Annotated in this window: 54 protein-coding genes and 1 pseudogene (2 of these 55 only partly in view); 30 read left to right on the top strand and 25 right to left on the bottom strand. The window is 66.3% G+C overall.

Going from position 1 to position 54,983, the window contains the following annotated elements:
- Window positions 1–482, bottom strand: partial view of a helix-turn-helix transcriptional regulator gene (locus ACZ1I5_RS14410; protein WP_465169930.1) — the 5' portion only. The gene continues 244 nt to the left of window position 1, outside the view; only the first 482 of its 726 coding nucleotides appear in the window; the start codon lies at window positions 480–482; the stop codon falls past the left edge of the window.
- An 84-nt stretch (window positions 483–566) separates the two neighbouring features.
- Here ACZ1I5_RS14410 and ACZ1I5_RS14405 point away from each other — a divergent pair, with 84 nt between their 5' ends.
- The gene (locus ACZ1I5_RS14405; RefSeq protein ID WP_465169929.1) at window positions 567–971 is read left to right on the top strand and encodes a GFA family protein; all 405 of its coding nucleotides are present in this window, start codon (window positions 567–569) and stop codon (window positions 969–971) included.
- A gap of 199 nt (window positions 972–1,170) precedes the next feature.
- Here ACZ1I5_RS14405 and ACZ1I5_RS14400 read toward each other — a convergent pair whose 3' ends face one another.
- The 4 genes from ACZ1I5_RS14400 to ACZ1I5_RS14385 form a co-directional block, all read right to left on the bottom strand.
- Window positions 1,171–2,154, bottom strand: coding sequence for an SMP-30/gluconolactonase/LRE family protein (locus ACZ1I5_RS14400; protein ID WP_465169928.1), 984 nt, complete (start codon window positions 2,152–2,154; stop codon window positions 1,171–1,173).
- A 30-nt stretch (window positions 2,155–2,184) separates the two neighbouring features.
- Complete coding sequence (locus ACZ1I5_RS14395; RefSeq protein ID WP_465169927.1) at window positions 2,185–3,135, bottom strand: aldo/keto reductase; 951 nt, start codon at window positions 3,133–3,135, stop codon at window positions 2,185–2,187.
- A gap of 5 nt (window positions 3,136–3,140) precedes the next feature.
- Window positions 3,141–3,326, bottom strand: a complete 186-nt coding sequence (locus tag ACZ1I5_RS14390) for a hypothetical protein (RefSeq protein ID WP_465169926.1) — start codon at window positions 3,324–3,326, stop codon at window positions 3,141–3,143.
- Between the two features lie 103 nt (window positions 3,327–3,429).
- Entirely contained in the window at window positions 3,430–3,720 is a 291-nt protein-coding gene (locus ACZ1I5_RS14385) for a hypothetical protein (protein ID WP_465169925.1), read from the bottom strand.
- 144 nt (window positions 3,721–3,864) lie between these two features.
- Between ACZ1I5_RS14385 and ACZ1I5_RS14380 the strand changes: the two genes are divergently transcribed.
- The 5 genes from ACZ1I5_RS14380 (at window position 3,865) to ACZ1I5_RS14360 (ending at window position 10,147) form a co-directional block, all read left to right on the top strand.
- Window positions 3,865–4,836 (top strand): ArsR/SmtB family transcription factor, encoded by a 972-nt coding sequence (locus ACZ1I5_RS14380; protein WP_465169924.1) that lies wholly within the window; start codon window positions 3,865–3,867, stop codon window positions 4,834–4,836.
- Complete coding sequence (gene metF, locus ACZ1I5_RS14375) at window positions 4,833–5,771, top strand: methylenetetrahydrofolate reductase (protein ID WP_465169923.1); 939 nt, start codon at window positions 4,833–4,835, stop codon at window positions 5,769–5,771. Before ACZ1I5_RS14380 ends, metF begins: the two co-directional genes overlap by 4 nt.
- A 114-nt stretch (window positions 5,772–5,885) precedes the next feature.
- Entirely contained in the window at window positions 5,886–6,935 is a 1,050-nt protein-coding gene (locus ACZ1I5_RS14370) for a homocysteine S-methyltransferase family protein (RefSeq protein ID WP_465169922.1), read from the top strand.
- Window positions 6,936–7,049: 114 nt separating this feature from the next.
- Window positions 7,050–9,650 carry a methionine synthase gene (metH, locus tag ACZ1I5_RS14365; RefSeq protein ID WP_465169921.1) on the top strand — a complete coding sequence of 867 codons (2,601 nt, stop codon included), beginning with the start codon at window positions 7,050–7,052 and terminating at the stop codon, window positions 9,648–9,650.
- Between the two features lie 77 nt (window positions 9,651–9,727).
- A complete protein-coding gene (locus tag ACZ1I5_RS14360) occupies window positions 9,728–10,147 on the top strand; it encodes a nuclear transport factor 2 family protein (protein ID WP_465169920.1) in 420 nt (139 codons plus the stop codon).
- 37 nt (window positions 10,148–10,184) lie between these two features.
- Here the strand turns inward: ACZ1I5_RS14360 and ACZ1I5_RS14355 are convergent, their stop codons facing one another.
- The gene (locus ACZ1I5_RS14355) at window positions 10,185–10,517 is read right to left on the bottom strand and encodes a transcriptional regulator (RefSeq protein WP_465169919.1); all 333 of its coding nucleotides are present in this window, start codon (window positions 10,515–10,517) and stop codon (window positions 10,185–10,187) included.
- Between the two features lie 2 nt (window positions 10,518–10,519).
- Window positions 10,520–10,969, bottom strand: coding sequence for a hypothetical protein (locus ACZ1I5_RS14350; protein ID WP_465169918.1), 450 nt, complete (start codon window positions 10,967–10,969; stop codon window positions 10,520–10,522).
- Between the two features lie 172 nt (window positions 10,970–11,141).
- Here ACZ1I5_RS14350 and ACZ1I5_RS14345 point away from each other — a divergent pair, with 172 nt between their 5' ends.
- Window positions 11,142–11,474, top strand: coding sequence for a DMT family transporter (locus ACZ1I5_RS14345; protein WP_465173976.1), 333 nt, complete (start codon window positions 11,142–11,144; stop codon window positions 11,472–11,474).
- 642 nt (window positions 11,475–12,116) lie between these two features.
- Here ACZ1I5_RS14345 and ACZ1I5_RS14340 read toward each other — a convergent pair.
- Both ACZ1I5_RS14340 and ACZ1I5_RS14335 read right to left on the bottom strand, forming a co-directional pair.
- Window positions 12,117–13,154, bottom strand: a complete 1,038-nt coding sequence (locus ACZ1I5_RS14340; RefSeq protein ID WP_465169917.1) for a phytanoyl-CoA dioxygenase family protein — start codon at window positions 13,152–13,154, stop codon at window positions 12,117–12,119.
- A gap of 24 nt (window positions 13,155–13,178) precedes the next feature.
- Entirely contained in the window at window positions 13,179–14,798 is a 1,620-nt protein-coding gene (locus ACZ1I5_RS14335; RefSeq protein WP_465173975.1) for an alkaline phosphatase family protein, read from the bottom strand.
- Between the two features lie 122 nt (window positions 14,799–14,920).
- Between ACZ1I5_RS14335 and ACZ1I5_RS14330 the strand changes: the two genes are divergently transcribed.
- The 4 genes from ACZ1I5_RS14330 to ACZ1I5_RS14315 all read left to right on the top strand — a co-directional run bounded on the left by ACZ1I5_RS14330 (window position 14,921) and on the right by ACZ1I5_RS14315 (window position 20,452).
- A complete protein-coding gene (locus tag ACZ1I5_RS14330; RefSeq protein ID WP_465169916.1) occupies window positions 14,921–16,972 on the top strand; it encodes a protein-disulfide reductase DsbD family protein in 2,052 nt (683 codons plus the stop codon).
- A 126-nt stretch (window positions 16,973–17,098) separates the two neighbouring features.
- A complete protein-coding gene (locus tag ACZ1I5_RS14325) occupies window positions 17,099–18,589 on the top strand; it encodes a circularly permuted type 2 ATP-grasp protein (protein WP_465169915.1) in 1,491 nt (496 codons plus the stop codon).
- A 109-nt stretch (window positions 18,590–18,698) separates the two neighbouring features.
- Window positions 18,699–19,634, top strand: coding sequence for an alpha-E domain-containing protein (locus ACZ1I5_RS14320; protein ID WP_465169914.1), 936 nt, complete (start codon window positions 18,699–18,701; stop codon window positions 19,632–19,634).
- Window positions 19,634–20,452, top strand: coding sequence for a transglutaminase family protein (locus ACZ1I5_RS14315; RefSeq protein ID WP_465169913.1), 819 nt, complete (start codon window positions 19,634–19,636; stop codon window positions 20,450–20,452). The genes ACZ1I5_RS14320 and ACZ1I5_RS14315 overlap by 1 nt, the downstream gene beginning before the upstream one ends.
- A gap of 196 nt (window positions 20,453–20,648) precedes the next feature.
- Here the strand turns inward: ACZ1I5_RS14315 and ACZ1I5_RS14310 are convergent, their stop codons facing one another.
- Both ACZ1I5_RS14310 and ACZ1I5_RS14305 read right to left on the bottom strand, forming a co-directional pair.
- Window positions 20,649–21,443, bottom strand: a complete 795-nt coding sequence (locus ACZ1I5_RS14310) for an arginyltransferase (RefSeq protein WP_465169912.1) — start codon at window positions 21,441–21,443, stop codon at window positions 20,649–20,651.
- A gap of 227 nt (window positions 21,444–21,670) precedes the next feature.
- Window positions 21,671–22,909 (bottom strand): threonine ammonia-lyase, encoded by a 1,239-nt coding sequence (locus tag ACZ1I5_RS14305; RefSeq protein ID WP_465169911.1) that lies wholly within the window; start codon window positions 22,907–22,909, stop codon window positions 21,671–21,673.
- Between the two features lie 108 nt (window positions 22,910–23,017).
- Here ACZ1I5_RS14305 and ACZ1I5_RS14300 point away from each other — a divergent pair, with 108 nt between their 5' ends.
- The 3 genes from ACZ1I5_RS14300 to ACZ1I5_RS14290 all read left to right on the top strand — a co-directional run bounded on the left by ACZ1I5_RS14300 (window position 23,018) and on the right by ACZ1I5_RS14290 (window position 25,959).
- Window positions 23,018–23,884, top strand: a complete 867-nt coding sequence (locus ACZ1I5_RS14300; RefSeq protein ID WP_465169910.1) for an NAD(P)-dependent oxidoreductase — start codon at window positions 23,018–23,020, stop codon at window positions 23,882–23,884.
- Window positions 23,881–25,527, top strand: a complete 1,647-nt coding sequence (locus ACZ1I5_RS14295; RefSeq protein ID WP_465169909.1) for an amidohydrolase — start codon at window positions 23,881–23,883, stop codon at window positions 25,525–25,527. The genes ACZ1I5_RS14300 and ACZ1I5_RS14295 overlap by 4 nt, the downstream gene beginning before the upstream one ends.
- An 84-nt stretch (window positions 25,528–25,611) precedes the next feature.
- The gene (locus ACZ1I5_RS14290) at window positions 25,612–25,959 is read left to right on the top strand and encodes a GIY-YIG nuclease family protein (RefSeq protein ID WP_465169908.1); all 348 of its coding nucleotides are present in this window, start codon (window positions 25,612–25,614) and stop codon (window positions 25,957–25,959) included.
- Window positions 25,960–26,052: 93 nt separating this feature from the next.
- Here the strand turns inward: ACZ1I5_RS14290 and ctrA are convergent, their stop codons facing one another.
- Together ctrA and ACZ1I5_RS14280 are read right to left on the bottom strand one after the other, a co-directional pair.
- Window positions 26,053–26,760 (bottom strand): response regulator transcription factor CtrA, encoded by a 708-nt coding sequence (gene ctrA, locus ACZ1I5_RS14285; RefSeq protein WP_465169907.1) that lies wholly within the window; start codon window positions 26,758–26,760, stop codon window positions 26,053–26,055.
- 177 nt (window positions 26,761–26,937) lie between these two features.
- Window positions 26,938–27,855, bottom strand: coding sequence for a LysR family transcriptional regulator (locus ACZ1I5_RS14280; RefSeq protein ID WP_465169906.1), 918 nt, complete (start codon window positions 27,853–27,855; stop codon window positions 26,938–26,940).
- A gap of 222 nt (window positions 27,856–28,077) precedes the next feature.
- On the opposite strand from ACZ1I5_RS14280, the gene ACZ1I5_RS14275 reads away from it, so the two are divergent.
- Together ACZ1I5_RS14275 and wrbA are read left to right on the top strand one after the other, a co-directional pair.
- The gene (locus ACZ1I5_RS14275) at window positions 28,078–28,776 is read left to right on the top strand and encodes a pirin family protein (RefSeq protein WP_465169905.1); all 699 of its coding nucleotides are present in this window, start codon (window positions 28,078–28,080) and stop codon (window positions 28,774–28,776) included.
- Window positions 28,777–28,934: 158 nt separating this feature from the next.
- Window positions 28,935–29,537 (top strand): NAD(P)H:quinone oxidoreductase, encoded by a 603-nt coding sequence (gene wrbA, locus ACZ1I5_RS14270; RefSeq protein ID WP_465169904.1) that lies wholly within the window; start codon window positions 28,935–28,937, stop codon window positions 29,535–29,537.
- A gap of 66 nt (window positions 29,538–29,603) precedes the next feature.
- Here wrbA and ACZ1I5_RS14265 read toward each other — a convergent pair whose 3' ends face one another.
- Window positions 29,604–30,419 (bottom strand): M15 family metallopeptidase, encoded by an 816-nt coding sequence (locus ACZ1I5_RS14265; protein ID WP_465169903.1) that lies wholly within the window; start codon window positions 30,417–30,419, stop codon window positions 29,604–29,606.
- A gap of 46 nt (window positions 30,420–30,465) precedes the next feature.
- Here ACZ1I5_RS14265 and ACZ1I5_RS14260 point away from each other — a divergent pair, with 46 nt between their 5' ends.
- Window positions 30,466–31,113: an RluA family pseudouridine synthase gene (locus ACZ1I5_RS14260; RefSeq protein WP_465169902.1), complete on the top strand. Its 648-nt coding sequence runs from the start codon at window positions 30,466–30,468 to the stop codon at window positions 31,111–31,113.
- Window positions 31,114–31,224: 111 nt separating this feature from the next.
- Here the strand turns inward: ACZ1I5_RS14260 and arfB are convergent, their stop codons facing one another.
- On the bottom strand, window positions 31,225–31,647 hold the full coding sequence (gene arfB, locus ACZ1I5_RS14255) for an alternative ribosome rescue aminoacyl-tRNA hydrolase ArfB (RefSeq protein ID WP_465169901.1): 423 nt from the start codon (window positions 31,645–31,647) through the stop codon (window positions 31,225–31,227).
- A 95-nt stretch (window positions 31,648–31,742) separates the two neighbouring features.
- Between arfB and ACZ1I5_RS14250 the strand changes: the two genes are divergently transcribed.
- Window positions 31,743–32,225, top strand: a complete 483-nt coding sequence (locus ACZ1I5_RS14250) for a GAF domain-containing protein (RefSeq protein WP_465169900.1) — start codon at window positions 31,743–31,745, stop codon at window positions 32,223–32,225.
- A 24-nt stretch (window positions 32,226–32,249) separates the two neighbouring features.
- On the opposite strand, the gene ACZ1I5_RS14245 is transcribed toward ACZ1I5_RS14250, so the two are convergent.
- Window positions 32,250–33,536, bottom strand: coding sequence for a M20/M25/M40 family metallo-hydrolase (locus tag ACZ1I5_RS14245; protein ID WP_465173974.1), 1,287 nt, complete (start codon window positions 33,534–33,536; stop codon window positions 32,250–32,252).
- Window positions 33,537–33,696: 160 nt separating this feature from the next.
- Window positions 33,697–34,152, bottom strand: a complete 456-nt coding sequence (locus ACZ1I5_RS14240; protein ID WP_465169899.1) for a universal stress protein — start codon at window positions 34,150–34,152, stop codon at window positions 33,697–33,699.
- A gap of 143 nt (window positions 34,153–34,295) precedes the next feature.
- On the opposite strand from ACZ1I5_RS14240, the gene ACZ1I5_RS14235 reads away from it, so the two are divergent.
- Genes ACZ1I5_RS14235 through lpdA form a run of 5 tightly spaced genes read left to right on the top strand, consistent with a single transcriptional unit; the run spans window position 34,296 to window position 38,101 of the window.
- Window positions 34,296–35,594, top strand: a complete 1,299-nt coding sequence (locus ACZ1I5_RS14235) for a pyruvate dehydrogenase complex dihydrolipoamide acetyltransferase (protein WP_465169898.1) — start codon at window positions 34,296–34,298, stop codon at window positions 35,592–35,594.
- A 7-nt stretch (window positions 35,595–35,601) separates the two neighbouring features.
- Window positions 35,602–35,826 carry a hypothetical protein gene (locus ACZ1I5_RS14230; RefSeq protein ID WP_465169897.1) on the top strand — a complete coding sequence of 75 codons (225 nt, stop codon included), beginning with the start codon at window positions 35,602–35,604 and terminating at the stop codon, window positions 35,824–35,826.
- Complete coding sequence (locus ACZ1I5_RS14225; RefSeq protein WP_465169896.1) at window positions 35,819–36,199, top strand: acyl-CoA thioesterase; 381 nt, start codon at window positions 35,819–35,821, stop codon at window positions 36,197–36,199. The genes ACZ1I5_RS14230 and ACZ1I5_RS14225 overlap by 8 nt, the downstream gene beginning before the upstream one ends.
- A complete protein-coding gene (locus ACZ1I5_RS14220) occupies window positions 36,196–36,714 on the top strand; it encodes an endonuclease domain-containing protein (RefSeq protein WP_465169895.1) in 519 nt (172 codons plus the stop codon). Before ACZ1I5_RS14225 ends, ACZ1I5_RS14220 begins: the two co-directional genes overlap by 4 nt.
- Window positions 36,707–38,101: a dihydrolipoyl dehydrogenase gene (gene lpdA / locus ACZ1I5_RS14215; protein WP_465169894.1), complete on the top strand. Its 1,395-nt coding sequence runs from the start codon at window positions 36,707–36,709 to the stop codon at window positions 38,099–38,101. Before ACZ1I5_RS14220 ends, lpdA begins: the two co-directional genes overlap by 8 nt.
- Before the next feature lie 13 nt (window positions 38,102–38,114).
- Here the strand turns inward: lpdA and ACZ1I5_RS14210 are convergent, their stop codons facing one another.
- Entirely contained in the window at window positions 38,115–39,302 is a 1,188-nt protein-coding gene (locus ACZ1I5_RS14210; protein WP_465169893.1) for an acyltransferase family protein, read from the bottom strand.
- Window positions 39,303–39,365: 63 nt separating this feature from the next.
- On the opposite strand from ACZ1I5_RS14210, the gene ACZ1I5_RS14205 reads away from it, so the two are divergent.
- Window positions 39,366–40,796 (top strand): hypothetical protein, encoded by a 1,431-nt coding sequence (locus ACZ1I5_RS14205; RefSeq protein WP_465169892.1) that lies wholly within the window; start codon window positions 39,366–39,368, stop codon window positions 40,794–40,796.
- A gap of 13 nt (window positions 40,797–40,809) precedes the next feature.
- Here ACZ1I5_RS14205 and ACZ1I5_RS14200 read toward each other — a convergent pair whose 3' ends face one another.
- The 3 genes and pseudogenes from ACZ1I5_RS14200 to ACZ1I5_RS14190 all read right to left on the bottom strand — a co-directional run bounded on the left by ACZ1I5_RS14200 (window position 40,810) and on the right by ACZ1I5_RS14190 (window position 44,621).
- Window positions 40,810–41,544, bottom strand: a complete 735-nt coding sequence (locus ACZ1I5_RS14200) for an alpha/beta hydrolase (protein WP_465173973.1) — start codon at window positions 41,542–41,544, stop codon at window positions 40,810–40,812.
- 411 nt (window positions 41,545–41,955) lie between these two features.
- Window positions 41,956–43,140 (bottom strand): annotated as a pseudogene (tuf, locus tag ACZ1I5_RS14195) (elongation factor Tu); the annotation flags it as partial.
- Window positions 43,141–44,045: 905 nt separating this feature from the next.
- Window positions 44,046–44,621, bottom strand: a complete 576-nt coding sequence (locus ACZ1I5_RS14190) for a TetR/AcrR family transcriptional regulator (RefSeq protein ID WP_465169891.1) — start codon at window positions 44,619–44,621, stop codon at window positions 44,046–44,048.
- Window positions 44,622–44,658: 37 nt separating this feature from the next.
- Between ACZ1I5_RS14190 and ACZ1I5_RS14185 the strand changes: the two genes are divergently transcribed.
- Both ACZ1I5_RS14185 and ACZ1I5_RS14180 read left to right on the top strand, forming a co-directional pair.
- Window positions 44,659–45,267: a hypothetical protein gene (locus ACZ1I5_RS14185; RefSeq protein ID WP_465169890.1), complete on the top strand. Its 609-nt coding sequence runs from the start codon at window positions 44,659–44,661 to the stop codon at window positions 45,265–45,267.
- 46 nt (window positions 45,268–45,313) lie between these two features.
- The gene (locus tag ACZ1I5_RS14180; RefSeq protein ID WP_465169889.1) at window positions 45,314–45,685 is read left to right on the top strand and encodes a hypothetical protein; all 372 of its coding nucleotides are present in this window, start codon (window positions 45,314–45,316) and stop codon (window positions 45,683–45,685) included.
- A gap of 316 nt (window positions 45,686–46,001) precedes the next feature.
- On the opposite strand, the gene ACZ1I5_RS14175 is transcribed toward ACZ1I5_RS14180, so the two are convergent.
- Window positions 46,002–46,535: a GFA family protein gene (locus ACZ1I5_RS14175; RefSeq protein WP_465169888.1), complete on the bottom strand. Its 534-nt coding sequence runs from the start codon at window positions 46,533–46,535 to the stop codon at window positions 46,002–46,004.
- Here ACZ1I5_RS14175 and ACZ1I5_RS14170 point away from each other — a divergent pair.
- Complete coding sequence (locus tag ACZ1I5_RS14170; RefSeq protein WP_465169887.1) at window positions 46,534–46,995, top strand: MAPEG family protein; 462 nt, start codon at window positions 46,534–46,536, stop codon at window positions 46,993–46,995. The genes ACZ1I5_RS14175 and ACZ1I5_RS14170 overlap by 2 nt on opposite strands.
- A 36-nt stretch (window positions 46,996–47,031) precedes the next feature.
- Here the strand turns inward: ACZ1I5_RS14170 and ACZ1I5_RS14165 are convergent, their stop codons facing one another.
- On the bottom strand, window positions 47,032–47,493 hold the full coding sequence (locus tag ACZ1I5_RS14165) for a bactofilin family protein (protein ID WP_465169886.1): 462 nt from the start codon (window positions 47,491–47,493) through the stop codon (window positions 47,032–47,034).
- Window positions 47,494–47,574: 81 nt separating this feature from the next.
- Window positions 47,575–48,726 carry a hypothetical protein gene (locus tag ACZ1I5_RS14160; protein WP_465169885.1) on the bottom strand — a complete coding sequence of 384 codons (1,152 nt, stop codon included), beginning with the start codon at window positions 48,724–48,726 and terminating at the stop codon, window positions 47,575–47,577.
- 141 nt (window positions 48,727–48,867) lie between these two features.
- On the opposite strand from ACZ1I5_RS14160, the gene ACZ1I5_RS14155 reads away from it, so the two are divergent.
- The 3 genes from ACZ1I5_RS14155 (at window position 48,868) to ACZ1I5_RS14145 (ending at window position 54,091) form a co-directional block, all read left to right on the top strand.
- Window positions 48,868–52,062 (top strand): bifunctional cytochrome P450/NADPH--P450 reductase, encoded by a 3,195-nt coding sequence (locus tag ACZ1I5_RS14155; RefSeq protein ID WP_465169884.1) that lies wholly within the window; start codon window positions 48,868–48,870, stop codon window positions 52,060–52,062.
- A gap of 161 nt (window positions 52,063–52,223) precedes the next feature.
- Window positions 52,224–53,723, top strand: a complete 1,500-nt coding sequence (locus ACZ1I5_RS14150) for a WS/DGAT/MGAT family O-acyltransferase (protein WP_465169883.1) — start codon at window positions 52,224–52,226, stop codon at window positions 53,721–53,723.
- Window positions 53,723–54,091 carry a phasin family protein gene (locus ACZ1I5_RS14145; protein WP_465169882.1) on the top strand — a complete coding sequence of 123 codons (369 nt, stop codon included), beginning with the start codon at window positions 53,723–53,725 and terminating at the stop codon, window positions 54,089–54,091. Before ACZ1I5_RS14150 ends, ACZ1I5_RS14145 begins: the two co-directional genes overlap by 1 nt.
- Window positions 54,092–54,312: 221 nt before the next feature.
- Here the strand turns inward: ACZ1I5_RS14145 and ACZ1I5_RS14140 are convergent, their stop codons facing one another.
- Window positions 54,313–54,983 carry the 3' portion of an esterase/lipase family protein gene (locus ACZ1I5_RS14140; protein WP_465169881.1) on the bottom strand. Its footprint extends 118 nt past the window's final position, so only the last 671 of its 789 coding nucleotides appear in the window; its start codon lies beyond the right edge, outside the window; it ends in the stop codon at window positions 54,313–54,315.

Below are 54,983 nucleotides of genomic sequence, written 5' to 3'. Positions count from 1 at the left end.
GCCCCGTCCTGCGCGCGGTAGGCGAGGGCGATCTTGCGCCCCGCGCGGATCGCCCGGCGCAGCATCGTGGCGTCGACCGCGTCCTCGGGCATCTTCCACGCCGGCGGAGTCCGCGCGGCGGGATCGTCCACCAGCGCGCGCATCTCGGCGGGCACCACCGCGGCGATCTTGGCGATCAGGTTGCGTGCGGCATTGGCCAGCGCCGCATCGCCATGCCCGGCCACCCATTGCGCGCCGAGCACCGCCGCCTCGACTTCTTCCGGATTGAGCATCAGTGGCGGCAGGTCGAAGCCGCTTTCCAGGACATAGCCGATCCCGGCCTCGCCCCGGATCGGCACGCGCTGCGCCATCAGCGCGGCGATATCCCGATAAACTGACCGTTTCGACGTCTCGAGTTCGATCGCGATCGCATCGGCGGTGATCGGCCGGCGCTCGCGGCGCAGGATCTGGACGATCTCGAACAGGCGGTCGGCACGGCGCATGATGGGGTCCTAGTGCCAGGCTGCTGCCACCATGCTGGCAGCAGGGTGGCAGTATGTCGACTCCCGCAACCAAGGGAGACCATCATGCTCAAGACCTATCATGGCAGCTGCCACTGCGGCGCGGTCGCGTTCGAAGCCGATCTCGATCTCGAGGCCGGCACCGGCCGCTGCAATTGCTCGATCTGCACCAAGCGCCGCGCCTGGGGCATCAACATCAAACCCGATGCCTTCCGCCTGCTGCAGGGCAGGGACGCGCTGTCCGACTATCAGTTCGGTACGCTGTCCGGCCATCACCGCTTCTGCAGGACCTGCGGCTGCGCGCCGTTCGGCGACGGCCATGTCGAGGCGATCGGCGGCGATTTCGTGAGCATTGCCATCAACTGTCTCGACGATGCGACGCCGCAGGAACTCGCCGACGCCCCGGTCAACTATGCCAATGGCCGCGACAATCTCTGGTGGGAAAAGCCGGCGGTTACGTCCTATTTGTAGGGGAAACGACGCGTCCTTTCCCGCCGTCACCCTGAACTTGTGTCAGGGTCCATGCGCGACCAGCGGTTCCGTGAGCGACGCTCTGGTTCAGGTGGCCGCGCATGGATGCTGAAGCAAGTTTAGCATGACGGGTTTGCGGGAGAGGCATCAGGCTGTTTTGCGGGCAAGTCCATCAAGGCTGAGCCGGCTCCGCCGGCCGTCACAGCTTGACGAATGCCAGTGAATTATTGGCATTCATCGGAATGACGAGCTGATTGGCCCCCGTATCGAGGCACATCGACGCCGCGCTCGGGATGCCCGTCGCGATCAGTTGCGCCGGCTGGCCCGGGCGGATGCGCGAGACGCCGCCATTCACCACGCTGCTCACATATTTGGTGCCGTCGGGCATGATGACCAGCCCGTCATTACCCGGCTGCGCCGCCTTCTCGGTCCTGATCAGCGTCGCGGCGGGCGAGAAGGTCAGCACTGAATCGTCGCCGATGTTCACCACGACGATATTGCTGTCCTTGTCGATCGCGACGCCGTTCGGGCGCGACAATGGCGCGCCCTCGATGAAGATGGAGGTCTTGCCGTCGGGCGTGATCCTGTAGATCCGCCACGGCGTCTGCGCATCGGCGCTGCCGGTCTGCGACCCGTAGATGGTGCCGTCCTTCGCGACCGCGATATCGTTGAGCCAGGCGACATCCGGGCTGGCGATCTCCCCCGCCGGCGCGCCGGTCTTCAGGTCGAACATGCGGATGACGGAGACGCGCTTCGCCCCGTCCGCCGTGTCGCCGTCGCTGTCGGCCAGATAGAGCTTGCCGTCATGCACGACACTGCCGAACGGCTGGTTGAGCACCAGCCCGTTGCGCGTCGCGCCGATCCAGCGCGCGGTGTGGACCGATCCGTCATGGTTGATCAGCGAGACGAAGCCGTCGTTCGGCGCCTCTTTCTGCGTGCCGCCGCGATTGACCGCCATGATCAGGTTGCGCGCCGGGTCGTAGCTGCAGCTCTCCGCGCTGACGATCGCGCCATAGACCTTCACGTTGGACGACATGGGATTGAACTTGCCCTCGGCCGTCACGCCGAGCGGCGAGCCGGCGACAAAGGGCTGCGGTGCGGCTGGAGCGGCGGCCTGTTGCGCCAGGGCCGATGTCCCGCCGAGCAACAGGCTCGCGAGTGCGGCTGCGAACACAGTCTTCATATCCTCGTCCTCCCCCTAGGCTATGTGAAGTCAGGCGCCGGCGTTGGTCAGCCGATCGAGTTGCTCCTCGGTCAGGCTCAGGTCCATCGACCCGGCAAGCTCGTCCATTTGCGCGACGCTGGTCGCGCTCGCGATCGGCGCGGTGACGCCGGGCTGCGCCGCCAGCCAGGCCAGCGCGATCTGCGCGAGCGTCGCGCCGGTCTCGGCGGCGACAGCGTCCATCGCGGCCAGCACGGCCTGGCCCTTGCCTTCGAGCAGGTCAGTCATCCGACCCCCGCGCACGCTCTTGCCCAGGTCATCGGCCGAACGGTACTTGCCCGTCAGGAAGCCCGAGGCGAGCCCGTAATAGGGCACCACGCCAATATCGTGGACGACGCAATAATCCTGCAACTCGCCCTCGAACTTGTGACGGCTCACCAGATTATATTCGGGCTGCAGCACCTGATAATGTGGCAGGCCGTGCGCTTTGGCTGCGTCGTTCGCCGATTTCAGCCGCCCGGCATGGAAATTGGATGCGCCCAGCGCGCGAATCTTGCCCGCGTCGATCAGCTTGGCGAAGGCAGCGAGCGCATCTTCCTGCGCGACCGCGTCGTCGTCCTGATGCGCGAAATAGAGATCGATCTGCTCGATGCCCAGCCGTTTGAGCGATGCCTCGGCCGCGGCGGCGATGCGCGCGGGCGCCAGCTTCTCGCCACCCTCGCCGGGCAGCATGCCGACCTTGGTCGCGATCAGCACCTTGTCGCGCTTGCCGCCGCTGCGCAGCCATTCGCCGATCACGCTCTCGGATTCGCCGCCCTGATGGCCGGGCGCCCAGGCCGAATAGACATCCGCCGTGTCGATCATCGTGCCGCCTGCGGCGACGAACGCATCGAGGATGGCGAAGCTGGCGGCCTTGTCCGCGGTCCAGCCGAAGACGTTCCCGCCGAGTACCAGCGGGGCGATGTGCAGGTCGGTCGCGCCCAGGCGGCGTAGGGTCGTCATGGCGGCTATTCCCTTTCGATCTCGTTCGCCGAAACGGCGTTCATATCGACGCTGTTGGCGTCGAGCATTGCGGCGGCGTCGTTCAGCGCCCGTGCCTCGGCCGGCGTCGTGGTGCCGGGGGTATCGTTGCCGCCGCTGCAGGAGGCGAGCAGCAATGCGCCGGCCAGCATGCCGGACCTGAACCAGGCCATCCGTGTCTCCGTTCTTGCCGAGCTTGTCGGAGGACGGCCCGGCGAGGCAATATCAAACTTGTCCGCGCACTATGTCGAAACAGTCGCCGCGGCCGCGGGGAGATCAGTCCTCGATCACGTTGCCGGCTGCCTTCATCGCATTGCCGGTCCTGTCGAGCGCCGAATCCGTCGCGTTGCCGATCGCCGCGCCGCTATTGTCGATCGAGGCCTCGGCGGCGCCCAGCGCTCGATCGGTCGCCGCGCTCGTGTCGGCGGCGGCCTCGCTCATCGTCGCATTCGCGTCGGCGGCGATCGTGTCGGCGGCCTGGGCGGTTTCGTTCTGCGCCTTGGGGCTGCAGGCGGCGAGGCCCAGCGCGGCGGTCATTGCAAGCGGCAGGATCAGGGTTTTCGTCATCTGTCGGCTCCTCTTGTGGGATGCATATCGGCGTCGACGCATCACGGCGACGCTATCGAACGGGCTGGACGCGCGCAATCGGCTTCAGTTCCCTGGCTTGGGTCGTTGACCTCATATAAAGATATCTTTATATCTAATTCGACCATGACCCTCGCCCTCGACATTTTCCGCGCGCTCGCAGACGGCACCCGCCTGCGTATCCTTGCGCTGCTGCGGTCGATGGAGCTGTCGGTCGGCGAGCTGGCGCAGGTGCTCGGGCAAAGCCAGCCGCGCGTCAGCCGCCATGTGAAGATCCTGTGCGACGCCGGCCTTGCCGAGCGGCGCAAGGAAGGCAGCTGGGTGTTCGTGGCGCTCGGTTCGGCGTCCAAGGTCGATCCGGTGCTCGCCTCGCTCGACCAATGGGGCAAGCTCGAGCCCGATCACTGGGCGGTGGCGGATGCCGCGCGGCTGGCGGCGGTGCGGGCCGACCGCGCTTCCTCGGCGGCGGGCTGGTTCGAGGCCAATGCCGGTCAATGGGACGCGATCCGTTCGCTCCACATCGCCGAGAGCGAGGTCGAGGCAGCCATGTCCGCCGTGCTCGGCGATACGCCGATCGGCCAGCTCATCGATATCGGCACCGGCACGGGTCGAATGCTGGAATTGTTCGCCGGGCGGGCGAAGCAGGCGCTCGGCATCGATCGCAGTTCGGAAATGCTGCGCCTTGCGCGGGCCAAGCTGTCCGAACGCGGATTTGCCAATACCGAGTTGCGCCAGGCCGATCTCTACGCGCTGCCGCTCGGCGACGGTGAGGCGGATGCGGCGATTCTCCACCACGTCCTCCATTTCGCACAGCAGCCCGGCGCCGCGATCGCCGAGGCGGCGCGTGTCCTGTCCGACGGCGGACGGTTGCTGATCGCCGATTTCGCGCCGCACGACCGCGAGGAACTCCGCACGCGCGACGCGCATACCCGGCTCGGCTTTTCCGACGATCAGATCGCCGCCTGGTTCGAGGCCGCCGGGCTGGTTCCGGCCCGCACCGAGACGCTCGAGGGCGGCGAACTGACGGTGAAGCTCTGGCTGGCGCGCAAGGCGACCGCGCAAACACAAATACCGGTACGAGAGGTTAAGGCAGCATGACGACCCGGAATCCGCAAAGCGAAGCGCGTCGCGCCCAGGCCTCGCCGCTGTTCGCTGATCTGGCGGGCGACGCGCAGGTGTCGTTCGAATTCTTTCCGCCCAAGACGCCCAGGATGGAAGAGAGCCTGTGGGAGGCCGTGAAGACGCTGGAGCCGCTAGGCCCGCGTTTCGTCTCGGTCACCTATGGCGCCGGCGGATCGACCCGCGAGCGCACCCACGCCACGGTCGCGCGAATCCAGCGCGAGACATCGCTGGCCGCCGCCGCGCACCTCACCTGTGTCGAGGCGAGCAAGGCCGAGATCGACCAGGTCGCGGAGGAATATTGGGCGGCGGGCGTGCGGCACATCGTCGCGCTGCGCGGCGATCCCCCCGTCGCCGGCGCGAAGTTCGTGGCGCATCCCGACGGGTATGAGAATGCGGCGGCGCTCGTCGCCGGCCTGAAGAAGCTCCATCCGTTCGAGATCTCGGTCGCTGCCTATCCCGAATGTCACCCGGATTCGCCTGACGCCAAGGCTGACATCGACAATCTCAAGCGCAAGCTGGATGCCGGCGCGAACCGGGCGATCACCCAGTTCTTCTTTTCGCCCGAGGCTTTTTTCCGCTTTCGCGATCGCGTCGCGGCGGCGGGCATCACGGCGGAGATCGTGCCCGGCATCCTGCCCGTCTCCAACGTCGCGCAAACCCGCAAGTTCGCGGCGATGTGCGGCGCGGAGATTCCCGACTGGATGGGCAGGCTGTTCGAGGGGCTCGACGATCATCCCGCGGCACGCCAGCTCGTCGCGGCGACGATCGCGGCGGAAATGTGCCGTCGCCTTTATGCCGGCGACGTGCGCAGCTTCCATTTCTACACGCTCAACCGCGCCGAGCTGAGCTTCGCGATCTGCCACATGCTCGGCCTGCGCGCGACGGATGGGGTCAAGGTAGAGGCGGCATAAACTACCCGTCATGCCGGACTTGTTCCGGCATCCACCGTTCCGCAGCATCTGCGATCGGTGAGTGTGCGGGACGGTGGACCCCGGAACAAGTCCGGGGTGACGAAGGAAGAGACGATGACGACTGCACGCGAAAGACTGCTGGCCGAAGCCGCCAAGCGCATCCTGATCACTGACGGCGCCTTTGGCACCGAGATCCAGAACTGGAAGCTGAACGAGGCGGATTATGCCGGCGCGCTTGGCCTGGTCAAGGATCAGAAGGGCAATAACGACATCCTCGCGCTGACCAAGCCCGAGGTGCCGGAGACGATCACCCGCGAATATCTCGATGCGGGATCGGACATCGTCTCGACCAACACCTTCAGCGCCAATGTGATCAGCCAGGCAGACTATGCCGCGGAGAGCCTGGTCAAGGAGATCAACATCGCCTCGGCGCAGATCGCCCGGCGGCTGGCGGACGAATATGAGGCGAAGGATGGCCGTCCGCGCTTCGTCGCCGGTGCGATCGGGCCGACGAACAAGACCTTGTCGCTGTCGCCGGACGTCAACGATCCGGGTTTCCGCGAGATCGACTTCGATTACCTGAAGTCGGTGTACCGCGAACAGATCGATGCGCTGCTCGAAGGCGGGGTGGACTTCATCCTGATCGAGACGGTGTTCGATACGCTCAATGCCAAGGCCGGCGTCATGGCGGCGCTGGAGGCGGCCGACGATCTCGGCCGCGACGTGCCGATCATGCTGTCGATGACCTTGACCGACCTGTCGGGCCGCAACCTTTCCGGCCACACGGTCGAGGCATTCTGGCACGCGGTGCGCCATGCCAAACCGATCACCATCGGGCTCAACTGTTCGTTCGGGGCGGAACAGCTTCGCCCGCATGTCCGCACCCTGAGCGACATCGCCGACACGCTGATCATGGTCTATCCGAACGCCGGCCTGCCCAACGAGCTCGGCGAATATGACGAGCAGCCGGTCACCACCGCAGGGCTGGTGCGCGAATGGGCCGCGGCCGGCCAGGTCAACATCCTGGGCGGCTGTTGCGGGTCGACCCCGGCGCATATTGCCGCGATCGCCAAGGCAGTGGCCGAACTCGATCCGCGCACGCCGGTCGTGCCGCCGGTAAAGACGCGGCTCGCCGGGCTGGAGCCGATGACGATGGCAGCTTAACCCCCCTCCCGCTTGCGGGAGGGGCTGGGGGAGGGCCTGTCCTCTTCCGCGCCGACCGTAACTTACAAGCCCTCCCCCGACCCCTCCCGCAAGCGGGAGGGGGGAAAGTCGAGAATGACCACTCCCTCCACTGCCCAGTTCGTCAATATCGGCGAGCGCACCAACGTCACCGGATCGGCGCGCTTCAAGAAACTGATCATGGCGGGCGACTATCCCGCCGCGGTCGAGGTCGCGCTGCAGCAGGTCGAATCGGGCGCGCAGGTGCTCGACGTCAACATGGACGAGGGCCTGCTCGATGCCGAAGTGGCGATGACCACTTTCCTCAAGCTGATCGCCGCCGAGCCCGATATCGCGCGCATCCCCTTCATGATCGACAGCTCGAAATGGTCGGTGATCGAGGCCGGGCTGAAATGCGTCTCGGGCAAGCCGATCGTCAACTCGATCAGCATGAAAGAGGGCGAGGCTCAGTTCCTGTCTCAGGCCAAGAAGGTGATGCAGTACGGCGCCGCCGTCGTCGTCATGGCCTTTGACGAGGTTGGTCAGGCGGATACGAAGGCGCGTAAGGTCGAGATCTGCGAGCGCGCCTATAACCTGCTGATGGGCATCGGCTTTCCGCCCGAGGACATCATCTTCGATCCCAACATCTTCGCGGTCGCGACCGGGATCGAGGAACATAATAATTACGGCAACGACTTCATCGAGGCGTGCCGGGAGATCAAGGCGCGGCTGCCGCATTGCCACATCTCGGGTGGCCTTTCGAACCTCAGCTTCTCGTTCCGCGGCAATGAGCCGGTGCGCCGCGCGATGCACTCGGTGTTTCTCTATTATGCAATCCCCGCCGGGCTCGACATGGCGATCGTCAATGCCGGCCAGCTCGACGTGTACGACACGATCGATCCCGAGCTGCGCCAGGCCTGTGAGGATGTCGTCCTCAACAAGGACGATGGCGCGACCGAGCGGCTGATCGCCCTGGCCGAACGCTACAAGGGCACGGACGAAGTCGCCGAGAAGCAGATGGCGGAATGGCGCGGCTGGCCCGTCGCCAAGCGGCTCGAGCATGCGCTGGTCAAGGGCATCGACGCGGACGTCGTCGCCGATACCGAGGAAGCGCGGCTGCTCTACGCCCGCCCGATCGAAGTGATCGAAGGCCCGCTGATGGACGGCATGAACGTCGTCGGCGACCTGTTCGGCTCGGGCAAGATGTTCCTGCCCCAGGTGGTGAAATCGGCGCGCGTGATGAAGAAGGCGGTCGCCCATCTGCTGCCCTTCATCGAGGCGGCGAAGGAGCCCGGCGCGCGCGGCAAGGGCAAGATCATCATGGCGACCGTCAAGGGCGACGTGCATGATATCGGCAAGAACATCGTCGGCGTCGTGCTTCAGTGCAATGGCTTCGACGTGGTCGACATGGGCGTCATGGTGCCCTGGTCCGCCATTCTCGCCGCCGCCAATGAGAATGACGCCGACATGATCGGCCTGTCCGGCCTGATCACCCCGTCGCTCGACGAGATGGTCACCGTGGCCGAGGAGATGAAGCGCGCCGGCATGAAGATGCCGCTGCTGATCGGTGGCGCCACCACCTCGAAGGTTCATACCGCTTTGCGCATCGCGCCGGCCTATGACGGCCCGGTCGTGCACGTGCTCGATGCCAGCCGCGCGGTCGGCGTCGCCTCGACCCTGGTCAGCGACACGCAGAAGGACGCCTTCGTCCTCAAGACCGCCGACGAATATGAGGCAGTGCGCGTCGCCCGCGCCGGCCGCAGCCAGAGCGAGCTGGTCCCGCTGCAGGTCGCCCGCGACAATGCGTTCGAGGCGGACATGAACCTCAAGCCGCCGACGCCGAAACAGCCGGGCGTGCATATCTTCCGCGACTGGGACCTGGCCGAGCTGCGCGAGATCATCGACTGGACGCCCTTCTTCCGCGCCTGGGAACTGGCCGGCAATTACCCGGCGATCCTGGACGACAAGGTCGTCGGCGAGAGCGCGCGCAGCCTGTTCGCCGACGCAAATGCGATGCTCGACAGGATCATCGCCGAGAAATGGCTGGTCGCGCGCGGCGTCGCGGGGCTTTGGCCGTGCCGCCGCGAGGGCGACGACGTCATCATCCATCTCGATGACGAGAGCCATGTGACATTGCCCTTCCTGCGCCAGCAGATCGCCAAGCGCGAGGGCAGGGCGAATATGTGCCTGGCCGATTTCATCAGCCATGACGGCGACTGGATCGGCGGCTTCGCGGTCAGCATCCACGGCATCGAGCCGCACCTTGCCCGCTTCAAGGCAGCGATCGACGATTATTCGGACATTCTGCTGAAGGCGCTGGCCGACCGCTTCGCCGAGGCATTGGCCGAGGCGCTGCACCGCCATGTCCGCACCACGCTGTGGGGCTATGCGCCGGACGAGCAGCTCACCAACGAAGCGCTGATCAGGGAGCAGTATCGCGGCATTCGCCCGGCACCGGGCTATCCCGCCTGCCCCGACCACAGCCTGAAGCCGACTCTGTTCAAGCTGCTCGACGCGCACCACGCGACCGGCATTTCGCTGACCGAAAGCTTCGCGATGCTGCCGACCGCGGCGGTCTCGGGCTTCTATTTTGGTCATCCCGAGGCCGAATATTTCGGCGTGGCCCGCGTCGGTCGCGACCAGCTGGAGGAATATGCCGAACGGCGCGGGATAGATCTGCCGACGGCGGAGCGCTGGCTGCGGCCCAACCTGGACTAATTAGGTCCATACTGGCCCTGACTCCACCTTTTCGCGATCGCCCATCGGTACGATAATGGGATCGAGGGGACAGGCACATGCTGGATCGCGAAACAATCCTTGGCACCGTCGATCGCGCTTATGCGGCGCGCCAATCCGGCGACAAGGAAGCGCTGCGCGCCTTTTTCGCACCCGGCGCGGCGTTTCGGATAGTCGGGCAAGGCCGGCTGATTGCGGGTTTCCCCGTCGGCCCGGCGGATGCCCTGGAAACCGTCGACGAACTGATCGACCTGTTCCGGTTCCACCGCATGGACCGGCTCCAGGTGATGATCGATGGTGACGCCGTGATGATCCGATGGGCTGTGGAGACATCGTGCGCGGGTGGCCCGTGCGTCGAGACCGAGCTTTGCGACATCTGGACTTTGGGCGATGACGGCAAGGTCACCTCGATCGTCGAGTTCGCCGACACCGCGCTGATCGCCGACATGCTGGCAGCACGATCCGAGACCTTGGCCTGACCCCTTCCGCCGAAGATCGGAACGGGGCCCCCACGCGCTATGTCGGCAGGGGCAGCGCTTCGCCTACCCGATCCTCGTTGTCCGCCACGCCCGCCAGTGCCTGCAACGCCGCGACATGCCCGCGAAATGCCGTACGTCCGGGCCGGGTCAGCGATGCCCAGGTCCGCTGCCGCCCGTCCATCGCCGCCTTGCGCAGCCGGACATAGCCGGCCTCGGACAAGGCGGAGAGGTGCTTGGATAGCACCGAATCGCTGACATCGGCGGTCTCGCGCAGCATCGCGAACTCGGCATCCTGCACCGCCGCCAGCACCGCCATGATCTGCAGCCGCGCCGGCGGGTGGATGACCGGATCGAAGGCCAGCCGAGGCACGCTCACGCGGCCAGGCCCAGCTCGCGGCGGAAGGCACGTTGCCACAGGGTGCTGGCATAATAGGCCAGGCCGGCGGTCAGCACCCCGATCGGGATCGGCGCCCAGTATATGCCGCGATCACGGGCCAGCCAGAAGCTCGCGAGATAGAGAACCAGGAACACGCCCAGCATCGTGAAGGTAATCGGCCGCGTCTTTCCCGCCCGGTAGCCATTGATGAACATGCCTGTCCGCCGGCGATCCCAGCGCACGATCAGCGCAATGCAGACCAGCAGCGCCGCTTCCGCCATTAGCGCGTAGACTGTCGGCAGGGCAGGGGTGGCAGCCAGGCACCCCATGACGGCGCCAAAGGCGAGATGACGCGCGGGCGGGCAATCGGCCGCAACGGCCAGGCGAGCCTGTGAGGCGCGCATCGCGGCCAGCGCCTCGGCTGCATCGGTTGACGAAGTGGACATACGAATCTCCCTTTCCAATATGGAAAGTGATGCCCGTCACTTTCCAAATCGTCAAGTGATAATTTTCCATATTGGAAAGTGACGGGCGGTCGTCGTCGCGACGGCCCGACACCGGAGGGCGGATGGCAAGCCTGTCATGGCCTCCCGACGCTCGACCCTGTACACCCCACTCATGCCCTATCTCTTCCTCGCCATCGCGATCGCCTCGGAGGTCTGCGCCACTTCCTTCATGAAGCTGTCCGAGGGGTTCACCCGGCCGGTGCCGTCGCTCGTCACCGTGATCGGCTATGCGATCGCCTTTTATTTCCTGTCGCTGACCTTGAAGACCATACCGACCGGCATCGCCTACGCGATCTGGTCGGGCGTCGGCATCGTCCTGATCGCGGCGATCGCCTGGATCTTCCAGGGGCAGAAGCTCGATATGGCCGCTATCGCGGGCATGGCGCTGATCATCGCCGGCGTCGTCGTGATGAATGTCTTCTCCCGAACGGCGGCGACACACTAGCCCCGCGAACAGGCAGTTCGTTCCATGACAAAACCTGCCGTCATGCTGAACTTGTTTCAGCATCCAATATGGAACAACCAATGCCGCCGCTTATGGAGCGTTGGATGCTGAAACGAGTTCAGCATGTCGGAAGTCAAAAATGTATCAAACGAACTTCTGATTCAGAACAATAGTGCCGATCGCGTTCGAGTTTTACCTTCCAGTTCGATCAATGAGTCCACGCGAAGGCGCGAAGACGCAAAGAGAATTTGGAGAATAGGACCCCGAAGGTTGCATGTTGCTCGGGAGCCGGCGGCAAACCGCTGGAATACCTCCTTCGCGTCTTCGCGTCTTCGCGTGAATCCAATGGAAGGCCGCACGAGTCAGAAGTCGAGCGCCGGTCGATTCAAAATCGACTCCATTTGCCGCAGCATGATCCGGCATGCGCATCACCGTCGGATCCTGATCAAACACCGCGATTTCCCAGTTCGGGCAGGGATTTTCCCTGTTATCGGACAGTGGAATCCAGCAAGGCATTGAATATATTAAACAATGATGCTTCTCGCTGACGCGAAATAAAAAATTCCCTGTTATTTTCCCTGTTAATCCGAGGAACAGGGAATTTTCCGCTACCCGGCCGGGCCCGACGCGCCGGTGGCGTCGTCAGCGCCACACCGGGTTGGCCGTCAGGTCCGCCGGATACATGGTCAGATATTGCGCCATGCGCGGCCGGTCGGTGCGGTTCGGGCTCGCGCCGTGCGGCAGATCCTGTCGCCAGATGATCAGGTCTCCCGCGCCCGCCGCGATCGGCACGGCGCCCGCGCTCAGATCGACGGCGCGCGGATCGCCGTCGCCAACACTGTCGAGCCAGGCCTCGATGCCGTGATGAAAGCCCGGCACGACCTGAAGGGCGCCCTGGTCGGCGGTCGTATCGGTCAGGTACAGGATGCCCTGCGTCGCGAACGGGATGGGCAGCGCGAGGCTCACATCGAAATGCAGATGCGGTCCCGGAAAACTATAGTCGTGCCGCTCGGGCGGGTTGAAGCTCAACCGGTCAGTGAGCGCCCAGAGATCGGCCGTGCCCCAGAGCTGGGCGAATGCCTTGTGCACGCGCGGCGATTGCCGGGCCGCGTCCATCGCCGGATCCTGGAAATGCTGGACCATGATGCCGTTGGGCCGGCGCTTGTACCAGCTGTCGCGATCGTCGGGCGTGGCGTTGACCTGCCGCCAGAGCAGCGCCTCGGCCCCCCTGGCCTGCTCCCTGGTGATCGCCTGGCGCAGGATGACGAAACCGTCCCGGTCCCACTGCGCCAGATCCCGGGCATCGAGAACCGGCGGCGCGGCGTCGATCGCCCGCAGGTGTTGCGCGATTTCCTCGGGCGGCGGAGCACCGTCCAGCCACGCATGATAGCGCGCGACCTTAAGTGGATCGGGTATGCCGGCGGTTGCTTCGACCCAGGCCTGGAATCCAGCAAAGTCCGGTCTTTCCGACCCGAGATATTGCAGCGTCTGCTCCAGCCCGAGGCCCAGCACGTCGAGCAGGGGTCGCAACCGGGCCTCCCGGGACGGCTCGGCGTGCGATCGCAGGCTGTGCCGCGCCCAGAATTCCTCGACTCCCCGGATAGGGGATAGCAAATCCGGAACGGGGGCGAGCGCGGCGGAGGAGGCGGTCATGTCGGCGCCAACATCGAACAGCGCCATCGCTCCGTCAATGACCCGCAACCGTCAGGGACAGGTCGAACCCGGCCCAGCATCGAGATCGAGGCAGCGCCCGTCCGGCTTCGGCGCGGAAACCGGCAGGCCGATCAGGCCGGCAAGCGTCGGCATGATGTCGACCGTCTCGACCGACAGCGGCTGCTCGAACCCGGTCATGCCCTTGCGCCAGAACAGGATCGGCACGCGCCGGTCATAATCCCAGAAGCTGCCATGAGTGGCGACGCTGCTCTTGGTCGGGTCGGCGATCGGCGTGACGCGCGGCTTCATCGCCACCACGATGTCGCCCGATCGCGGCGCATAATAGGAGGCACGGGCGCGCTGGAGCAACGTCCAGGTCTCGGGCGGGCCGCTCGGCGTGGGCGTCGCGACGATCTGGTCCCGGCTGAAAGCGGCATAGACCTGCGGATGGGCGCGGATGCGGAGCAAAGCTTCCTTCAGCACCGCGGCACGCTGCGCCCTGGTCAGCTTCGGGTCGATCCAGATATCGCCCGATCCGGCATCGCCGTAGAGCAGCGGGCCGGTCACCTTGAGCTTCAGCCTGGCGATGATGTCCTTGCCGATCGCGGCCGGGGTGAAGGCGGGGTCGATCCGCGCGGCTTCGGGCGCGGCATGTTCGCGGTTGCGCTCAGGCAGGTCGTGGCCGCCATGGTCAGCGGTCAGGACCACGGCATAATCGACGCCGGTCCTGTCGAGTATGTCGAAGAAGGAGCCGAGCGAACGATCGAGATTGGCGAGCTGAATGCACATCTCGCTACCTTCGGTACCATAGCCATGGCCGACATAGTCGGTCGCCGAGGCACCCACGATCAGCAGGTCGGTCGCGGCGCCCTGGCCGAGCTTCATGTCCTGCAGCATGCCCGCGGCGAGCGCGAGGATCGAGGCGTCGAAGGCGGGCGAGGCGCGGAATCTGTTCGTATCGCCCGCGGCGCGTTCGAAGCGGCCGCTGCCGACCGTCTTGCCGCCGCCGACCGGAATGGCGCGGTCATGCGGCGCGCAGAAATCGGGTTCGTCGAGCGGGCCCTGCGCCTGGGCGAGCAGCGCAGCCACGGTCGTGTTGGTCCGCGTCACCACCGGCGGCACGGCGCGGCCGGCATAGGAGACGAATGCCTTGCCGTCCCACCACCACAGCTCGTCGACCTTGTGCCCGCCCATCATCACCGCGGCGCGGTCCTTGCCGGCGACCGAGACGACGCGCGCCGCCGGGTTCGCCGCCTTCATCCGTTCGCCGAGCGTCGGCACCAGCAGATGCTTGTCCGACACGGTATATTTGGACGAGGTGCTGCCGGGGACGCTCTCGTCCTCGGCGCAATAGATCTGCTTGTCGGCGCGAGGCGTCTTCAGGTCGGCCCAGTTGTTGGCGATGATGCCGGTATGCTCGGGGCGGAAGCCCGACAGGATCGTCGAATGGCCCGGGCAGGTCTCGGTCGCGGCATGGCTCTGATATCCCGACGGGAAGACCACGCCGTCGAGCAGCCGCCTGAAGCCGCCGGTGAAGCGGTTGCGATATTCCGCGAACAGGTCCGCGGAGAACTGGTCGACCGAGATGGTGACGATCAGCTTGGGAGGGGTTGTCCGCGCGGCGGCCGGAACGGGCGGCGGGGCATCCTGGGCGGAAAGGGGCATTGCCATCGCGATGGCGGCCAGGGCGGCGAACGATGCCAGTCTTTTCACGTAGTGATTCTCCGCGCTCAGGTGCAATGCACCGCGCTCACCGCTATGGGCGAGCGGGTGACTGCCGACAAGGATGGCCGATGCGCGCGTTGGGTTACCTGATTGTGACGTTTATGGCCGGGCTGGCCGCGCTTGCCGTGCCGGCAGCCGCCCAGACGCCCGGTGCGCTGGGCAAGGGGCCGCACCTCGCGATGCGACTGGTCGCGGAGACGACGACCCCGGCCGCCGGGCAGGACGTGACGCTCGCGCTCGACTCGCGGCCCGAGCCGGGCTGGCACGGCTACTGGCAGAATCCGGGCGATGCGGGTTTCCCGGCGACGCTCAAATGGACCCTGCCCAAGGACGTCACCGTCGGCGAGCCCGCTTATCCCGTGCCGGGCACGCTGCTGATGGCCGGGCTGATGAACTATGTGTTCGAGGCGCCTTATGCGCCTTTGGTCACGCTCAAGGTGCCCGCCGGCCTCGCGGCCGGAACGCGCCTCCCGGTCAAGCTCCACGCGCAATATCTCGTCTGCACCAAGACGCTCTGCGTGCCCGAGGAAGCCGATCTGTCGGTCGACCTGACCGTGGGTGACGGCACCGTCACCGCCGAAAGCCGCGCGCGCTTCGATGCGTGGGGCCGCGCCATCCCCAAACCGCTCGACGCGAAGGGCAGTTTCCAGAAAGAGGGAACGCAGGTCCGCATCGCCGTGCCCTATCCGGCCAGCGCGCCGCTGGCGGATGCCTATTTCTTCCCCATCACCACGGGCCTGGTCGATTACGCGGCTGCGCAGCAGGTGACGCGCGACGGCGACCGCGTCGTGGTCGAGACCAAGGCCGGCACCGGCGGCACCGGCCCGCTGGTCGGCGTGCTGCGCATCGCGCCGGGGCAGGGGTTGATGGTGACGGCAGCCCCCGGCACCGTCGCGACGTCATCCTCCTCGGCGAGCGTCCCTGAAGGCGTGCTGCTGGCGACCCTGATCGCCTTTGCCGGCGCAATGCTCGGCGGGCTGATCCTCAACATCATGCCCTGTGTCTTCCCGATCCTCAGCCTCAAGGCGCTGAGCCTCGCGCGCGGGCATCTCGACGAGCGCTCGGCGCGGCACGAGGCGCTGGCCTATACCGCCGGCGTCGTCGCGGTCTGCGTGGCGCTGGGCGGGGCGATCCTCGCGCTCCGCGCGGGCGGCAGCGCGGTCGGCTGGGCGTTCCAGTTGCAGGATCCGCGCGCGATCATCGTGCTGCTGTTGCTCACCGTCGCGCTGGCGCTCAATCTCGGCGGCCTGTTCGAGATTCCGACGCCGGGCTTCGTCAATCAGGCTGGCGGCGCGAGCGGCGCCTTCGCTACCGGTGCGCTCGCCGCCTTCATCGCCACGCCCTGCACGGGGCCCTTCATGGGCGCGGCGCTGGGCGCGGCGCTGGTCCTGCCCTGGCCCGCGGCGCTCGCGGTATTCGCCGGCCTCGGTCTCGGCCTGGCGCTGCCCTTCCTCGCGCTCGGCTTCGTGCCGGCGCTTCGCAAGAAGCTGCCAAAGCCCGGCGCCTGGATGGAGAATTTCCGCCGCTTCCTCGCGATCCCGATGTGGCTGACCGCCATCGCGCTGGTCTGGGTGCTCGGCCGCCAGACCGGCGTCGACGGCATGACTCAGGGCCTGCTCGTCGCGCTCGGCGCCGCGATCATATTGTGGGCGGCCGGCCGGCGTCAGGCGCGCGGCCTCGGCTTCGGTATCGTCGCGGTCGTGATGCTGCTGGCGATCGTCGCCGGCGGCATCTGGCTCGCCGCCACGGCGCACCGCCCCCAGGCCGGCCAGGTGCAGGCGACCGGTTCGGCCGAGCCTTTCAGCGAGGCCCGGCTCGCCACGCTCCGTGCCGAGGGCAGGCCGGTCTTCGCCTATTTCACCGCTGACTGGTGCCTGACCTGCAAGGTCAACGAGAAGGTCGCGATCGAGACCGACACGGCGCAGTCCGCCTTCGCCGCGCACAAGGTCGCGGTGATGGTCGGCGACTGGACTGACGGCGATCCCGCGCTGGGCCGCTTCATCCAGGCGCATAATCGGGCGGGCGTGCCGCTCTATCTCTATTACGCCCCGGGCGCTGCCGAACCGCAGGTGCTCCCACAGGTTCTCACGCCCGGCATGCTGGCGGGACTCGCCACCTGAAAACGGCCCCCTGAAAACGCGCCCTGAAAACGCGCCCTGAAAACGGGCCCTGAAAACGGACCTTGTGCGGCGCAGCAAAACATCGCAGCATGGAACTTGGCGGTTCATGGGGGCTTTACCGTTTCGATGGTGACACGACGCGCGTTTGACGAGATCATGGGGCAGAGCGGCTCGACCACGCCGCGACCCGAACTCGCCGCGCTCGGACACTGGCTCGACGAAACACCGGACGCGGAACTCCGTCGACGCCAGCAATCGGCCGAACAGACCTTCCGCCAGCTCGGCATCACCTTCGCTGTCTATGGCGACAGCGACGCGTCGGAACGCATCATCCCCTTCGACATCGTCCCGCGCATCTTCCTCGCCGACGAATGGTCGCGCCTGTCCGAAGGACTGGTGCAGCGCGTCGAGGCGATCAACGCGTTCCTCGACGACATTTATGGCGATCGGAAGATCCTCCAGGCGGGCGTGCTTCCCGAAGACCTGATCTTCGGCAACCCGCAATTCCGGCCGGAGATCGCGGGCATGCGGCCGCCGCACGGCATCTGGGCGCATATCTGCGGCATCGATCTGGTGCGCACCGGCCCCGACGAATTCTTCGTGCTCGAGGACAATGCCCGTACGCCCTCGGGTGTCAGCTACATGCTGGAGAATCGCGAGGCGATGCTGCGCCTCTGCCCCGAGCTGTTCCGCGAATTCCGCGTGGCGGCGGTGGATTCCTATCCCGATCGCCTGCTCGAGACGATGAAGTCGGTGGCGCCGCACGGATCGGGCCAGAACCCGGTCTGCGTCGTGCTGACGCCGGGCCATTACAACTCCGCTTATTACGAACACAGCTTCCTCGCGGATTCGATGGGCATCGAGCTGGTCGAGGCAGCCGATCTGGTGGTCGACGACGATATCGTCTGGATGCGCACCATCGCCGGCCGGGTGAAGGTTGACGTGATCTACCGGCGGATCGACGACGATTATCTCGATCCCCTGGTGTTCCGCCCGGATTCGATGCTCGGCGTGCCCGGCCTGATCGCGGCCTATGCCGCCGGCAATGTCGCGCTGCTCAACGCGCCCGGCAACGGCATCGCCGACGACAAGGCGATCTACAGCTACATGCCGGAGATCGTGCGCTTCTATTCGGGCGCCGAGCCCAAGCTGCCCAATGTCGAGACCTGGCGCTGCCGCGAGCCCCAGGCGCTGAAATATGTCCTCGATAATCTGAAGGACGTGGTGGTGAAGCTGGTCGACGGCTCGGGCGGCTACGGCATGCTGGTCGGCCCGACCGCGACCAAGGCGGAGATCGAGACTTTCCGTGCGGCGCTGATCGCCGAACCGCATCGTTATATCGCGCAGCCGACGCTTGCGCTGTCCACCGTGCCGACCTTGAGCGACGCCGGCCTCGCCCCGCGCCATGTCGATTTCCGTCCGTTCGTGCTGACCGGCTCCAAGGGCATCCAGGTGGTGCCCGGCGGCCTGACCCGGGTGGCGCTCAAGGAAGGCTCGCTGGTGGTGAACTCGTCGCAGGGCGGCGGCACCAAGGACAGCTTCGTGCTGATGGACGGCGGGAATACGCAGAGCCAGGGTCAGGGCGGCATGAGCCAGGCCCAGGGGACCGTCGCATGATGCGGACCTCTTCCGTTCGTTTCGAGCGAAGTCGAGAAACCGATCTTGGCGATTCCTCGCTGCTTCTCGACTTCGCTCGAAACGAACGGTGGGGGGGAGTCAGCGCCTGATGCTCTCCCGCACGGCCTCCTCGCTCTACTGGCTCGGCCGCTATATCGAGCGGGCCGATTTCATCGCGCGCCTCGTCGAGGCGACCGTCCGTCTCGACGTGCTCTCCTCGCGCCCTGCCGGCGAAGCCGCCTGGGCCAGCGCGCTCGCCGTCACCGAGACGGATGATACCTTCAAGGCGACCGGCGAGACCATGTCGCAGCAGCATGTCGCGCGCTTCCTGACGCTCGACGGTAGCCACCCCGGCTCGATCGTCCGCTGCCTCGACATGGCGCGCAACAATGCCCGCGCCGTGCGCACCGCGCTGACCCGCGAGGCCTGGACCGCGATCAACCGCGCCTGGCTGATCTTCCACAGCCGCTCCAGTCCCGGCGGTGCCACCGCCACGCTCGGCCTGGTCGATGCGGTGAAGACCGAGGCGCGCGGTTTCGAAGGCGCGATCCATCGCATGCTGCGCAACCAGACCACCTGGTTCATCCGGCTCGGCCAGGCCGTCGAGCGCGCCGACAACACCGCGCGCCTGCTCGACGTGAAATATCACCTGCTGCTGCCTGAGGGCGAGCAGATCGGCGGCGTGGTCGATCGCGACCAATGGACCACCATCCTGCAGACCGTCTCGGCCGTCACGGCCTATCGCTGGCTCTATTCGGAGGGGCTGCGCCCGGCGAACGTGATCGACCTGCTGATTTCGCGCGCCGAGCTGCCGCGCAGCCTCGCCGCCTCGGCCGAGGAGACGCTGGAGATCCTCAACCTGCTCGCCAAGCGCACCGGCCTGCACGGCGAGGCCGACCGCATGGCTCGCATGCGCCAGCAACGCCTCGCCAAGACCCGGTCCGGCGAAGTCATCGCCAGCGGGCTGCACCAGTATCTCCAGGCCTTCAACGCCGAGAATGATCTCCTCCACGAGGCGATCGGCCGGCAGTTCAAGTTCAGCTGATGCGGATAACGGTGGATCACCGCACGATCTATCGTTTCTCGGTGCCGCAGGGGCGCCTCACCCAGATGCTCCGCCTCACCCCGGAGGACACGCATGACCAGACCGTCGCCGGCTGGCAGTTGCACGTCGATTGTGATGCGCGGATGCGCCCGGGCCGCGACGGCTTCGGCAACCGGGTGACGATGCTTTATGTCGAGGGTCCGATCGAGCATATCGAGATCGCCGTGTCGGGCGAGGTGCTGACCAACAGGTCGAACGGCATCGTCCACGGGGCGCATGAACCGCTGCCCCCGCCGCTGTTTCTCCGCGCGACCCCGCTGACCGAGCCCAGCCCGGCGCTGACCGACTTCGCGGCGGAAGCGGCGGGCGGCAAGGGCGACCTCATCGAACGACTCCACGCGCTCAACCTGGCCTTCCACAACCGTTTCGCGCTCGATCGCGGGCGGCCCGTCTCGGGGCGTAGCGCGGCCGAGGCGTTCGCGCTGGAAACGGCGACGCCACGCGATTTCGCGCAGATGTTCGCCGCCGCGGCGCGCGGGCTGGGCGTGCCGGCGCGTTATGTTTCAGGCTATAGTTCGGTCTGCTTCATCGGCGACACGCCGCCCGCGCCGCATGGCTGGGCGGAGGCGTGGGTCGCCGGCCTGGGCTGGGTCGCGTTCGACCCCTGCACCGGCATGTCGGCGGACGAGGCCCATGCGCGGGTCGCGGTGGCGCTCGATTCGGCGGGCGCCGCGCCGGTCGCGGGATCGCGTCTGGGCGAGGGTCATGAGGAGCTCGATGTGGATCTGCACGTCGGCCGGGGCAGCGCCCAGGATTAGAGCAGCGAGCGTTAAACCTGATCCGTTCGTCCTGAGTAGGGATCGAGGTGCCGAAGGCGTATCGAGAGCCCGTATCGAAGGACAGGTTGTCGCGCGGAACCTGTCCTTCGATACGCCCTCTCGATACGCCGCTGCGCGGCTACTCGATGGCTACTCAGGACGAACGGGTGGTGGCTCTGATGTAATGCAAGCTACTCTAAGCCAGCTCGTTCGCCATCAGCACGTTCTTCTGCGCCGGCGGCGCATAGGTCGCGTCCTCGTCGGTCAGGAGCGTCCAGCCGGTCGGGCCGAGCACTTCGATCGGGCGATAGCGCGTCTTGTACGCCATCCGCTCGGACCCTTTCACCCAATAACCGAGATAGACATAGGGCAGGCCGATGCTGCGCGCCCGCAGGATATGGTCCATGATGATCATGTTGCCCAGGCCGGCACGCAGCGGATGATCCGCATCGAAGAAGCTGTAGATCATCGACAGCCCGTCCGCCTGCTGGTCGGTCAGGCACGCCCCGATCAGTCGCCCGCGCATGCCGTTCCGCGACGGTTCGCGATATTCGATGATGTAGCTGTTGACCGGCGAATGCTCGACCATGTCAGCATAATCGCCTTCGTCCATATCCGCCATGCCGCCACCGGGATGGCGCGAGGCGAGATAGCGGCGCAGCAGCTGATATTGCTCGTCGGTCGCCCAGGGGCGGCAGGCGGTCACTTCCATGTCGCTGTTGCGCCGGATCTGCTTGCGCTGCGTCGCGTTGGGCACGAATTCCGACGCGACCACGCGGACCGAGACGCAGGCGGTGCAGCCCGCGCAGCTCGGCCGGTACGCCACTGACTGGCTGCGGCGAAAACCGATCCGGCCAAGCGCGTCGTTGAGGTCGCCCGCATGCGGGCCATTCAGTTCGGTGAAGACCTTTCGTTCCTGCCGTCCCGGAAGATAGGGGCAGGGCGACGGGCTCGTCACGAAGAAGCGCGGAAAACGAAATGGCGCGGTCACCGCCTGTAACCCCTTTTCCACCCCGGCCCGATGCCTGGCTGGCCCCTGTTATGAATCGCTTGAGAGGTGATGAAAAGCGGCTTTACCATGAAAGAGAGTTAACGCGGCACTAAGGCTGAGTCTTGCAGATTCACGCCGTGAGGCGGACTTGACGGGCATCATAACGCATCCCGCGACTCGCGAATAGAGTCGCGGGAATCGTTTCACCGCAGCCATGATTCATTTCGTCAGGCGAGTTCGACCGGACTGACCTCGTACCCGGCCTCGCGCAGTGCTGCCATCAACCGGTCGAGATGGGCCTTGTCGCGCGTCTCGCATTCGATATCGGTGATGAGGCCCTTGGCCGGCAGCGTCGTGAAGACGCGCTGATGGTAGATCTCGATGATGTTGACGCGCTCGGCATCGAAGATGCGCGCGACGTTGAACAGCGCGCCGGGCTGGTCCTGCAACCGGATACGCAACCGCGCGAGCCGGCCCGACCGGGCAAGGTCGCGCAGCAGCACATTGGCGAGCAGCCGCGTGTCGATATTGCCGCCGCACAGGATGACGCCGACGGTCTTGCCGCGGAAGCGCTCGGGATGCTGCAGCAGCGCGGCGAGGCCCGCGGCGCCGGCGCCCTCGACCACCGTCTTCTCGATCTGCAGCAACAGGCTGACCGACTCCTCCAGGCTGCGCTCGCTCACCAGCACGATATCGTCGACCAGCGCCTCGACGATGCGCGCGGTGATGCCGCCCGGTTCCTTCACCGCGATGCCCTCGGCCAGGGTATCGCCGGCGCAGGGCAGGTCGGTGCCGTTGATCCGGTTGTACATCGACGGGAACAGCTCGGCCTGCACGCCGATCACGTCGACCGGATGGTCCGCCGCCCGCGCCACCGTCGCCGTGCCGGAGATCAGGCCGCCGCCGCCGATCGGGATGATGAAGGTGTCGATCGCCGGCGCGTCCTCGAGCATCTCGAGTGCGACCGTTCCCTGGCCGGCGATCACGCGGACATCGTCGAACGGATGGACGAAGGTCAGGCCGCGCTCCGCTTCCAGTTCGCGCGCATGGGCATAGGCAGCGTCATAGGTGGTGCCGAACAGCACGACGGTCGCGCCATGCCCCTCGGTCTGGGTCACCTTCACCGTCGGCGTCGTCGTCGGCATCACGATCGTGGCCGGGATGCCCAGGCGATTGGCGTGATAGGCCAGGCCCTGCGCATGGTTGCCGGCCGAGGCAGCGATCACGCCTTTCGTCTCCGGGGGAAGCTGGAGCAGCGTGTTGAGCGCCCCGCGCTCCTTATAGGCTGCGGTAAACTGCAGGTTCTCGAACTTCAGATAGACCGTCGCGCCGGTCAGCTTCGACAGGGTCTGGCTGATGAAGGTCGGGGTGCGCACGATCGAGGCGGCGATCCGCGCATGCGCTGCCTTGACATCGGCGAGGGTGACGGGAAGCGTTTCGGCGGCGGGCAAAGGTTCGGTAGCCATAGGCGGGCGAGGTAGGCCCTGAAATCGTCAGCCGCAATGGTCGTTACGGCCCGCGCGGCGCGACTCTCAACTAGCGTGACGCGGAAACACCCCTTATCGCGATCCTCCATGAGCAACATCGCATTCATCGGAACCGGAGTGATGGGCGCGCCGATGGCGGGGCATCTCGTCTCCGCCGGCCACGCCGTCACCGTCTACAACCGCTCGCGCGCCAAGGCGGAGGCCTGGGCCGAGAAATACGGCGGCACCGTCGCCGCCACTCCGGCCGAGGCCGCGGCCGGCAAGGATGCGGTGTTCAGCTGCGTCGGCAATGACGACGATCTGGCCGAGATCACGCTGGGCGCGGACGGCGTGTTCGGTACGATGCCCGCGGGCGCGCTGTTCGTCGACCACACCACCGTCTCGGCGAAGATCGCGCGGCGGCTGGCGGAAGATGGCGGGGCGAAGGGCCTGCTCGTCGTCGACGCCCCCGTCTCGGGCGGCCAGGCGGGGGCCGAGAACGGCAAGCTCTCGATCATGTGCGGCGGCACCGCCGAGGCGATGGCTGCGGCCGAGCCGCTGATGCAGGCCTATGCGCTGCGCATCGTCCATATCGGTGAAGCCGGTGCTGGCCAGACGACCAAGATGGTCAACCAGATCGCGATCGCCGGCGTCGTGCAGGGCGTGGCCGAGGCGTTGCGCTTCGCTCAGGTCAGCGGTCTCGACACCGACAAGGTGTTCGAAGCGGTGTCGGGCGGCGCGGCGTCGAGCTGGCAGATGGTCAATCGCTGGTCGACGATGAGCGAGGACAAGTTCGACTTCGGCTTCGCGGTGGACTGGATGCGCAAGGATCTCGGCCTCACCCTCGACGAGGCGCGCCGCAACGGCGCGACCCTGCCGCTGACCGCGCTGGTCGATCAATTCTATGCCGACGTCCAGAAGATGGGCGGCGGCCGCAACGACACGAGCTCGCTGGTGCGCAGGTTGCCGCGGTGAAACGACTTGCCGCGGCTGCCGTCGCGCTCTCATTTGCCGCCGTCCCCGCCTTCGCTGACTCCCTCGTCGACAATGTCAACGGCATGACGCTCGACAAGGACGGCAAGGTCATCCACTTCAACGGCGTGCTGATGACGCCCGACGGCAAGGTCATCCGGCTGATGCAGCCGGGCGACAAGCGCCCGGAAAAGCTCGACTGGCGCGCCGACATGAAGGGGAGGGTGCTCCTCCCCGGTTTCATCGACGCGCACGGCCATGTGATGGACCTGGGCTTTCGCGACGTCGAACTGGATCTTTCGGGCACGAAATCGCTCGACGAGGCCAAGGCGAAGATCGCTGCCTATGTCGCCGCCAATCCCGACAAGAAATGGGTCCTTGGCGGCGGCTGGAACCAGGAGCTTTGGGCGCTCGGCCGCTTTCCGACGGCGGCCGATCTAGATTCAGTGGTCAGCGACCGCCCCGTCTGGCTCTCGCGCGTCGACGGCCATGCGAGCTGGGCCAACACCGCCGCGATGAAGGCGGCGGGGGTGAGCGCGAAGAGCGTATCGCCTGCCGGCGGCCGCATCGAAAAGACTGGCGCCATGGCCAATGGGGTGTTCGTCGACGCGGCGCAGGATCTCGTCACCAAGGCCGTGCCGCAGCCCCTGCCCAAGGATCGCGACGCCGCCTTCCTCAAGGCGCAGGCGAAACTGCTCAGCCTCGGCGTGACCGCAACCGCCGATATGGGCAGCTCGCTCGACGACTGGCTCAGCTACCGTCGCGCGGGTGACGCGGGCGCGCTGCGCATCCGCATCATGAGCTATGGCAACAGCGTCGAGACGGCCGTGCGGGTCGGCGGCGCCGGCCCGACTCAGTGGCTCTACGCCGATCGGCTGCGCATGGGCGGGGTGAAGCTTTATGCCGATGGCGCGCTCGGTTCGCGCGGGGCGTGGCTGAAGGCGCCGTACAGCGATGCGCCCAAGGAATCCGGCCTCGGCTTCCTCGCCGACGACGTGATCCGCAACCTGATGAGCCGGGCGGCGATGGACAATTACCAGGTCGCGGTCCACGCGATCGGCGACAAGGCCAATGCCCAGGTGCTCGACGCGATCGAGGAACTGTCGGAGACGTACAAGGGCGACCGCCGCTGGCGGATCGAGCATGCCCAGATCGTCGATCCGGCCGATCTGCCGCGCTTCGGCCAGCACGGCACGATCGCCTCGATGCAGCCGGTCCACCAGACGTCGGACCGGGTGATGGCCGAAGCGCGGCTCGGGCCGGACCGGCTTGCCGGCGCCTATGCCTGGGCGTCGATGCTGAAGAACGGCGCGGTCCTGGCGTTCGGCTCGGACTATCCGATCGAGAGCCCGGATCCGTTCGCCGGCTGGGCCGCCGCCTTCACCCGCCAGGATGCCGAGGGCCAGCCCTATGGCGGCTGGCGTCCGGAGGAAAAGCTGACGCGCGAACAGGCGTGGTGGGCCTTTACGGGCGCCGCCGCCTATGCCGGTTTCGCCGAGGACAAATTCGGGAGGCTCGCGCCGGGCCAGCGCGCCGACTTCATCATCGTCGACCGCGACCCGCTACTGGCCGGCCCGAGCGAGCTTCGCGCAACCAGGGTGGAGGAGACCTGGGTCGGCGGCCACAAGGAATATGTGCGGAAATAGGGGGAGGGGCTGCTCCACCCTTGCCGTCATGCTGAACTTGTTTCAGCATCCATGCGCGGTCAGTCGATGCGGGGGGTAACGTGAATGGAACGCGTACCAGCAGTCTACATCGTCGCCAGCCAGAAGCGCGGCACGATCTATACCGGCGTGACCTCGAACCCGATCGGCCGCATGATCCAATACCGTCAGGGGATCACCAAGGGCTTTGTCACCAAATACGGTGCCACGCGCCTCGTGCTTCTCGAATTCTTCGGCGACATGGAGAACGCAATCCGCCGAGAAAAGCAGTTGAAGGCATGGCGCCGCGCCTGGAAGATCAATCTGATCGAAGCTACCAACCCGGGCTGGCGCGATCTGGCGTTGGACTATGGCCTCGATCCGCTCTCCCGGCCGCGCTGGCCGCGCATGGATGCTGAAACAAGTTCAGCATGACGGCGTTGGGCCACCCCCCAACAAAAAGAAAGGCCGCGGCACCCCCCGATGCCGCGGCCCGAACTGCCGTAAGCCGATACCAGCAAGCCTGGATCAGGCGACCTCTGCGACCGGCGTCCCGATCTCTTCCGGGTCGCGCAACACATAGCCACGGCCCCAGACGGTCTCGATGTAATTCTCGCCTTCGCAGGCCATGCTCAGCTTCTTGCGGAGCTTGCAGATGAAGACGTCGATGATCTTGAGCTCGGGCTCGTCCATGCCGCCATACAGGTGGTTCAGGAACATTTCCTTGGTCAGCGTCGTGCTCTTGCGCAGCGACAGCAGCTCCAGCATCGCATATTCCTTGCCGGTCAGGTGGACGCGGCTGCCATCGACTTCGACCGTCTTGGCGTCGAGGTTCACGGCGAGCTTGCCGGTGCGGATCACTGACTGGCTATGGCCCTTGGAACGACGCACCACGGCATGGATGCGCGCGGTCAGTTCCTCGCGGTGAAAGGGCTTGGTGACGTAATCGTCGGCGCCGAACCCGAAGCTGCGCACCTTGGAATCCATCTCGTTGATGCCCGACAGGATCAGCACCGGCGTCTGCACCCGGGCGACGCGAAGTCGCTTGAGCACGTCATAGCCATGCATGTCGGGCAGGTTGAGATCGAGCAGGATGATATCGTAGTCGTACAGCTTGCCCAGATCGAGGCCTTCCTCGCCCAGATCGGTGGTGTAGACGTTGAATCCTTCCGTGGTGAGCATCAGCTCGATCGCCTTCGCGGTCGTCGGCTCATCCTCGATCAGCAATACGCGCATCCTGGCAGTCCCCCCGTCACGTCGCTGCGCTCGATACCCCCGACGGCTCGGCGCGCCCCTGCACTAACCATTAACCTGACTGGGGATGAACGCAAAAGGTTAATTCTTCGCTAACCGGCCGAAATGCGCGAGTCGCGGGGTTTTTGGGGCGCCGGAATCGAGCCTGGCGGGGTCGTCTCAGCCGCTCCCCGGGCCTTCCGCGGCGCAGATATGGCGAAACCTCTCGGTCAGGAAAGCAATCAGTGCTTCGACGCGCGCGGGCCGCAAATTGCCCGGCGGGGTGAGCAGGTGCAGCGCGATCGGCGGACTGTGCCAGTCGGTCAGGAACGCCTCGAGCGTGGCCGCCGCCAAGTCTCCGCCAACGATGAAATCGGGCAGGATGCCGATGCCGAGCCCAGCCCTCAGCGCGGGCAGCAGCGCATCGCCGCTGTTCGACCGGAGCGGCCCGGCCGGCCGCACCGCGACCTCGGCACCGCCCGGTCCGATGAAGCGCCACGGGCCGGTGACATTGGTATAGCCCAGGCATGCATGCTCCCCCAGCTGCGCGGCATGAGTCGGGCGCCCGTGCTTTTCGAGATAGGAAGGCGCCGCGACGATATGCATCGCGATCGGCCCCAGGCGCCGCGCGCGCAGCGAGCTGTCGGGCAGATCCGCGATGCGCAGCGCGACATCGATGCCCTCCGCGACGATATCGACTTTCGCATCGGACAGGTGGAGATCGATCTCGATCCCCGGATGAGCGCTCAGGAACTCGGCAAGGGCGGGCGTCAGGCTGACCAGCCCGAGCGTCATCGGTGCGGTCACCCGGATCAGCCCGTGCGGTGCCGTCGCCGCATCGTGCGCCGCCTCTTCCGCTGCGACCGCTTCGGCCAGGATGCGCGCGGCATGCTCGGCCAGGCTCTTGCCGCTCTCGGTCAGGGTCAGCCGCCGCGAGGTGCGGTGGAACAGCGACTGGCCAAGATGCGCCTCCAGCCGGGTCACCGCCTTCGACACGGTCGCCTTCGACACCCCGATCGCATCCGCCGCCCCGCTGAACGAGCGATGTTCGACGACGGAGGCAAAGATCGCCCAGGCTTCGAGATCCGGCAGACGCATCGGTTCAGGCACTCCGTCACCCTGAACTCGTTTCAGGGTCCATGCGCGGTCGTCTGCCTCAGGAGCGCCGCTCATTGGGGCCACTGACCGCGCATGGATGCTGAACCAAGTTCAGCATGACAGCAAGAGGCGAAACGATCAGTTTCCAGCGTTTCCATTTACGCCCTGATCCAAATCCCTATCTTGGCGGCAACACAATTCCTGCTTTTAGGGACACACCCCATGATCGAGAAAAGATCGTTCGAGAGCCTGGGCCATGCCGATCATGGCTGGCTCAACGCGCGCCACCATTTCAGCTTCGCCAATTATTATGACCCGTCCCGGATGGGCTGGGGCGCGATCCGCGTCTGGAACGATGATGAGATCGGGCCGAACGCCGGTTTCCCGGCGCATCCGCACCGCGACATGGAGATCATCACCTATGTCCGCAAAGGCGCCATCACGCACAAGGATTCGATGGGCAACGAAGGCCGCACCGGAGCGGGTGACGTCCAGGTGATGAGCGCGGGCACCGGGGTCCGCCATGCCGAATATAATCTCGAGCCCGAGACGACGACGCTCTTCCAGATCTGGATCGAGCCGAAGCGGACCGGCGGCTCGCCGAGCTGGGGCGCCAAGCCCTTCCCGAAGAGCGATCGCAGCGGCAAGTTCGCGGTGCTCGCCAGCGGCTTCGCCGAGGACAAGGACGCGTTGCCGATCCGGGCGGATGCACGGGTGCTCGGCGCGACGATCAAGGCCGGCGAGACGATCACCCACAGCGTGGGCGATGGGCGTCACGCCTATCTCGTCCCCGCCACCGGCGCGATCGAGATTGATGGCCAGCCCTTCAAGGCGCGTGACGGCGCGGCGATCAGCGGCGGCCAGACGGTCGAGATCAAGGCGATCGAGGATGCAGAGCTGGTGCTCGTCGACTCCGAATAACCGAATTCCGTTCCGCCCACTCCCCCGGGCGGAACGGACGGGGGTGGGCATTCGTCCTCCCCGAAAGCCCCGGCCAGTTGCGTGTCGGGCGCCCACCCCCAGTTCCTCCCGCCCGGATTTCCCACGGGCGGGAGGGACATTTTCCCAGGAGATTTCACATGACCAAGGTTCTGGTGCTCTATTATTCTTCCTACGGCCATATCGAGCAGATGGCTGATGCCGTCGCCGAGGGTGCCCGCGCCGCCGGCGCCGAAGTCGATATCCGCCGCGTCCCCGAAACCGCGCCCGCCGAGGTCGCAGCCGCAGCCGGCTTCAAGGCCGACACCGCCCACCCCGTCATCGAAAGCGTCGAGGCGCTGGCGAATTATGACGCGATCATCGTCGGCGCGCCGACCCGCTTTGGCCGCATGCCGAGCCAGATGGCGTCCTTCCTCGACCAGGCCGGCGGCCTGTGGTTCCGTGGCGCGCTCAACGGCAAGATCGGCGGCGCGTTCAGCTCGACCGCCACTCAGCATGGCGGGCAGGAGACGACGCTCTTCTCGATCATCACCAATTTGCTGCATTTCGGCCTGACCATCGTCGGCCTGGACTACGGCTTTGCCGGCCAGATGGGCGTCAAGGAAGTGCACGGCAATTCGCCCTATGGCGCGACGACGATCGCCGATGGCGACGGCAGCCGCCAGCCGAGCAGCCTCGAACTCGATGGCGCGCGCTATCAGGGCCGCCGTATCGCCGAAGTCGCGGCCAAGGTCTTCGGCTGAACCCGCCGGTAACGGTGCGACGAAGGGCGCTCGCGGCTTGCCGCGGGCGCCCTTTCGCATGACGGCCTAATAATAGACACCTGGCCAGACGAACGGGATCGGCAGGATACGCGGCGCTGGCTTCGCATGGACCGTCTCGATCAACGGTTCCGCGATTCCCGGCCGCGCGGGGAATTGCGCGCGGGCGCGGGCGAAGATCGCGCGGGCACGCGCCGCGCCCGGCGATTGGGCGGTGCGGCCGACCCAGCGCCAGTGCCACGGCTCCCACCCGACATTCTGGCTGTTGTTCGCCGGGAAGGACAATTCGAAGCCGAAGTCGCGCGCGTGGGCGATCAGCCACAGGCCCGCCGGCGTGCTCGCCATGCACCATTGCAGATCGGGGCAGCCGGGCGATGGGTGGATGCCGAAGTCGATCGCATAGCCAGTCGCATGCTCGCTATAGCCGGGCGGCCCCACGTCGCGTGATCGTGCCGCCACGTTTCCGCAGGAATCGCGCGCACCGGTCCGGCAGAACACCGACCGCTGATAGGCGATGGTGCGGTAACAGGAGACCCCCCGGAGCCGGTGCGCCACGCTCGGCACCGCATTAGTGGCCTCGATCAGCGCAGTAAGATCGGCCGCGGCGTCCTTTTGCAGGCGGCAGGTTCCACCCAGCGCGAAGCCGGGAACGGCGACGGGCACCATCTCGCTCGCGGCCGCTTCGGCATAGGGCAGATGACCGAACATGCGGCCATCCGCCCCGGTGACACCGATGCCCGGCACCATGATCGGCGCCACGGGCAGCGGTGTTGGGGTGCTCTGGGCCTGGGCGGGCACCGGCATCGCGCCGAGGCACGCGGCCGACAACAGGGCGCGGATCGCGGGCGTCGTGCTCGGTTTCACTGGAGATCCTCTGGCATGTGGCCGCGCGGAGTGGCAAGGGCTGCAAATGCTTCTGGATAGAGTCCTGTTCCTCGATGGCGAGGCGATCGTGATCGACAAGCCTGCCGGCTTGCCGGTCGACCGGCCCCGCGATGGCTCGATCAGCCTCGAAAACCATCTCGAAGCGCTGGCCTTCGGTTTCCGCCGCTGGCCCCAGGCAGTGCACCGGCTGGACCGCGACACCTCGGGCTGCCTGCTGCTGTCGCGCAACCCCAAGGCGCATGCGCGGCTGCATCACGCGTTCGAGGCGGGCATCGTCGAGAAACGCTATATCGCGGTGCTCGAAGGCGTGGTCGAGGGCGAGAGCGGCCTGATCGATCTGGCCTTGTCCAAGGTGAGCACGGCTGAAACCGGCTGGCGCATGCGCGGCGACCCGAAGGGCAAGCCCTCGCGCACCGCCTGGCGCGTCATCGAGGTGAAGGACGGACGCAGCTTCGTCGAGTTCCGCCCCGAAACCGGCCGCACCCACCAGATCCGCGTCCATGCCGCCGAGGCGCTCGGCGCGGCGGTGGTCGGCGATCCCGTCTATGGCGACGGCAAGGGCGAAAGCCTGCTGCATGCCGCCTCGCTCATGGTGCCGCGCACCGGCAAGGACCCGATCAAGGCCGAGGCGCCGCTGCCCGAACGCTTCCTGAAGGCCGGGTTTAGCCTCTGATCCCCGGAACACGCCCGTTCGTGCTGAGCTTGTCGAAGCACTGTTCTTTCTTCCTCACGTTGCAAGAACAGCCCTTCGACAAGCTCAGGGCGAACGGCGGGATACTGGTCCCTAATCGATCGGCTTGCCCCGCAGCGACTTCACCGTCGACCGCTTGGCCTTGCCCTCCATGCGCCGCGCCTTCGCTGCCTTGGACGGTTTGGTCGGGCGCCGCTTCTTCGGAACGATCGTCGCTTCGCGGATCATCTCGATCAGCCGCTCGCGTACTTCCTGGCGGTTAAGCAACTGCGACCGCGCGCCTTCGCTCCTCAGCACCAGCACGCCGTCACGCGTCATCCGCGATCCGGCCAGGATCGCCAGCCGGTTCTTCACTGCCTCGGGCAGATTGGGTGAGGCGCCGACATCGAAGCGCAGCAGCACCGCCGAATCCGTCGTGTTGACATGCTGCCCGCCCGGACCCCCGGCGCGTGTGAAGGATTCCTCCAGCTCATCGCTGTCGATCGCGATCGATCGGGTGACGGGAATGGCAACCATGCCCCCGGTTAGGCGATTCGACGGTTCGGGCCAATCCGATGCTTGCATGCGGCCTCAACCATCCTCATCTCGCCCCCTCAGACGAAGGAAGACGCGTGTACCAGTTCGACATCTCGGGCGGCTCCAAGGCCGATCTCTATCATGATCTCGAAGCCGCGCTCGGCGCGCTCACCGCCGACGAGCCCGACGCGGTCGCCAATATGGCGAATGCTGCGGCGCTGATCTGGCAATATCTGCCCGATCTCAACTGGGCCGGATTCTACCGGCTGGTCGGTGGCGAGCTCGTGCTCGGCCCATTTCAGGGCAAGCCCGCCTGCATCCGCATCGCGATCGGTGCGGGCGTCTGCGGTGCCGCCGCCGCCACCCTGGCGACGCAGATTGTCGAGGACGTCCACGCCTTTCCCGGCCATATCGCCTGCGACGCCGCGAGCCGGTCGGAACTGGTCGTGCCGATCGTCCATGACGGGCGGCTGATCGGCGTGCTCGATCTCGACAGCCCCGAGGCGGCGCGCTTCGATGCCGAGGATGCCGCCGGGTGCGAGGCGCTGGTCCGGCTGCTCGCGCCCCGTATCGCCTGATCCGCCGGCGGATCGGCTCGATCCTCAGGGCCCCGCGAACGTCACCAGGCTCTCCGCCCCGTTGGCGCCCAGCGCCGATACGCCGACGAAATGGTCGTCGACCGGCACGCCCTTCAGCACCTCGGTGGCCGCGCTAGCGGGAAGATCGACCGATTTCTGCCAGTCCTGCGCATCGGTCCTGCGCCAGTGGATGCGATACCCGGCGGCGCCTTCGACCGGCAGCCAGGTGACCGTCGTGTCATAGCCCAGCGCGCCCGCTATCTTCACCCCCGACGGTGCGGCCGGCGCGGCCGCGAGCCGCCGGACCGTCGCGACGTTGATCGCGGTCACCTTCGCCAGATAGTCGAAGTCCATCTTGTCGACCGTGTCGCCATAGGCGATCCCGTTCTCGACCCGGACGTCCTGGTGTTGCGCCTTCCAGTTCTCCGCCGCGACGGTGAAGCGGATCGCCGGATAGCCAAGCGCCAGGAACGGGCTGTGGTCCCCGCCGCGCCCGAACCGGTCGGGGCGCCGGTCGACGAACACGTCGATCCCGCCCTTGATCGCGGCTGCCACCCCGTCGACCGCCTTGGCCAGCGCCCGCGACGGCCCGTCATCCTCGCCGCCATTCTGCCGGCGCTTCTGCACGGCCGCCAGATCCTCCGCCGCGCCGATGCCTTCGGAAAAGACACGCACCCGGTCGGCCACGCGCACGCCGTCCTCGCCGATCGTGTTGCCGACGATGTCGTTGTTGAGCATCGCCGAGACGACCCAGTTCTTCTGCCTGGCGGTCTCCGCCAGCAGGGTACCGCCCCACAATCCCTGTTCCTCGCCCGAGAAGAGCGCATAGACGATCGTCGCGCGGAATTTCTGTCGGGACAGGATGCGCGCCGCCTCGAGCACCAGGGCCACGCCCGATCCATCGTCGTTCGCGCCCGGCGCGTCGCCAGTCGCGTTCATCGCGTCGCTGACCCGGCTGTCGATATGCGCGCCGATGATGATCACCCGGCGCGGCTCGATCCCTTGCTGGAAGCCGAGCACATCGACGATCTCCACCCCGTTCGGCGCGCGCGGCCCCACGAAAGTGCGCGCGATATTGGCGCTGGTGATGCACCCGCCGCATCCGTCCGAGATGCGCGTCAGTTCCCCCGCCGCCCAACGCCGCGCCGCGCCGATGCCCCGGACAGGGTCGTCGGTGGAGGACAGGCTGTGCCGCGTGCCGAAGCTGACCAGCTTCTCGACCGTCGCCTTCAGCCGGGTGGGGTCGGGCGCGTCCTGCGCGGCGGCAGGCGTGGCGAGAAGCAGGGCGGTAAGAGGGATGAAGCGGTGCATCGCCGGATGGTGGCGGGCCACTCGCGGAGCATCAACCCCATTCGTCACCCTGAACTCGTTTCAGGGTCCATGCGCGGGCAGAGGCCACGCAAACGTCGCTCGCGGTTCGCACGCCGCGCATGGATGCTGAAACAAGTTCAGCATGACGGCATTTCGGCGATCAACTCAGCCGGTCGATCGCCTCGCGACTGAGCGACCCCGGAATGATCATCAACGGAATCGGCAAGGCGCCCGCATCGGCGCCCGCGAAATGCGCGACCAATGCCCCCGGCGCGCCGCTCGCCGCGGCACCGAGGACCAGAGCAGCGATGTCGGGATTCTCCGCGATCATCTCGCGGATGATTTTCGGGCCTTCGCCCTGGCGCACCGTGATCGAGGGTCGCAGCCCCGATTCCTCCAGCAAGGTTCCCGCCGCGCCGGCGACCAGCGCCTCGGCATGGATGCGGGCCTCGTCCTCGATGGTGGCCTGCACGCCACCAAAGGCGACGAACTCGGCCGGCGCGATCAGGGTGAGTATCTCCACCCCGCCACCAGTCTTCACCGCGCGCCGCGCCGCGAAGCGCAAGGCGATCTCGCTTTCCGGATTCTCGTCGATCACGACCAGATAGATACGCATGCTTTCCCCCTCTGCCCGCTAGGTGGGCCGGGCCCCGGTTTTACGCAAGAGTAGCCTGGTTCAGCGCGCCCGGTCTTGACCCCGCCCGCATCGGGCGCGAAGGGAACGAGCCGCTACGGATTCGGTTAGAGGAAAGCCTCCCCATGTCGATCGAGATCAAGATGCCTGCATTGTCCCCCACCATGGAGGAGGGCACGCTGGCGAAATGGCTCGTGAAGGAAGGCGATGTCGTCAAGTCGGGCGACCTGATGGCCGAGATCGAGACCGACAAGGCCACGATGGAATTCGAGGCGGTCGACGAAGGCGTGATCGGCAAGATCCTCGTTGCCGAGGGCACTGACAATGTGAAGGTCGGCACCGTCATTGCGACCCTGCTGGAAGAAGGCGAGAGCGCCGATGCGGCCCCCGCCCCCAAGGCCGCCGCGCCGAAGGAGGAGGCCAAGGCGGAAGCCCCGAAACAGGAAGCCGCGCCCGCACCCGTTGCCGAGGCGCCCAAGCCCGCCGCGATTCCCGCACCGGCATCGGACGACCGCGTCAAGGCAAGCCCGCTCGCCCGCCGCATTGCCGCCGAAAAGGGCGTCGAGCTGTCGGCGCTGGCCGGCTCCGGCCCGAACGGCCGCATCGTCAAGGCCGATGTCGAGGGCGCCAGGCCCGGCGCGGCGCCCGCCGCTGCCGCGACGCCCGCGACCGAAGCCGCCGCACCGGCCGCTGCCGCGGCGCCGGCCCCCGCCAAGCCGGCCGTCGTGCCCGACATCCCGCACACCGCGGAAAAGCTGTCCAACATCCGCAAGACGATCGCGCGCCGCCTCACCGAATCCAAGCAGACGGTGCCGCACATCTATCTCACCGTCGACATCCGCCTCGACAAGCTCATGAAGCTGCGCACCGAATTCAACGCAGCGCTCGAATCGCGCGGCGTGAAGCTGTCGGTCAACGACCTGCTGATCAAGGCGCTCGCGGTCAGCCTGATCCAGGTGCCCAAGTGCAACGTCATGTTCACGCCGGACCAGCTGATCACCTTCCAGCGCGCCGACATCTCGGTTGCGGTCTCGACGCCGTCGGGCCTGATCACTCCGATCATCGCCGAGGCCGACACCAAGGGCCTCGCCGCGATCTCGGAGCAGATGAAGGATCTCGCGGGCCGCGCCCGCGACAACAAGCTGAAGCCCGAGGAATATCAGGGCGGCACCGCCAGCCTCAGCAACATGGGCATGTTCGGCATCAAGCAGTTCGAGGCAGTGATCAATCCGCCCCAGGCCATGATCATGGCGATCGGCGCGGGTGAGAAGCGTCCCTGGATCATCGACGACGCGCTCGGCATCGCGACGATCATGTCGGCGACCGGCAGCTTCGATCACCGCGCGATCGACGGCGCCGACGGTGCGCAGCTGATGCAGGCGTTCAAGGCGCTGGTGGAGAACCCGCTGGGCATGGTGGCGTGAGGGCGCGGTGAAGCGGACGCTCTACGAATTGCTGCACATCGCCGCCGGCGTGGTCGGCACGGCGTTGCTTGCTTCGGCCGCTGCCTGGGGTGTGCCCAAATCGGCGGGCGCGATCTGGGACGTCGCCTATGTCGTGGTCGCGGTGGTCGTGTTCATGGGCGTCCGGCCGCTCAGGCTCGCCTGGCGCGCCGATCAGGAGGCGAAGCACGGCCAGCCCCGCGCCAATGGCTGACGGCCCTCCCGGCACCGAGCCGGTCATCCGCGCGACCGCGATGGCAGCCGATGCGAATCCTTACGGCTTCATCTTCGTGGGCTGGCTGATGGGCCAGATGGCGCTCGCCGCCGGCTCGGTCGCCTCGCGCCGATGCGGCGGGCACGCACCCGTCGTCGGGGCGAACGGTTTCAGCTTCACCATGCCGGTCAACATCGGCGACGAAGTCTCCTTTCATGCCGAAATCGTCGCGACCGGCACGACCTCGATGACCGTCGACGTCGACGTCTGGCGACGCGACCGCCACGGCGAGAGCACTGCACGCGCGGCGCGCGGCACCTATATTCTGGTATCGATGGGCAAGGACGGCAGACCAAAGGCGCTGGCGGCGTGATCGGCACGACCTCTTCTTCCCCCTCCCCCCTTGCGGGGGAGGGAGGGGCCCAACGCGAAGCGTTGGGAAGGAGAGGGGGGCGCTCGACGAAGGCGAGCGCGCTTGGCAAGGCCAAGCACATGCGCACCAACCCGACCGAGGCGGAACGTGCGCTTTGGCAGCTCCTGCGCAACAAGCGGCTCGCCGGCTGGAAGTTCAAACGCCAGCAGCCGATCGACCCGTACATCGTCGACTTCGTCTGTTTTGCTGAACGATTGATCGTCGAAGCGGACGGATCGCAGCATATCGAGAATGCCTATGACGCGCGTCGCGACGCCTGGTTGAGATCGCAGGACTTCCGCCTCCTGCGCTTCTGGAACAACGACATACTGAACAATCCGGAGGGCGTGCTTACGTCCATCCTCGTTGCGCTCGAAGGAGACGAAACCGGCATCGAGCCGGTTTCGTCTCCGACCCCTCTCCCCAGCCCTCCCCCGCAAGGGGGGAGGGAGAAGAAGGACCTACCACGTGGCTGACAGTTTCGACCTCATCATCCTCGGTTCGGGCCCCGGCGGCTATGTCGCGGCGATCCGCGCGGCGCAGCTCGGGCTGAAGACCGCGATCGTCGAGCGCGAGCGGCTCGGCGGCATCTGCCTCAACTGGGGCTGCATTCCGACCAAGGCGCTGCTGCGCACGTCGGAAATCTATCATTATATCAGCCACGCCGCCGATTACGGCCTCAAGGTCGAGAATCCGGGCTACGATCTCACCAGGATCGTCGAGCGCTCGCGCAAGGTCGCGGGCCAGCTCAATGCCGGCGTCAAGGGCCTGATGAAGAAGAATAAGGTGACCGTGTACGAAGGCACCGGCACCATCACCGCGAAAGGCAAGCTCAGCGTCAAGCAGGGCGACAAGACCAGCGAGCTCGAAGCGAAGAACATCATCATCGCGACCGGCGCCCGCGCCCGCGACCTGCCCTTCGCCAAGGCCGACGGCAAGCGCGTCTGGACCTATCGCCACGCCATGGTGCCGGAGGAAATGCCGACCAGGCTGCTGGTCATCGGCTCGGGCGCGATCGGCGTCGAGTTCGCCAGCTTCTACAACGACATGGGCGCCGAGGTGACCATCGTCGAAATGCTCCCGCGCATCTTGCCCGTCGAGGACGAGGAAGTCTCCGCCTTCATGGAAAAGGCGCTGACCAAGCAGAAGATCCGCATCATGACCGGCGCGGGCATCGAGGGCCTGACTCCGGGCGCGAATGGCGTGACCGCCAAGATCAAGGGCAAGGACGGCTCGGTGACCTCGGAAGAGTTCAGCCACGCGATCGTCGCGATCGGCATCGTGCCCAACACCGAGGATATCGGGCTGGAAGCGCTCGGCGTGAAGACCGATCGCGGCCATATCGTCACCGACGGCTATGCCCGCACCAATGTCGAGGGCATCTACGCGATCGGCGACGTCACCGGCCCGCCCTGGCTGGCGCACAAGGCAAGTCATGAAGGCGTCGTCTGCGTCGAGGCGATCGCCGGCGAGAAGCCGCATCCGTTCGAGACCTGGAACATCCCGGGCTGCACCTATTCGCGGCCCCAGGTCGCCTCGGTCGGCTTCACCGAAGCCAAGGCGAAGGAAGCCGGCCACGACGTGAAGGTCGGCAAATTTCCCTTTATCGGCAACGGCAAGGCCATCGCGCTGGGCGAGGCCGAGGGTTTCGTGAAGACGGTGTTCGACGCGAAGACCGGCGAGCTGCTCGGCGCGCACATGGTCGGCGCCGAAGTGACCGAACTGATCCAGGGCTATGTCATCGCCCGCCAGCTCGAGACGACCGAGGCCGAGCTGATGGAAACCGTGTTCGCCCACCCGACGCTCAGCGAGATGATGCACGAGAGCGTGCTCGGCGCCTATGGCAAGGTCATCCATATCTGACCGGAACGCGGACTCACGCTGACGGGCGTCGCTGCCTCGGCGCCCGGATCGTGTAGCGTTCCACCAGATGGAAAAAGAGCAGCGCAAAGGCGATGGCGATCCCGGCGCATGCAAAGGCGTAGAGGATCGATGCCGACCGGTACGCGCCGGTCGCCGCGTTGATCACGTGGAATACGGGTAAATGCGTCGCGTACAGCGAATAGCTGGCGACGCCGATAAGGTAGAAGGCCCGCACGCCGATGGTGTCGCGGCGGCACAGATAGCCGATCGCGGGTATCGCGACGCCGACGAGCCCGGCGGCGCCGACGGCGAGGAACAGGGGACTCCACCCGAAGGAGCCGCGTAGCTGCAGGAAGATGCCGATGAGGAGCGCGGCGATCCACCCGGCATGCCACAGCCGCCCGCGCAACGCCGGCGCCCGGCCGGCCTTAATTTCCGCGAGATAGGCGCCGGCGGTCCAGAGGAACAAATGGCTGGTGAAAAGGGGACTCCCGCCGCGCGCGTGGACGAAGACCCGGGACAGATCGAATGCCCAGTACGCGCAGGCGGTCACCACGCTTATCCCGGCGGCCGCGGCGAGCGCCTTGCGGGGGCCATATCGGCGGAACAACAGGAACATGACGGGATAGAAGAGATACAGATGGAACTCGATCGACAAGGTCCAGAAGACACCGTTCGAGCCGAAGGTGCCGACGAACAATTCCTGCGCCATCAGCAGGTTGAAGACGAAACTCGCCAGGTTTGCGCTGATCCACACCGATGGCGATTGCCCCTGCTGAGTCGCATAATCGACGATCGCCGTGAGCAGCATGGCCCCCACATAGACGGGGTAGATGCGCAGGAACCGGCGCTTGTAGAACTGGCCGACATTCAGCGTCGTCACGGGCGACGCCTGCAATTTCGTGGCGAATCCGAGATGGATGCAATAGCCGCTGAGCACGAAGAAGATCGGCACGCCCAGCCAGCCCAGCGAGAATATGCCCGAGCCATAGGACAGCCAGACATCCGGTCGTACCGTACGCAAGCCATAGGTCGCATACACGTCGCGCAGGCCGACCCAGAATTCGGCCCGCGCATGATAGAGGACCACCGCAAGCGCGGCGAGCGCACGCAGGACGTCGATCGAATGCGAGCGGTCTATACCCGCTTCCACCAGCGTGGGTGGCGCTGACATCGCATCGCTGCCATCAACGTCGGTCAACAGAATCCCCATTTCCTCAGCCCATCGATGGAGCCGGCTGGCGCGTCAAGTAAGGATGATGGCATGCGCGACCGCGATGGCGAAACGATCAGTGAACGCCACGCCGCGACGATCATCGGGGCGGGGGCGGCCCTTCTCTGTGCCGCGACGCTGGCCCTTTGGTGGCCGGGCGTCGTCGAATATGATTCGGTCGAACAATATCGCCAGGTCCTGAGCGGTATCTATCTGGACTGGCACCCGCCGGTCATGGCGCGGCTCTGGGCGGTGCTGCATCCGTTGGGGCAGGGCGCGGCCCCGATGTTCGAGCTCCAGCTCATGCTCTACTGGCTCGGCCTCGGCCTGCTGGCGGCGGCGCTGGCGCGGACCGGCAGGGCATGGGCAGGCGCAGCGGTGCTCGCCATGGGCGCTCTCCCGCTCTTCGCCGGATGGCAGGCAGCCGTGCTGAAGGATACCCAGATGCTCGGCGCGATGCTCGCCGCGGTCGGGCTGGTCGGCTGGTGGCGGCTGGCGGGGCGTCGGATGCCGGTCCCGGCCATCATCGCCATGGTCCTGTTGCTGGCTTATGCGACGCTGGTGCGCGCCAATGCCGTCTTCGCGGTAGTGCCGCTGGTGGTGATGCTCGCGCCCTGGCCCACGCGCCTCTGGCAGCGCGGCCTCGCAATCGTCGCGGGAGTCCTCATGGTGCTGGCCGTCACGCCGCCGATCAACCACGGCCTGCTCGGTGCCGGGCAGACCGAGGTCACCCGGACCCTGCCGATCTTCGATCTGGCCGGCATCGCGCATTTCTCCGTCGCCGACGATCTCCCGCGGGCGGAACGCGCCCTGATCGCGCGCCGCCATTGCTACCAGCCCTATTTCTGGGATCCGCTCGGCGACGACAGCCGCTGCGGCAGCATCGCCCAGCGTCTCGATCTCGTGCCCGCACGCACGCTCGTCACCCTGTGGCTGGGATCGGCGCTCCACCATCCGATCGCCTATCTCGAACACCGCCTCGCGCACCTGAATTCGACCGAGCGCCTGTTCGTGCCGCTGGGCAGGCCGGATGCCGCACCGCCGCTCCGGTCGGAGCCGAACGATCTCGGCCTCGATTCTCCCGGCCCGGCCGCCGCGGCGATCGCGCGGGCAGGGGGCTGGCTGGCCGAGACTCCGCTTGGCTGGCCCATCGCCTGGGTCGTCGTCGCCGCGACGGCGCTGGGCGTCGCGATCGGCCGGCCGGCGAGCCCATCCCGCGACATCGCGCTGGCGCTCGCCGTCTCCGCGCTGGCGCTCGAGGCGAGCTTCGCCATGGTCAGCATTGCGTCAGACCTGCGCTATCATCTGTGGCCGATGATGGCGGCGGCACTCGCGGCGATCCTGCTGGCCGGCGAACGACCGCTGCCGCGCCGGGCGTTGATCCTGGGCGGTGCGATCCTCATCGCGGTGGCCGGTTTGGGTACCGCTGCACGGTTGTCGCTCCCGCACAGTCCCGGCACCTATCAGGGCATGCTGGGCTGAACGGCGCCGGGCCTCACTCCGCGAACCGCCACCAGCGGGGAGGATCGGCATCCTCCGGCATGCCGCGCAGCTCGATCAGCCGCTTGTTCGGCGGGCGCCAGTGCGAGCTGATCAGCAGACCGATGTCGTTCAGGATGGACCGGCTCGACGCATAGGCGCCGTGGCCGAGGCCGAAGATCTCGGCACCCACGGCGGTGATGTCGATCGCATCCACGCCATCGACCAGCAACGGCTGGCCTTCGCGCACATCGCCCGCGCGCTGGACGTTGCGCCGCAGCCGCTTGGACAGGGTGAGCGCCTTGTCGGCGGAAGAGGCGTAGAGCGTAAGCCCCGGCACCACCTTGCACAGCTTGGGCATCTTCTTGAGGTAGGCGTCGCGGTCGACATCCGGCGCCGCCATCATCAGTTCCGCGATCGAGAGCGGCGTCGCCGCATGATCGTGCCGTTCGAGCGCGTTGACGACGAGCTGATTGCCCATGCTGTGCGCGATGACATGGATCCGCGAGATGCCGGCATCGAGCAGATGGGCGAGCGTCTCGCAAAACGCATCCTCGCCGTGATCGGCGCTGTCATAGTCATAGCCATAATCGGCGGTCCGCCCGCCCGAGGCCCAGGAGAAGAGCAGCGGAACGCCCTTATATTGGAGGTCCCAGAAAATCTGGGCGGCGCGGTACACCGCATCGGGGAAACTGGTATTGAAGCCATGGACGAAGACCAGCGCGTCTTCCCCGCCATGGCCCCGCGCCATGCCCTTCCAGGCATCGAGCGACAGTTCCTCGACGCTGTTGATGATGAAATGCTTGCGCGCCTTTTCACGCTCGATCGTGATCTGGACGATCGGCAGCTTGAACGGCCGGCCGAGTGTCCCGAAATGGCGATCCTCCGGAACGCGCACCTGGGCAACGCCATAGCTCGTCTTCTCGGCGCGCTCGTGCGAGAAATACTCAGCGCCCTCCAGGTCGTGCTTCCGGCAGGTGGCGAAGAGAAAGTTGATGAAGCGGCCTTCGCGGCCGAGCATCGGCTGATCGTCATCGGCCGCGGCGAGCGCCCCGCCGTCAATCCCGTCCTCGACGATCGGCGCTTCCGCGGGATCGCCCTCCGGCCGGAGTCCGAAACGCCCGGGATTGCGAACGCCCGGCGCGGGCGCGGGCGCGAAGGCGCTGATGCCGGTGATCACGCCCGCGCCGACGGTGCGGCCGCCTTCGCGCATGGTGAAGCGCTGGCCCAGGTCCATGGCGATCGGCGCGATGAGCTTGACGCCCAGCGCGACGGTCTCGCCCGGCACGACCATCTCGGTGCCCTCGGGCAGCTCGACGGTGCCGGCCACGTCGGTGGTGCGGAAATAGAATTGCGGGCGATAATTGGCGAAGAACGGCGTGTGACGGCCACCCTCGTCCTTCGTCAGCATATAGACTTCCGACTGGAAGTCGGTGTGCGGCGTGATCGAGCCCGGCTTGCACAACACCTGGCCACGCTCGACCTCGTCGCGGCTGACACCGCGCAGCAACAGGCCGACATTGTCGCCGGCCTGGCCCCGGTCGAGCAGCTTGCGGAACATCTCGACGCCGGTGACGATGGTATTGCGGGTGTCGTGGATGCCGACGATCTCGACCTCCTCGCCGACCTCGATCATGCCGGTCTCGATCCGGCCGGTGACGACGGTGCCGCGACCCGAGATCGAGAACACGTCCTCGATCGGCATCATGAACGGCTTGTCGAGCGGACGCTCGGGCTGCGGGAGATACGCGTCGACCGCCGCCATCAGCTTGAGCACGGCGTCGCGACCGATCCTGTCGTCCGATCCGTCGAGCGCCTTGGTTGCCGAACCCCGGATCACCGGGATCTCGTCGCCCGGATAGTCGTAGGAGCTGAGCAGCGCGCGGATTTCCAGCTCGACCAGCTCGAGGATTTCCTCGTCGTCGACCAGATCGACCTTGTTCAGGAACACGACCATCGCCGGCACGCCGACCTGACGGGCGAGCAGGACATGCTCGCGGGTCTGTGGCATCGGGCCATCGATGGCGGATACGACCAGGATCGCGCCGTCCATCTGCGCGGCACCGGTGATCATGTTCTTCACATAATCGGCATGGCCCGGGCAATCGACATGCGCATAATGGCGCGCGGCCGTCTCATACTCGACATGAGCGGTCGAGATCGTGATGCCGCGCTCGCGCTCCTCCGGCGCCTTGTCGATCGCGTCGTAGCTGGTGAAGGTGGCGCCGCCAGTCTCGGCGAGCACCTTGGTGATCGCCGCCGTCAGTGACGTCTTGCCATGGTCGACATGACCGATCGTGCCGATGTTGAAATGCGGCTTCGCGCGTTCGACCTTCGCCTTCGCCATTTCCTACCCCATACAAGCACGTCGCATGCTGATGCGGCGCTGGCCGCCGGATTCGACCCACGGGACCGATTACCAAGCGATACCGGTGATTCGTAACGATGCCCAAGGATTCCGCTTGGCGATTTGCGCCATTTCCGGCGCGGTTACCTTGGTGATCCGCGCAGAGGCGCCGCGCACGCGGAGTCCATACCCTCAGGCGATCTTGCCAGCGCCGCCCCGATGTCCTGAATCTGAAGTTCGTTCCATGACAAACCTGCCGTCATGCTGAACTCGGTTCAGCATCCAATGTGCAACAACCAATGCCGTCGCTTGTGGAGTGTTGGATGCTGAACCAAGTTCAGCATGACGGAATTCAATTATGGATCGAACGGCCTTCAGCTCAGGCCACTAGGCGGCGTGGACAAATTGGTGGGCTTCATCAACTGGCTTAATGAACAAGCATCATGGTGCCAGCCCAAGCGATCAGTAGGCCGAAGCACAGTCCGAAGACGGCCATCGTCATCACGATCCAGTACATGACAGGGGTGGAAGATCGGGAGTACGTCACGCCCTTAACGTTTATCTGATGTCCGCCGATGCCAACGTAGAGTCGGTTGACCATGAAAGCGGCTAAGCCGAAGCCGACCAGCGCAAAGAGTAAATATCCGACCATCTTTCCTCATCGCTTGCGGTTGATGTAGCACGGAATGGTTGATTCAAGCCTGCTTTTTGGAGGCGGGCTTGAGCCGGGGCGATCTTACCGGGCGGAATGGAGCATCCTGAAGGATTCGCTGCCGATCGAGTGTAAGAACCGGGGCCGAGGCCGACCGCCCGAAGTCGGGAATGCCTCTGCGCGCTCCGCGCCTCTGCGCGAATATCATCTTGGCGCCCCGAGCGCCGCCGAAGGTCGATCGGCGCGGGCCCCATCAATCAGGCGTCGGCGCCAGCAGCCCCAGCGCCAGACGCCGATACGCCGCCCTGACCGCGGCACTCGTCACGGCAGGATCGTCCGACGCGGCGATCTGGAGCACGCCCTGCCGGAACGCACCCGAGAGAAGGTGCGCCAGCGCCGGGACCATCTCCCGCTCGATCAGCCCGGCATCGGCGACATGGTGCAGCGCATGCTCGCCCAGTTCGATCCGCAGCCGGCTCTGCATCGCGATCCATTCGCTCATGCCAAGCACCGCCGGTCCGTCGATCAGCAGCAATTGCCGCGTCTCGCGCCCCTCATAGGCATCGAACAGGATGCCGCTGCCGGTCACGATCTCGTCGACGCTGTGGGTGGCATGGTCCATCGTGCCCCTGGATACATGGCCGACGATCTCGTCGATCACGGCCTGGCAGGCGGCACGGAACAGGTCGCGCTTGTCCTTGAACTGATAATAGACCGCGCCCTTGGTCAGCCCCGCACGCGCCGCGATCTCATCGACCGACACCGCCGCATAGCCCCGCTCCGCAAACAGCGCGCGTGCCGCGCCGACCAGTTTCGCGCGATTGTCCATTGACTCCATACTCTCGGTATGATGTCATACCGCCGGTATGACAAGGCCCGCTTTCTCGCCGCCGGTCGCTATCGGCGTCGCCACCCTGCTCGGGCTGGCCGTCGTGGCGGGCGCGTTTCAGGCGCATGGAGGCTGGACATATGATGGTGCCGCCGCGGCCGCCCGGCTGACGGCGCGCGTGTCCTTTCTATGGTTCGTCACGGCCTGGTCTGCGTCGGCGCTGGCGCGGTTATGGCCGGGCGGCTGGCGGGCGGCGCTGCTTCGCCGCCGCCGTTCGGTCGGGCTGGCCTTCGCGGCGACTCATACCGTGCATCTCGCCGCCCTGCTCACCGCGATCTTCCTGTTCGGCCATGGCACGAAGATGGTGACCGTGATCGGCGGGGGGATCGGCTATCTGTTCGTCTTCGCCATGGCGATCACCTCGAACGACGCTGCGGTCCGCCGCCTCGGCGCGCGCCGCTGGCGCCTGCTTCACGCGACCGGCGGCTATGTCATCGCCGGGATCTTCGCCTTCTCCTATCTCGGCCGCGTGCCGGCTCAGCCATGGCTCGGCGTGCCGACGCTCTCTCTGCTCGGCCTCGCCGCACTGCTGAGGGTCCTGGCCTGGGCACGCCGGCGAGATCGCGGCAGCGCTCTTCCGGCTTAGGGGCCGTCGAGCGTCTCCGGCGGGGAGCCGATATCATCCCCGCACGTTGACGTTGTTTCCGGAAGAGACGCGCGCGATGCCCCATGACAGCATGATCGTCACCTGCGCCGGCCCCGATAGCCCTCATGCGTTCGACATCGTCCCGCTGCAGCCGCGCAACGGCACGCTCGATGCGCTGTGCCCGGTCTGCAAGGGGCATGGGCAGTGGAATGTCGAGATCGATCTGGTGAGTTTCCGCTGCAAGCGCGCGATCTGCGATCATTGCCATGGTGCCGGCTGGGTCGAGACGGGCGCGGACCCGGTCGTCCTTCCCGATATCGAGATGACGGTCGGCGGCTATCCGCAATGGACCACACGCTTTGCGCCGAAGGAGGATGGGGCGCGGGATCCCGGTCTGCCGAGCCTGATCCAGCCCTGATCGCTGCCCGCTTGATTCAACCATCGCCGAAAATCGTGAACATGGCGCGGCGGAACCCTCGCCGGTGCCGCTGGCTCTTTGATATGACTGGTCAGCTGTTGGAGGGAGGCCGGTTCCCTGTTCGGGACGATATTTTCCCTGTTCCGAGCATCGCGTTCCCTGTTCTCGATAACAGGGAAACCTCAATCAAGCATTTGATAAAAAATGAGACTTTTACGAATACCGCGGCGATCCGGCGCAAATGAAAATGCTTTCCCTGTTATTCGCTGTTATCGGCGCGGAACAGCGATGAACCCGGTCCGTCCTGTTGGAGCGTTCAGCCGACGCCAGCGGCATAGTCGGCGAGCAGTGCCGAATAATCCGCCATGTCCGGGAACATGTCGTAGCTGTGTTTCGCCGAGGTCGCCGCCCAGGGAAACGCTTCGCTGCGATAGGTCTCGATGAACGGCGCGAACCAGTGCGTATCGTCGAGCATCGTCGCCCGGACATTGACGAAACCCAGTTCCGGCGGAAGGCGGGTGAACACCCAGCTCTTGCACCAGTCGCAATGATGGTGGCGCGACTGGTCGCCGTGCAGCCCGCCGATCACGGGTTCGCCCTGGATCACCTCGAACCCGTCGCTCGGCACCGCGGCGCTCAGCGAATAGGCGCTGGCGCTCATCTTCTGGCAGCCGGTGCAGTGACACGCCATGGTCAGCATGGGCGGCGCGGAGACGCGGAAGCGCAGCTTCCCGCAGCGGCATCCGCCTTCATCGGCAGGGTCATCCCGGTCATTATCGCTCTCCCGTTCATGCTGGACTCCGCTGTCCTGCCACGGGCACAACCGCCGCAAAAGGGGGAGAAGGTGCATGCCGTTCGCGATATTGTGGCCGACCTTCGCGCTGGTGGCGCTGATCGTCCTCATCTGGTTCTGGCTCATGCTGGAGCGGATGCGCCATGTGCGGCGCAATCCTCCGACGGCGGAGGATTTCGCCAGCGGAGAGGCCGCGCTCCGCTATTTCCAGCCGGTCGAGATGCCCGCGAACAATTTCCGCAACCTGTTCGAGATGCCGACACTCTATTTCGCGATCGTGCCGCTGCTGCTGATCACGCACCAGGCCGGCCACGTCCAGGTGCTGCTCGCCTGGGCCTATGTTGTCCTCAGGGCTCTCCACAGCTTTATCCACATCGTGGTGCGCAAGGTGCAGTTGCGCGCGCCGGTCTATTGGCTGTCCAGCGCCGCGTTGATGGCGATGTGGATCGGCTTCGCCATCGACATCGCGCACGCGTCGGCCCGCTATCGGGACGCGATGGGCAATATCGGCATGTGAGGAAAAGGGGCGGCTTGGGAGCCGCCCCGGGAAGGGTCAGGCCGCCGCGCCGTTCGAGGCGACCAGGCTGATCTCCGGCGCGCCCCGCTCGAAATTGCGGGCGCCGGGGGAGAGATGCTTCAGGTGGCCGTCGATCGACGCGCCATTCTCGATCGAGATCGTCTCATATTCCACGTCGCCGTTGATCCGCGCGCTCCGCTCGACAGTAAGCTGGCGTACCGAGACGGAGCCCTCGATCGATCCGGCGATGCGCGCGGTCTCGGCCTTGAGCGAGCCGGCGATGCGGCTTTCGGTCCCCTGCACGACGTTGCCGCAGGTCACGTCGCCGTCGATGCGCCCGTCGATATGCAGGTCGGCGGTCGCCACGACATTGCCGGTGACGGTGACGTCCGGCCCGAGCACCGAAAACATGCCGCGCTTGCCCGCTGACGCCTGCGCTGCCGGCGTCGACGGCACCATCATTCCCTGATCGCGACCATTCTTGTTGAACATCGACATTCGAGTGAACCCCCCACTTCCGAACCCTGCGAATCGACTGGATAGCTAACATACGTTACCGTTTTGCCGCAGCGTCGATCGTCAGATCGCCCGCGCCATAAGGCGATTTTCGTTAACGGACGGTGTGAGCAGCGGACGGGCCAGCCGGATGGTCGCGACGATCATCGCCACGCTCCCCAGCATGACCAGTCCGGCGATGCCGCTCAGATAACCGAACAGCGCCAGGGTCGAGCCCGCCTGCACCAGAATCGCGATGGTCTGGCTCGGCTTGTCGCGGCACACCAGCGCCAGGCACAGCGCCAGCACGTCCGCCAGGAAGAAATATCGCTCATGCATGCGCGGCAACAGCCCGGCGGTGACGAGCGTCGCCAGCAGGGCGGCCGACAGCAGCGCCCTGTCGTCGAGCGCCCGGGTCGAGAAGCGCGCGATATAGGCCGCTGTCCCGCCGATCGCCACGGCGGTGGCGATGCCGGCCAGCGGCAGGCCGATCGGAAAGGCCTGCAGGATCGCCCAGATATTGGGCGCATTGAACGAGAGCATCTGAAACGTGTCGGCCTGGCGGAGATAGATGGTGACGAGGTCGGCCGCCGGCCATCCCGCCGCCCAGGCCGGCACCATGGTCGCCAGGGTGACCGCGGGGGCGATCGGCCAGAGCCATGGCGGCACGCGGCGGCCGATCAGCACGGCGAGGAAGAAGGGGGCGATCAGGATCGCCTGTGCCTTGAAGGCCACCGCCAGGCCGAACCAGGCGAGCATGGCGGCGTGGCGACGGTCCAGCGCGGCGGCTACCGCCATCACGCAAGAGGCGGCCCACATCGCGTCGCACTGGCCCAGCAGGGACGCGTTGAGCAGGATGCTCGGCATCGCGAAGAGCAGCATGGTGGCCCGGACCGGCTGCAACGCGTCGAACCGGGTCAGCAGATGCCGCACGGCCAGGGCGAGCGCCACGGTGCCGGCGACTGACAGGAGCTTGATCAGGGTCATCGCCGGCAACACGCCCGAAAACAGGCTGAGCGCGGCGAGCAGGTAGAGATAGGCGGGGGCGTAGTTGGAAAAAGGCTGCGCGAACGACGCGACCGGCCCCATGGCGACGATATGCTCGAACCAGGGCAGCAGATAGGCCGGCATGTCACTGGTAACGAGCGGCATCGTCACCCACAGCATCGTCAGCGCCACACCGATCGTCAGCGGGATCGGCGGCAAGCGGGAAACGGGGTCGCGAAGCATCGTCATATGGCCTCCTTGCGCGAGCGCTGGTTGAGACCGGGTTAAGGACGGTCGCATCGGCTGCTTCCCCGGTTGCGCCCGGGCTCCGGCTGTGTTCCACTGTCGATCAACGACAAGCGCCCTGGAACGCAGGGGGAAGGTGGGAGGATGGCGACAGCTGCGGTCGAGCGGCAGGTGATTCCGTCGCCACCGGGCCTGCCCGTGGTCGGGCATCTCCACCAGATCGCGCGCGCCGGGCTGATCGGCCATCTGCTCGCCGTCAGCCGCGATTTTCCGCAAGGCATCTTCAAGCTGAAATTCGGCAGCCGTATCGGGCTGTTCGTGACCTCGCCCGATCTCGTCGCCGAGCTGTGCGACGAGACGCGCTTCCGCAAGATGCCCGGGCCGGGCCTGCGCGTGGTGCGCAAATTCGCCGGGGACGGCCTGTTCACCGCGTTCAGCGAGGAACCCAACTGGGGCAAGGCGCACCGCATCCTGCTCCCTGCCTTCAGCCAGCGCGCGATGCGGGGCTATTTCGACATGATGCTCGAAGTGGCGGACCAGCTTGTCGGCAAATGGTCGCGGCTCTCCGGCACTGACGTGCTCGTCGCCGACGACATGACCCGTTTCACGCTCGACTCCATCGCGGTCGCGGGCTTCGGTCACCGCTTCAACAGCTTCGAGAAGGAGGAACTCGACAGCTTTCTCGAAGCGCTGGGCCGGGCGCTCGGCGAATCGCTCAACATGATCACCCGGCTGCCGATCCAGCAGCGCTTCGCGAAAAAGGCGATGCGCCAGTACGAGGCCGACATCGCCGAGATGAACGCGCTGGTCGACGGCATCATCGCCGAACGCCGGCTACATCCCAATGACGGAAAGGACCTGCTCAATCTGATGCTGAGCGCGGTCGACCCGGAATCGGGCGAGGGCCTGGACGACATCAACATCCGCTATCAGGTGCTGACCTTCCTGATCGCCGGGCACGAGACGACCTCGGGCCTGCTCACTTTCTCGCAGCATCTGCTGCTGCGCCACCCGCATGTGCTGGCCCAGGCCTATGCCGAGGTCGACCGCGTGCTGCCCGGCGACAAGCGCCCCGATTATACCGATGTGGTGAAGCTCGAAGTGATCGAGCGCATCCTGAAGGAAGCGATGCGCCTCTGGCCGACCGCGCCGGCCTTCAGCGTTGCGCCGTTCGAGGACACCGAGATCGGCGGCAAATGGCACCTGCGCAAGGATCGCCCGGTCAACGTCTTTTCGCCCGGCCTGCACCGCGATCCGGGCGTCTGGACCGACCCTGAGGAGTTCGACATCGACCGCTGGCTGCCCGAGGCCGAGGCCGCACGGCATCCGCATGCCTACAAGCCGTTCGGCAATGGCGAGCGCGCCTGTATCGGCCGGCAGTTCGCCATGGTCGAGGCAAAGCTCGCACTGGCGATGCTGCTGCAAAAGTTCGCGATCAGCGATCCTCATGGCTATCGGTTGCGCATAAAGGAGACGCTGTCGATCAAGCCGGACGAATTCTACATGCGTGTCCGGCTGCGCATGCCGCACGAACGGCTGGGCGTCGCTCCGGTCGAACGGCAGGTGGAGGAAACGCCCGTCGCCTCGGTCTCCGGCACCGGCCAGCGTTTCGCGGTGCTCTACGGCTCGAGCCTCGGCACCGCGCGCGACATCGCCGAGGAGATCGCCGAGCGCGCCAATCTCGACGGGTTCGAGACGATCGTTCGCTCGATGGACGAAAGCTTCAAGGGCGGCGCCGCGCCCGAGGACAAGGTGATCGTCATCGTCACCGCCACCTATAACGGCCGTGCCCCCGATACCGCGCTGGCGGTGGAGAAGGCGCTCGATGGCGGCGCGTTCGAGGGTGCCGACTGGACGGGCGCGCGCTTCGCGGTGCTCGGCATCGGCAACAGCCAATGGCCCAACTACCAGATCTTCCCCAAGCGCATCGACGCCGCGATCGAGGCGACCGGCGCGAGCCGCCTGCTGCCCCGCGCAGAGGCCGACGGGCAGGGCGATTTCGACGGCGCGGTCGCCGGCTTCGTGCGCGACCTGTGGAAGGCGCTGGGCAGCGACGCCGCGCCGAGCGAGTCCGTCTCGACTCTGTCGCTCCAGCCGATCGACCCTTCGGCCGCCCGCGCCGCTGCTTTGCCGGAGCACGCCCAGCAGCTCGAGATCGTCGCCAATGACGAGATGATCCGGCCCGCCGATGGGCTATGGGATTTCGCGAAGGAGCCGCCGCGCCCCTCGACCCGCTTCATCCGCATCCGCCTGCCGCAGGGCCAGCACTATCACACCGGCGATCACATCGCCGTCTATGCCCGCAACCGCCCCGACCTGGTCGAGCGCGCGATCGACCGGCTCGGCCTCGAGGGTTCGACTCAGCTGCGCGTGGACGGGCAGGGCGGCCGCTTCCGCCATTTGCCGCTCGGCCAGACGGTGACGGTGCGGCAGTTGCTCACCGATTTTGTCGAGCTGTCGGACCCGTTGCCCAGGCGTGCGCTGGCAGTGATCGCGGGACAGACGCGATGCCCCAACACCAGGTGCGAACTGGCCAGGCTCGAAGAGGTGTTCGATACCGAGGTCGCCGGCAAGCGTCTCAGCCTGCTCGACCTGCTGGAGCAGCATCCTGCCGCCGAGCTGTCGCTCGATTCCCTGGTCGAGCTGTCGGCCGCGATCTCGCCGCGCTTCTATTCGATCGCGTCGAGCCCTTTGGTCTCGCCCGATGTGGCCGAGCTGATCGTCGGCACCATGGCTGCGCCTGCCTGGTCGGGCCTGGGAGAGCATCGCGGTTTCGCCTCGGGCTATATGCAGGGCGTGGCGCCGGGCGATCAGGTGTTCGGCTATGTCCGCCGCCCCAATCCACCCTTCGCGCCGCCCGCGGACCCGAGCGTTCCGATGATCCTGATCGGTCCCGGCACCGGCTTCGCGCCCTTGCGCGGTTTCATCCAGGAACGCGCCGCGCAGAAAGCGGCGGGCGAAGATGTCGCGACCAGCCTGCTCTTCTTCGGCTGCCGCCATCCCGACCATGACTGGTTCTGCCGCGAGGAGATCGAGGCCTGGGCGAAGGACGGGGTGATCGCCCCCTATCTTGCCTTCTCCGCCCTCGACTCTCATCCATGGAAATTCGTCCAGGATGCGCTCTGGGCCGAGCAGGAGCGCGTCTGGGCAGCACTACGCGCCGGCGCGCAGATCTTCCTGTGCGGCGACGGTCGTTTCATGGCCCCGGCCGTGCGCGACACGCTGATTCGCATCCAGATGCAACAGGCCGGCGACGAGCACGCGCAAGGCTCGGCATGGCTCGAAGAACTGATCGAGGACGGACGCTTCCACCAGGACGTGTTCGGCTTCGGGAAATAGAATTCCTCCCCGAGCTTGCTCGGGGAGGGGGACCATTCGCTTCTTCAGCGAATGGTGGAGGGGCTTGGAGCGCGAGACAGGCGTTCCGCGCTCCAAGCCCCTCCACCGGCTCCGCCGGTCCCCCTCCCCGTTCCGGGGAGGAACAAGAAGGGGAGTAGGCAATGCTTCAACTGTCAGGCCAGGACGCATCGTTCGTCTATCTGGAGACGCCCCATACCCCGATGCATATCGGCTCGGTCGCGATCTACGATCCCTCCACGGCGCCGGGCGGGTTCGTCCGCTTCAAGGACATCCTGAACTTCATCGGCTCCCGCCTGTCCGGCGCGCGCAGCTTCCGCCAGCGCCTCGTGCGCGTGCCGTTCGATCTCGATCATCCCTATTGGATCGAGGATCCGGAATTCGACCTCGAATTCCATGTCCGCCACATCGCGCTGCCCAGGCCCGGCGACTGGCGCCAGCTCTGCATTCAGGTCGCGCGGCTCCATGCTCGCCCGATGGACCTCAACAAGCCGCTGTGGGAATTCACCGTGATCGAGGGGCTCGACAATGTCGAAGGCCTGCCGCCCGGCTGCTTCGCGCTGGTGTCGAAGGTCCATCACGCCGCGGTCGACGGCATGTCCGGCGTCGAGATGTCCACCGCCGTCCATGATCTCGATGCGGAGATGAGCCCGCCTGGGAAGACGGACGACTGGAAGCCCGAGCATATGCCCAATGTGGCCGACCTGCTCACCCGCAGCTATTTCAACTCGCTGCTTCAGCCGATGCGCGTGGTGGAGACGATCGGCCGGTCGCTGCCCGGCATGGCCAAGCTCGCCGCCACGGTCGGCAAGGGCGAGGTCAGCCTGTCCAACACGAAGATGGCGCCCAAGACCCGCTTCAACGGCAAGGTCTCGCCGCACCGCGTGTTCGACGCGGTGCCGTTCAAGCTCGCCGAGATCCGCGCGATCAAGGATGCCGTGCCAGGCGCGACCGTCAACGACGTGATCCTCGCCATCGTCGGCGGCGGCTTGCGCACCTATCTCGAGGACAAGAACGAGCTGCCCAGGGAATCGCTCACCGCGATGGCGCCGATCTCGGTGCGCGGCGAAGGGGAGAAGGCGGCGCTCGGCAATCTCGTCTCGGCGATGGTCATCCCGCTCGGCACGCATCTCGCCGATCCGCTCGAACGGCTGAACTATGTCCATGGCGAAGCGGTCAATTCCAAGGCGATGACGAATGCGGTCGGCGCGCGCAGCCTCGCCGATTACAGCCAGCTCATCCCGTCCGGCCTCGCCGGCCTTGCCGCGCGACTCTACACCCGGGTGGGCGCCGCCAACACGCATGCGCCGGTGTTCAACACCGTCGTCACCAACGTGCCGGGCCCACGCGTCCCGCTCTATTTCTGCGGCGCGCAGATGCTGGCGAGCTACGGCACCGCGCCGGTGTTCGATTCCATGGGCCTGATCAACCCGGTCTATTCCTATGGCGACACCATCGCGATCTCCTTCACCGCCGACCGGGACATGATGCCCGACCCCGAAAAATACGCCGCTGCGCTCAAATCCTCCTTTGAAGCGTTGAAGGTGGCGACGCTCGGCGGAACCGAGCCCGCAAAACCCAAGGCACCACCCAGACCCAAACCGGCGGCGAAGCCGGCAACCCGCAAGAAAGGAGCAGCATGATGGCCGAGAAGAAAAGCACCCCGGACAAGAACATGGGGGAAAAGGTCAAGGACACGATCAACGAGAAGATCGTCGATCCGGCGAAAAAGGCCGGCGAGGCAGTCCGGGCTTCAGGCGCCAAGGTCGCCGAGGGCGGGTCGACCGTCAGCATGAAGCTGATCGACCAGGCGGAAAGCAACGCCCGCGACGCCTTTGCCGCGCTGCGCGCCGCCGCCGCGGCCAAGGACCTGTCGGAAGTGATGAAGGTCCAGGGCGATTATCTGCGCGAGCAGGGCAGCCGCAGCATGAGCCAGGCGCGCGAGATCGGCGAGCTGATCATGCAGATCGGCCGCGAAGCCGTCCAGCCGCTGAAGGGCAAGGACTCTTAAATCCTCCCCGAGCTTGCTCGGGGAGGGGGACCATTTGCTTCTTCAGCAAATGGTGGAGGGGTTTGGAGCGCGGGACAGAGGTTCCGCCCCCAGCCCCTCCACCACCCGCCTGAAGAAGGCGGGTGCGTGAGCGAGATCGTGTCCCCCGGACACGATCTTGGATTGCCGGGGGCAATCCAAAGCTCACACACCCCCTCCCCGTGCCGGGGAGGAGCTAAAAGCTACGCATGCCCCGCGAACGGATAGACCAGCGCCTTCAGCCCGCTGCGCTCGAACGGGCGCCATTCGCCCTCGGCCTGGGCCAGCCGGTCGGCGATCGCATAGAGCACCGCCGGATTCACCCCGAGCCCGCAATGGCTGCCATGCACTTCGATATTGTCGGTCTCGGGCCCGCGCGGCTCGACGCAGTTCTGCCACGCGACCACGCCGTCCTCGCGCGAATAGATCGCGGTTGACGGCACCGGCGGCACTTCGGCGCTCTCGCGCATCTGGCTGCGCACGGAGGGATCGTCGATCTTCTGCCCGGTCAGCACCTCATAGGCGCGCCACACATTGGTCGCGCGGGGTGTACCGGTGAAGGGCGATCCGAGCGAGATCACCTGTCGCACTGCCTCGGGCGCGCGCCGGGAGAGCTGACGCGCCATCACCCCGCCCAGGCTCCAGCCGACCAGGCTCACCTTCTGCCCTGTCGCCTCGTGGATCTCGCGCAGCCGCTCGACCAGCTTTTCGCCCTCATAGCCGATCGCCTTGGGCCCGAGATTGCGGCCGAGCCCCCATTCATGCGCATCATAACCGAGGTTGCTCAGGAACCGCCGCAGCACCGTCGTCGACCGGTCGCTGGTCACGAACCCCGGCAACACCATCACCGGATGCCCGTCGCCGCGCGGCGCGG

This window comes from Sphingomonas sp. BL-S-30 (assembly GCF_055521475.1).
The sequence above is the reverse complement of the archived record's forward strand: the minus strand, read 5'-3'. Positions and strand labels throughout refer to the sequence as shown.

What these genes read in the sequence shown, in the direction of transcription:
- ACZ1I5_RS14405 (WP_465169929.1), top strand. Translation starts at nt 567, where the DNA reads ATGCTCAAGACCTATCATGGCAGCTGCCACTGCGGCGCGGTCGCGTTC.
- ACZ1I5_RS14400 (WP_465169928.1), bottom strand. Translation starts at nt 2,154, where the DNA reads ATGAAGACTGTGTTCGCAGCCGCACTCGCGAGCCTGTTGCTCGGCGGG.
- ACZ1I5_RS14395 (WP_465169927.1), bottom strand. Translation starts at nt 3,135, where the DNA reads ATGACGACCCTACGCCGCCTGGGCGCGACCGACCTGCACATCGCCCCG.
- ACZ1I5_RS14390 (WP_465169926.1), bottom strand. Translation starts at nt 3,326, where the DNA reads ATGGCCTGGTTCAGGTCCGGCATGCTGGCCGGCGCATTGCTGCTCGCC.
- ACZ1I5_RS14385 (WP_465169925.1), bottom strand. Translation starts at nt 3,720, where the DNA reads ATGACGAAAACCCTGATCCTGCCGCTTGCAATGACCGCCGCGCTGGGC.
- ACZ1I5_RS14380 (WP_465169924.1), top strand. Translation starts at nt 3,865, where the DNA reads ATGACCCTCGCCCTCGACATTTTCCGCGCGCTCGCAGACGGCACCCGC.
- metF (WP_465169923.1), top strand. Translation starts at nt 4,833, where the DNA reads ATGACGACCCGGAATCCGCAAAGCGAAGCGCGTCGCGCCCAGGCCTCG.
- ACZ1I5_RS14370 (WP_465169922.1), top strand. Translation starts at nt 5,886, where the DNA reads ATGACGACTGCACGCGAAAGACTGCTGGCCGAAGCCGCCAAGCGCATC.
- metH (WP_465169921.1), top strand. Translation starts at nt 7,050, where the DNA reads ATGACCACTCCCTCCACTGCCCAGTTCGTCAATATCGGCGAGCGCACC.
- ACZ1I5_RS14360 (WP_465169920.1), top strand. Translation starts at nt 9,728, where the DNA reads ATGCTGGATCGCGAAACAATCCTTGGCACCGTCGATCGCGCTTATGCG.
- ACZ1I5_RS14350 (WP_465169918.1), bottom strand. Translation starts at nt 10,969, where the DNA reads ATGTCCACTTCGTCAACCGATGCAGCCGAGGCGCTGGCCGCGATGCGC.
- ACZ1I5_RS14345 (WP_465173976.1), top strand. Translation starts at nt 11,142, where the DNA reads ATGCCCTATCTCTTCCTCGCCATCGCGATCGCCTCGGAGGTCTGCGCC.
- ACZ1I5_RS14340 (WP_465169917.1), bottom strand. Translation starts at nt 13,154, where the DNA reads ATGGCGCTGTTCGATGTTGGCGCCGACATGACCGCCTCCTCCGCCGCG.
- ACZ1I5_RS14335 (WP_465173975.1), bottom strand. Translation starts at nt 14,798, where the DNA reads ATGGCAATGCCCCTTTCCGCCCAGGATGCCCCGCCGCCCGTTCCGGCC.
- ACZ1I5_RS14330 (WP_465169916.1), top strand. Translation starts at nt 14,921, where the DNA reads ATGCGCGCGTTGGGTTACCTGATTGTGACGTTTATGGCCGGGCTGGCC.
- ACZ1I5_RS14325 (WP_465169915.1), top strand. Translation starts at nt 17,099, where the DNA reads ATGGTGACACGACGCGCGTTTGACGAGATCATGGGGCAGAGCGGCTCG.
- ACZ1I5_RS14320 (WP_465169914.1), top strand. Translation starts at nt 18,699, where the DNA reads ATGCTCTCCCGCACGGCCTCCTCGCTCTACTGGCTCGGCCGCTATATC.
- ACZ1I5_RS14315 (WP_465169913.1), top strand. Translation starts at nt 19,634, where the DNA reads ATGCGGATAACGGTGGATCACCGCACGATCTATCGTTTCTCGGTGCCG.
- ACZ1I5_RS14305 (WP_465169911.1), bottom strand. Translation starts at nt 22,909, where the DNA reads ATGGCTACCGAACCTTTGCCCGCCGCCGAAACGCTTCCCGTCACCCTC.
- ACZ1I5_RS14300 (WP_465169910.1), top strand. Translation starts at nt 23,018, where the DNA reads ATGAGCAACATCGCATTCATCGGAACCGGAGTGATGGGCGCGCCGATG.
- ACZ1I5_RS14290 (WP_465169908.1), top strand. Translation starts at nt 25,612, where the DNA reads ATGGAACGCGTACCAGCAGTCTACATCGTCGCCAGCCAGAAGCGCGGC.
- ctrA (WP_465169907.1), bottom strand. Translation starts at nt 26,760, where the DNA reads ATGCGCGTATTGCTGATCGAGGATGAGCCGACGACCGCGAAGGCGATC.
- ACZ1I5_RS14280 (WP_465169906.1), bottom strand. Translation starts at nt 27,855, where the DNA reads ATGCGTCTGCCGGATCTCGAAGCCTGGGCGATCTTTGCCTCCGTCGTC.
- ACZ1I5_RS14275 (WP_465169905.1), top strand. Translation starts at nt 28,078, where the DNA reads ATGATCGAGAAAAGATCGTTCGAGAGCCTGGGCCATGCCGATCATGGC.
- wrbA (WP_465169904.1), top strand. Translation starts at nt 28,935, where the DNA reads ATGACCAAGGTTCTGGTGCTCTATTATTCTTCCTACGGCCATATCGAG.
- ACZ1I5_RS14260 (WP_465169902.1), top strand. Translation starts at nt 30,466, where the DNA reads ATGCTTCTGGATAGAGTCCTGTTCCTCGATGGCGAGGCGATCGTGATC.
- arfB (WP_465169901.1), bottom strand. Translation starts at nt 31,647, where the DNA reads ATGGTTGCCATTCCCGTCACCCGATCGATCGCGATCGACAGCGATGAG.
- ACZ1I5_RS14245 (WP_465173974.1), bottom strand. Translation starts at nt 33,536, where the DNA reads ATGCACCGCTTCATCCCTCTTACCGCCCTGCTTCTCGCCACGCCTGCC.
- ACZ1I5_RS14240 (WP_465169899.1), bottom strand. Translation starts at nt 34,152, where the DNA reads ATGCGTATCTATCTGGTCGTGATCGACGAGAATCCGGAAAGCGAGATC.
- ACZ1I5_RS14235 (WP_465169898.1), top strand. Translation starts at nt 34,296, where the DNA reads ATGTCGATCGAGATCAAGATGCCTGCATTGTCCCCCACCATGGAGGAG.
- ACZ1I5_RS14225 (WP_465169896.1), top strand. Translation starts at nt 35,819, where the DNA reads ATGGCTGACGGCCCTCCCGGCACCGAGCCGGTCATCCGCGCGACCGCG.
- ACZ1I5_RS14205 (WP_465169892.1), top strand. Translation starts at nt 39,366, where the DNA reads ATGCGCGACCGCGATGGCGAAACGATCAGTGAACGCCACGCCGCGACG.
- ACZ1I5_RS14200 (WP_465173973.1), bottom strand. Translation starts at nt 41,544, where the DNA reads ATGGCGCGGGGCCATGGCGGGGAAGACGCGCTGGTCTTCGTCCATGGC.
- ACZ1I5_RS14190 (WP_465169891.1), bottom strand. Translation starts at nt 44,621, where the DNA reads ATGGACAATCGCGCGAAACTGGTCGGCGCGGCACGCGCGCTGTTTGCG.
- ACZ1I5_RS14185 (WP_465169890.1), top strand. Translation starts at nt 44,659, where the DNA reads ATGACAAGGCCCGCTTTCTCGCCGCCGGTCGCTATCGGCGTCGCCACC.
- ACZ1I5_RS14170 (WP_465169887.1), top strand. Translation starts at nt 46,534, where the DNA reads ATGCCGTTCGCGATATTGTGGCCGACCTTCGCGCTGGTGGCGCTGATC.
- ACZ1I5_RS14175 (WP_465169888.1), bottom strand. Translation starts at nt 46,535, where the DNA reads ATGCACCTTCTCCCCCTTTTGCGGCGGTTGTGCCCGTGGCAGGACAGC.
- ACZ1I5_RS14165 (WP_465169886.1), bottom strand. Translation starts at nt 47,493, where the DNA reads ATGTCGATGTTCAACAAGAATGGTCGCGATCAGGGAATGATGGTGCCG.
- ACZ1I5_RS14160 (WP_465169885.1), bottom strand. Translation starts at nt 48,726, where the DNA reads ATGACGATGCTTCGCGACCCCGTTTCCCGCTTGCCGCCGATCCCGCTG.
- ACZ1I5_RS14155 (WP_465169884.1), top strand. Translation starts at nt 48,868, where the DNA reads ATGGCGACAGCTGCGGTCGAGCGGCAGGTGATTCCGTCGCCACCGGGC.
- ACZ1I5_RS14150 (WP_465169883.1), top strand. Translation starts at nt 52,224, where the DNA reads ATGCTTCAACTGTCAGGCCAGGACGCATCGTTCGTCTATCTGGAGACG.
- ACZ1I5_RS14145 (WP_465169882.1), top strand. Translation starts at nt 53,723, where the DNA reads ATGGCCGAGAAGAAAAGCACCCCGGACAAGAACATGGGGGAAAAGGTC.